This is a genomic window from Anabaena azotica SJ-1 (assembly GCF_047275885.1).
Lineage (GTDB): Bacteria > Cyanobacteriota > Cyanobacteriia > Cyanobacteriales > Nostocaceae > Trichormus_B > Trichormus_B azotica_A.
This window is the reverse complement of the sequence record NZ_CP178454.1, coordinates 6,053,816-6,111,486: the sequence shown is the minus strand read 5'-3', so window position 1 is coordinate 6,111,486 and position 57,671 is coordinate 6,053,816. Positions and strand designations below refer to the sequence as shown.

Here is a 57,671-nt window from a genome sequence, read left to right as displayed (position 1 = left end):
GAGGAGGCAGTGCGGTCTTGGGGTTTCCCCAAGTGGAGCAACTACCGTTCAGGAGTCAGAATACTGATGAAATGAAGAATAGAGAGCAGTGAGATTTTATCCAAATCATCAAAGTTGACTAAAAAAGCCTTTATTCTCCTGACTTGAAGTATTCTCTATCCTGAATACTTACCATTTTTCTCCCTATCTCTATATTTCCTCTGTCAGTGTAGATATCCTAAAATTTTGCTTCAGAATGCGTCAAACTTCTCCAAATCTGATAACATCGAGTGATCCAGACGTGGCTGCATAATCTACCCTTCTAAATGCTGCGGGTATTCTAAGCTCAGATCCATAAATTGATGAACCAGTCATTTACCATATACTAGTCCTCTTTGGTTTGTAGCCATTAAGAAAATTGAATTGGTACTTTTGTGAGAAAAGGCTTGTAAATTTGAGTCGCTAGAAAGTTATCCAATCTTCAATTTTCATAGGACTTACCCAAGTGTCGCAATCAAGTCTCTTGTAGGGTGTCTCAGATGAGAAAAATCTTTTGAGATTAAGCAATTGATAGGTCTGACTCATCCTACTAAATATACTAGTTGCGTAAGTCCTGTTTTAGCTAACTAAATGCTTGATTAAGCATGGGTGTAGTCATTTAATTTGTTTTTTAAGATTCGCTCCTGGACATCACACGCCTCAATTCATCGCTTCAAGTATTCAATAGGGAGATAAACATGAAAAACCTCATTCCTTTTGTTGTTAGTGGCATTTTAGTAGTTGGTGTTTTTGGTTGCCAAGAAGCTCCTAAAACTGGTTCAGAAACTCCTGCTACAAAAACTGAAGCTACTTTGGCACCAGTTAAACCGGCATCTCAAACAACACAAGTTACAGGAAAAACTGCTAGCCCTGAAAAATCAACTGCTAAAATTACTCCGGGGTCTGCTAAACCTGCAAGCGATTTGACAACGGAAATTAGTAAAAAGTTAAAGGCAGGTTTACCTAGCAATAAGTTGGAAGTAGAGAATAAGGAAGGTGCAATTATCCTCAAAGGTAGTGCTGCTTCTGAGGAAGAACTTAAAAAAGCCGAAGCTTTGGTTAAGGAAGTCAAAGGTGTGAAAAGTGTCAAAGTAGAGGCAAAGGTTACACCTGAGAAGAAGCTATAACAGGTGATGGGGAGCAGGGGAGCAGGGGAGCAGAGGAGAGGGGGAGAGGGGGGAAATATTTTCTTCTTATCCTCCTGCCTCCTGCCTCCTGCCTCCTGCCTTCTGCCTTCTGCCTCCTGCCTCCTGCCTCCTGCCTCCTGCCTCCTGCCTCCTGCCTTCTGCCTCAATGTGCAAACTTGTTATGAATATGCTGAAATGGCAATATATTGTTACAATACTTAACAGCGTTCATCTAACTGGTGGCTTTCTTCATGATGGTTAAGAGTTTCACGCCTCCTAGTTCCCAATCGAGTGTGCAGGACAGTGGCAACAGCGAGTTGTCGATTATTGATGTAGTACCTGAAAATGGGATAGAAGCCTTAGTCAGCGATTCTCCTACAATGTTAAGAACTACACAAGCTGAACCGGAATCACTGCGTTATGATCCTGTAGAAATTTTGGCACACTATGAAAATAAACTTTTACAAGTGTTACGCCGGATTGTGACGGTTCTGCAACCTACTTTGGCTTATGTTTTTGGTTTGTGGTGGGATAATAAACGGGGTGTTAAGGTCAAAAATGACCGTCGTCGGGCTATTCAACTGCGAGAGTTGTTGACTAAGCTGGGGCCTGCTTATATTAAAATTGGACAGGCTTTGTCTACTAGGCCTGATTTGGTGCCACCAGTATATCTGGAGGAGTTAACTAGACTGCAAGACCAATTACCAGCGTTTGCGAATGAAATTGCTTACCAGTTTATTGAGGAGGAACTGGGGGCTAAACCAGACCAAATTTATGCGGAACTTTCATCTGAACCTATTGCGGCTGCTTCTTTGGGACAGGTATATAAGGGGAAGCTTAAAACTGGGGAAGAGGTGGCTATTAAGGTACAGCGCCCAGATTTACGAGAAATAATTACTATTGATTTGTATATTTTACGCCGTCTTGCGGGTTTTGTACAACGGAAGGTGAAGCGGGTACGGAGTGATTTAGTTGGGATTTTGGATGAGTTGGGCGATCGCATTTTTGAAGAAATGGATTATATCCATGAAGGTGCAAATGCGGAACGCTTTTTTGAATTATACGGGCATATTCAAGATATCTACGTTCCCAAAATTTATTGGGAATACACTAACCGTCGTGTGTTAACGATGGAGTGGATTAATGGGATTAAGTTAACTCAAACTAGGGAAATCAAGGAACTAGGAATAGATGCACGCTATTTAATTGAAGTGGGTGTGCAGTGTTCTTTGCGTCAATTATTGGAACATGGATTTTTCCATGCTGACCCTCACCCTGGTAATTTATTAGCTACTTTTGATGGTAAGTTGGCTTATCTAGACTTTGGGATGATGAGCGAGATTAAACCACCTCAACGTTATGGTTTAATTGAGGCGATCGTTCACGTTGTCAACCGTGATTTTGACTCTTTAGCACAAGATTATGTGAAATTAGAGTTTCTTTCTCCAGAAACAGATTTAACACCAATTATTCCTGCTTTTAGTAAAGTTTTTGCTAATGCTCAAGGTGCAAGTGTAGCAGAATTAAACATTAAAAGTATCACCGATGATTTATCGGCATTAATGTATGAGTATCCTTTCCGCGTTCCTCCTTATTACGCTTTAATTATTCGTTCTTTGGTGACATTGGAAGGGATTGCTATCTATATTGATCCTAATTTTAAAGTTCTCAGTGAAGCTTATCCTTATGTTTCTAAACGCCTATTAACTGATCCAGCAGATGAATTAAGAACTTCATTGCAAGATTTACTATTTAAAGATGGTAAATTTCGGTGGAATCGTTTAGAAAATTTGTTAAAAAATGCCCGTAGTAATCAGGATTACGACTTTAATTTAGTAGTGTCTCAGGGAGTAGATTTTTTATCTTCTGAACGGGGTTCATTTATTCGTGACAGGTTGGTTGATGAGTTTATAAATGGACTCGATGCCATGAGTAAAAATGCCTTACATGGTGTCACATCTTTGTTGCGGGAAAGAGTGGGATTAACGGCTATTAGTGAAACTCCTGGGGCTACAGTTGAACAACAACAAACCTTAGAACATATCAAACGCATTGTGGGGATTTTGCGAGAAACTAGAGGTTTTGATCCGGCAAAACTTGCTCCTCAAATAGCGCAAATTGTTGTCAATCCTAAAGTACAAAATTTGGGTCAACAAATTGCCCATCGTTTTACACAGAAAGCTTTAGCTAAGTTGATTAGACAATTATTAGCAGCAGAAGAAATTGGGTGATTGGTGACAGTGAAAAAAGAGGGGGAGAATAGAACTAATAAATTTCTATCTGTTCCCTGTTCCCTTATCTACAAATTACCTTCTTGATTACCATTTTTATCACGTTGGAGACTTTCTTCTAGAGCTTGAATTTGTTCCCGACGGGCTTCTAATTCCAAAGTACGACGTGCTAAATCTTGGCTTTGCAAGGTTAAAGATTGTCGCCAATGTTCGGCTTGATATGCTTCCTGTTGTAAAAATTCTGGAGTAATACCAGCGGTTAGGTAAGTTTCAACTAAATAAATTACCCACCGGGTAGCATCTTCAATTGTTTCTATTTCATCTGTAGGAGAAAGTGTAACTAAGACTAACACTTTCTCATTCATTGTGTTGTCTGTTTTTAAAGGAATAAATGTCTCTTCAGAAATTATTGACCATAAATATTCACTTTCCTGATGGGCTAATAGGCATAATTGATATTGATCTAAATCGGTTTTATGTACTTGGGCTAGATATTTCATAATTTTTTTATTAGTAATAATTAATCATTAATCATTTGTTTGTGACTGTTCAAAGTTCTCTTATGAGTTGACGGTTAACAGTTAGGAGTCAACCGTCAGGTTTATTTTATACTAGGGTACGCAAGCGATCGCGTAAAATTTCCGCTTGTTTTTCGGCTTCTGTTAAAGCATTTCTTGTAGTTTGTACCACATCTGCGGGTGCTTTATCTACAAAGCTAGAATTACTCAATCTTCCACTTAAAGATTTAGCTTCTGCTTCAACTTTGTTCAAGCTTTTCTCTAGTTTGGCACGTAAGACTTCAATATCAACTACTCCAGTCAAGGGAATGACAACCTGAACTGTACCAACAACACCAGAAATAGAATTTTCCTTTTCTGGAGTTGGCGTTATTTCTGCTGTTGTTGATGTTTCTTTGACTGGGAAGTATTTAGTAAATAATTCTTGTCTCGCTTTAGCATTTAGTAAATAGCGAACAAAAAACCAACCAGCGTAACCCAAACCCACAGTTTCAAAGAACATCCCAAAAATTGGTAGACGTAGAGTTGTATTTCCGACAAAGATAGCGACTCTGAGGGAAACTAAGGCAATAATAATTAAAGAAATTGTTTTGAAGGTCTGCCAATAAGGACTGGTAAAAATTGGGTTAATTTTTGGTGCTTCTACAGTAGGTTTGGGAGCATTAATAGTTAAGGTTTCTACCTTAGCTAAATCTTTAATGTAATACTGTCCCGTGGTAAGAATTAGCCTTTCTTTATCGCTTTCACTTTGCAAATTAGCAGTAATTTTTACTCCTGGTTTAACATCAGCTTCGGCGCGTAAATTGCGAATGGTACGGATTGTATCAATTAACAAATCAAACTGTTCTTCTAAACTAGAATCAATTAAATTTGTGTCTGGTTCTGGATAGCTTTGTAAAGCTAAAATCTGAGGATTTTCGGCTGGTTGTTGGGTGAGAGTTTGCCAAATTTCTTCGGTAATATGGGGCATGAAAGGATGTAATAACTTTAATACTCCTTCCAATATTTCAGCTAGTATTTGTTGGGCAACTTGACGAGATGCCGGATCTGCATCTTTTTGCAATCTGGATTTGACTAATTCAATATACCAATCACAAAAATCACCCCAAATAAACTCATAAAGTCCTTTAGCTGCTTCTCCTAAACCGTAATTATCAATGTAATTATTTGTCTGTTTAACTACTTGATGATAGCGGGAAAGAATCCATTTATCACTAAGTTCTGTAGGTGCAGGCTTACCCAATTGTGCTGGAGTTTGCCCATCCAAATTCATCATTACAAATCTGGCGGCATTCCATAATTTATTGGCAAAATTCCGCGATGCTTCGACAGATATTGATTCATCTTTTTTGCGGTCATATTCTAAGCGAATATCTTGACCAGCACCCGCTACTTCTTTGACTAAAGTGTAACGGAGGGCATCAGTTCCATATTTATCAATCAACAATAATGGGTCAATGCCATTATTTGCTGATTTGGACATTTTCTTATTATTTTCATCCCTGACTAAACCATGAATATAAACGGTTTTGAAAGGCATTTTTCCCGTAAAATGTCCCGCCATCATCGTCATTCTTGCTACCCAGAAAAAGATGATATCAAAGCCTGTAACTAAGGTGGTGGTGGGATAGTAAGTTTCTAAATCCTGTGTTGGTTCTGGCCAACCTAAAGTTGAAAATGGCCATAAACCAGAGGAAAACCAAGTATCTAAAACATCGGGGTCTTGTTCTAATTTAACTTCTTCCCCAAATTGTGATTTAGCTTTTTCTAAAGCTTCTGCTTCATTCCGGGCGACGAAATGGGGTGTGGTGTCGGTAATTTCGCCACCTGTTTCACTAACAGCATACCAAGCGGGGATTTGATGACCCCACCAAAGTTGACGGGAAATACACCAGTCACGCAGATTTACTAACCAGTCACGATAAACTTTAGTCCAGCGTTGGGGTACAAATTCAGGGGAATTTTGCTGGTCAAGAAATTCCAGGGTTTTGTCAGCGAGGGGACGAATTTTCACAAACCACTGAGTTGAAAGCAGGGGTTCAACGGGGACTTTTCCGCGATCGCTATAAGGTACTGTATGTTTATAATCTTCTATTTTTACCAGCACACCATCAGCTTCTAAACGGGCAATGACATTTTTTCTAGCAACGAAGCGGTCTTGACCTTGAAACTCACCAGCGTTCTCGTTCAGCGTGCCGTCTTTGTTCATAATATTGATAAACGGCAAATTGTGACGCTTACCCATTTCAAAATCATTCGGGTCATGGGCAGGAGTTACTTTCACACAACCTGTACCGAAACCAGGGTCAACTAACTCGTCACCAATAATGGGAATTTCTCGGTTCATAATTGGTAAAGTTAGTGTTTTACCAATTAAATCTTTATACCGTTCATCATCAGGGTTAACCGCAACACCTGTATCACCTAACATCGTTTCTGGTCGTGTTGTAGCCACTTCCACAAAACCAGAACCATCGCTGAGGGGATAACGAAAGTGCCAAAGATTACCATTTACTTCTTTTGGTTCCACTTCCAAATCAGACACCGCAGACTGGGAAGCGGGACACCAGTTAACCAGATAGTTACTACGGTAAATTAATCCTTCTTCATAGAGGCGGATAAATGCTTCTAAAACAGCTTTAGATAAACCTTCATCCAAGGTGAATCGTTCCCGTGACCAGTCCACAGAAACACCCAAACGGCGTAATTGATTAACAATTGTACCGCCAGATTCATTTTTCCATTGCCAGGCGCGTTCCAGGAATTTTTCTCGACCTACATCATGGCGAGTTTTACCTTCAGCCTTGAGTTGCTTTTCTAAAATTGTTTGGACTGCTATACTCGCGTGGTCTGTTCCCGGTACCCATAGAGTGTTACGTCCCTTCATTCGATGGTAGCGCACAATGGTATCAATCAACGCGCTTTCAAAAGCGTGACCTATATGTAAACTACCAGTAACGTTTGGTGGTGGAATAACGACGCAAAAGGGTTCACCTTTGTGATTCGGGTCTGCTTTGTAGACTTGGTTTTCTTCCCAGAATTTTTGCCATTTGGCTTCTGTGGAGAAGGCTTCGTAGAGACTGGGGAGATTAGGAATAGTTGCGGTCATGCTGGGAATAATCAGTTTTTTAGGACTCTGATCAATTTTGCCACAAGCTTGGAGAGTGTTTGTGGATATGTTTCTATTTTGCAACCCAACTTACATTACTTGTATTGATATGGTATCAAGTAGTTATTTGTTTACCAATATAGATTTATATCATCCTGATTTTCTCGACTCCAGTTTGATAAACCGCTGTTCTAATTTATTAACTTGTTGTTTTAATTCAACTACTAAAGTTGATAATCTATCAAATATTCTATCCCGTTCTGATGGGGATAAATTTCTTGTGGAATTTGGTAGTTTGGGAGAAGCCTGAGTAATTCTAGATGATGGAGTTTGAGGTTTTTGACTGAGTAATAACTCAATTTGGTTTAATCTCAACTCCAAACGACGCAAGTCGGATTCTAGATTATTAACCCGAAACTCTACCTGCTGTGATGAAGCGGTATTAGAAAAAATACCACTCCACAGCATTATGACCAAAACACCAGCAAACAATAATTTTTTTAACATCTTATTGACTGGGTATTTAGCATTTACTTATTAATCAGATTTTAAGTTAGAAAATAAATGTTCCCAATTTATAGAATTAGGATTATTTTCTCCCTCTTTTACTTCCAAAGTTATATTACGTGCTTTTGGTTGTTTTAGAGATTGAACGCAAATTTCTGCCACATCATTCCGGCTAATTTTTCCTCTAATATTATCCCCTTGTTCAAATATTAACTCTTTTCCTCCATCTGCTTCAGTTAAAGCACATGGTCTAATAATTGTGTAGGGAATTCCACTGGATCTTAAACTATCTTCTCCTTTTAATTTCCAAGTTAAAATTCCTCCCAATTGGTCATTTAATCTTACCGCAGGTGGTTCTTCATCTAAATTAATTCCTGGTCTTCCAGGACGAGTCACACCAGCAGAACTAACTAAGACAAATTGAGGTAAAGCTTCACCACCATAAGCCTTGATTGATTCTAGTTCTAATGTAAAACTACCAGGATTAAATTTAGGATTTAAAGCGCCATCATATTCAAATTTGCTCAACATTAATTGAAAAGAGCAAACCTTACTAGCATCAATTGCTGGACAATCTTTAACAGATTTAGCTCTAAATACAGGTGTCAAGTTTGCAAAGGGAATGGTAATATCTATCCATGTATTAGCTACAGTATCGAAAGAATAACTGTAACCAACACCGTCCCAAGTTGATTCTGTTCGCAAAAAGATTTTATAACGTTGTCCGTCACCTTTGACGCGCAATTTTACACCTGCATGACCTGATAAATCAATTGCTGGTGAAAAATTCTTGGTTCTGACAGACGCAAAACCTCCTGAATTAGCGGTAGAAACATTACCAGCAAATAAAGCTGTTTTTTCTAAGATTTGAAAATTGCTGGCACTGACACCACCCATGACCACATCATCCAAAGCGCCCCAAATATCTTTTAATTCTTGTGATGATTGAGTAAAGTCAAAAATTGCTTTTTCACCTGTGTTTGGTAAATATTTTGCTGCTGCTTCTACTAAGTTTTTCACACCTTTGTATTCGACATTTTCAGGTGTATCACCCACAATTTCTGGGAGATAAAATTTCACACCTTGATTATATTTAGCTCTATCAGGTGTGTCTCCTTCTACTGGTTGAACACGCACTGCTGTACAACAAACAACTGCTTGGATATTACTCATAACTAAGCTGTTGAGGGTTTCAGGTTTGGTAATATCTCCCACTACTAAGTCAACTTCATTACCAAGAATTGACCGCGCTTTGTCAATGTCTCTGACTAAGCAGCGCACTTTATCACCTTGAGTTAGTAATCTTTTTACTACTCGTTTACCAACTCCACCTGTGGCACCAGCTACTAGAATTATACCCATTTTCCTCCCCCCATTTGGTGGGTTTTGATTATTTTCAGGACGACTTTGAAATAACTTTTGTACCCAATTCAAGACAGGAAATACCTCAAAGTAGGTCAGGGTTTTGATGAATCGGCATAAGTCCCATTGAGAACGATTTTTTTCAGTCACAATTACTTGGTTGCTACTCTAGTGTATTCTCTTCTGATTGTAGCAATTTTATATTATTGCTATCCTCAATCATGAATAATATATAGAAGTTGGGGATATGAGAGTATCAAATTTATATTATAATAATTTAATAACTCAAGATTAAGCTATGGTTATGAGCCAATTTGAAAAAGTTCAAGCTGAGTATGAAAATTTTCCTCAAGAATTTGCCAGTATTATTATTAGTACGGTTAACTCCCAGGGAATACCTAATGCTAGTTATACTCCTTTCGTAATAGATGAAGCTAAAAATATCTACATTTATGTGAGTGGTTTAGCTAGTCATACTACTAATATTCAAGCTCATCCTTATGTCGGTGTTTTATTTATTGATGATGAAGCGAAGACTCCTAATATTTTCGCGCGTCGTCGTTTGAGTTTTGATTGTACAGCGAGTTTAATTGCAAGGGAAACTGAACAATGGAATCAAATTGTTAATCAATTTCAAGAACGTTTTGGAGAAATTATTGAAATGTTACGCAGTTTGCCAGATTTTAGAATTTTTCAACTCACTCCAACTGAGGGACGTTTTGTAATGGGGTTTGGTTCTATTTACAATATTAATGGTGATAATCTCCATCAACTTGTACCAGTTACTAAAGATAATATTTCTAATTCATAATTTATAATTCCTAAATATTGTATGCTGAAATTTCACCCTCCTGGTTTTGGTCAAAAGGTTATTAATACTTCTTTGGGTGCGATGATTTATTATACCCAAATGAGTGAACCTTGGAATATTGAGGAAAAGTTACCACCTTTGTTATTTTTACATAACTTTGGTGGTGGTGCTTCTGCTTATGAATGGTCTAAGGTTTATCCGGCTTGTGCAAATAAATATCGTATTTTAGCGCCAGATTTAATTGGTTGGGGAGAATCTGATCATCCGGTACGAGATTATCAAATTCAAGATTATTTGACTACTATTAGTGAGTTTATTCATCAAACTTGTAGTCAACCTGTGACGGTGATAGCTTCTTCTTTAACTGCTGGGTTTACTATTCGGCTTGCTATTTCCCAACCTAATTTATTTAAAGCTTTGTTTTTGGTTTCTCCTTCTGGGTTTGATGATTTTGGACAAGGTGCGGGACGAAGATTACCGCTTTCGGTGATTAATACACCTTTTTTGGATAATTTAATTTATGCTTTGGGTGCTGAAAATGAAGTTGCTGTTAGTAATTTTTTACAAAGCTTTCTTTTTTCTAAGCCAGAACGAGTTACTCAAGAAATGGTAGAGGCTTATTTAACTTCTGCACAACAACCAAATGCGAAGTTTTCTGCTTTGGCATTTTTACGGGGTGATCTTTATTTTGATTTGAGTTTATATATTCAGCAATTAAAAATTCCTACTGTGTTTTTCTGGGGTGAGGAGGCTCAATTTACTAATATTAATTTGGGTAGGAGGTTAGCAAGTTTAAATAAAGATGCAATTAGGGCTTTTTATGGTATAGCTGATACTGGAATTTTACTTCATTTGGAAATGCCTGAAGTTTTTATTGGGTTGTTGTCTAAGTATCTTGAATAATTAAATGCAAATAAACGCAGATACAGCAGGATAAATTGTTGTTGAGGTGATGATGACAAATATTAATCAAACTGCTACTTATGAAGGTGGTTGTCACTGTGGTGCGGTTCGCTTTCGGGTAGTAGTTGATAACCACAAAGTTGATGATTGTAATTGTTCAATTTGCAGTAAAAAGGGATTTTTGCATTTAATTGTCCCTCAAGATAAATTTACTTTATTGCAAGGTGAAGATGTTTTGACAAACTATCAATTTAATACAGGAGTTGCACAGCATAAATTTTGTCGAATTTGTGGAATTCATGCTTTTTATATTCCTCGCAGTCATCCCGATTGTATTGATGTAAATGTGCGGTGTTTAGATGGAGATGTGATAGATAATTTTGAAATTGTGCCTTTTGATGGTGCAAATTGGGAGGATAATATTCACAAATTGATTAATTGATTTCAAAAGGCTTTGCCTCTGCTGTCACGCTTAGGCAGAGCTTTCTAAAATTCATTCCCATACAGAGTATGGGAACGAGAGAATGAGAAAAATTATTTACTATTCAAAAATCTAGCCTAACAATTCTAGATTAGAGAAAATAAACTCCTGTACAGAAAGATTTCCGTCTGTTTCAGTGCGAATTTCCCGACGGTTGAGAATGTAATAATTTCCTACTTTTTCATATTCGTCTGTAAACTCGCTCCGACCACCTTTTTGTAACCCAGTGTTGGGGTCATGATATACAGCATCATAGGTATGAGATAGATATCCTGCCCCTGTTTCGTGAATTTTGAAAGTGTTAATTGTCACAACAACTCCATGAATATGACGATGAACAAGAGTTACTACATCATTACGAACTTTATATTTGTCACCTGTTGATTTTCCACCAAGGATAATTTCTACAGCCCCAGTTTCGTCTGTTTCTCCATAGTTAAAAGTGTTTTCGCCGTGAGTTTGTTCAAAGGTGCGACGGACGCGGTGAACGGCGATTTCCCAAACTTGACCTTCAATAGCTTTCTTTGCTGCTGGGTCTTCTATTTCCGAAACTTCCCATTTGAGATTAGCGTCAATGCGAATTTTGCCAGTGAACACCTGGCTATCATATTTATAGATGATATCTGCACTATAACCTGGGAAATTTTCATCCCAAGTGTAACGGTTTTGATAGGCAGCCCGGAAAAGTTCTTGGGCAGAGATTTGAGTAACTGTCATGATGCTTGTCCTCTGGCTACGAGTAAGAATAGCGTTTTATGCTTGCTGGTATTAGGATAGAAGTAATTATCGAGGTTTGGATAGTCCCCAAGTGGGTACTCTTATGACAAAAACTCTCCACGCCATTTTTGAAGCGATCGCTCATGTTCAAAATGAGCAAGAATTAAAACAGGCGCTCATGGACACCATTGGCGACCATTTTGGCGTGCAACATTGGGGTATTTCTTTCCTGGATGATGAGTTATTAACGGAAATCAAAACTCCCGAAATGCCGGCTGTATGTTTGGAAGCTAATCCCGTCGGCCGCTATGTCGTCGAACGCCACGCCCCCACCCATGAGCAATTAATCTTATCACCAGAAGATTGGAAAAATTTTTGCACTCGTCACGAACACATCATGACTGGTCCAATAGTTTGTGATGGTCGCTTAGTAGGAACGCTGAATTTTGCCCGTGACCCCGGTAGCGCCCCTTTTAATGGTAATGATTTGGCTGATTTAAGTGCTTTATGTATTCATTTATCAGCAAAGCTCGCTACTCTACGGACAAAGCCCAAAACTGTATCATCTGCTGTTAATTCTCTCCTCACAGCTAGGGAGTTAGAAATTGCTGAATTAGTAGCCCAAGGTTTAACTAATGGGGAAATTGCCGCTAAACTTTGGATTACCCAAAATTCTGTTAAGCAAGCATTGAAAAGAATGTTTCGGAAATTGGGGGTTTCTGCTCGTGCGGAAATGGTGGCAAAACTTCAAGATCGTTTGGTTTCGTGAAATAGGTGACAGGTGACAGGTGACAGGTGACAGTGAAGAGGGAATAGGGAAATATGATCAATACATTATTCTCCTCTGCACCTGAAGCTCCCACCCTATACCCTGCTATAAAACCTGAATTTCATCAAGTTGATGAATCACCACATCGGCACCTCGAACATTACCGGAATTACCAATCCAAGTAATACCAATACAACCTGCGGCTTTACCATCACGCGCCATTTGCATATCACCAACGGAATCACCAACCATCAAAGTAGTTCTGGGTTCTACACCTAAAGCCTGACAAGCTTGTAGGAATAAAATGGGATCTGGTTTACTCGGACCTTCATCAACTCCCATTTCTAGTTGTAGGTAATTCCTTAACTCATGAGTGATGACAAATTTCTGCACTTCCTCCGTTGTTGCGGCTGAGAGAATGCCTAGTTTTAATCCGGCTGATGATAGGGATTTTAAAATTTCTAAGCTTCCCACATACAAAGGTGAGGGTGTTTTACCAATGTATTGTTCAGCTTCTGCTAATGCTTGACGGGCAATTGTTAAAGACTCAAACCATCCTCTTCCCGTTTCGGCAATATAGGCCGCAGCGGCGGTTTCTGTTTCTCGACGACTGGCTACGGCCATTAAACCGGCTGGATCTAGGCGATCGCCATTAATCCCAAAAGCCATTAACAATGGTTCACCAATACCAGGAATTTGCGCGTCTATAATTCTTGCCCCTCTTTGTCCGAGCGATCGCAAATAGGACTCTGAATCTTCTAATGTCCCATTTTTGTCAAATAAAATCGCCTTAATATCAGCAAAGGTCTTGTTTCCACATTTAATAGTAGCCATATTAGAAGGAGTTCAGGAGTTCAGGAGTTCAGGAGTTCAGGAGTCAGGAGTCAGGAGGCAGAAGGCAGAAGGCAGAAGGCAGAAGGCAGGAGTCAGAAGGCAGGAGTCAGAAGAACGAATTAATTTTTACCCTGCTCCCCTGCCCCTCTGCTCCCCTGCTCCCCCTCTCCCCATCATCCCCATCTCCCCACACCCTATTATCAATCACCAAATTCAACTAGCATAAAAAAAGAGGGAAAATCCCTCTTGATTAAATAGTTTTATGTTTTTAAGTTGCAAGCAATTACAACTAAAAATATATTATTCTTCCACAGCTGCGGGAATTTCTTCTTCCACTTCAGTGGCTGGGGGAATTTCTTCTTCAGCTATAGCTTCTATAGCTTCTACAGCTTCCACAGCTTCCACAGCTTCCACAGCTTCCACAGGTGCAGCAGTTATACCTTGCTGTTTAGCTAACATTTGTTCCCTATACTTAGCTGCCATTTCTTCGGCCTTATCATAGACCAAATCGCGGTTCTTAATCATGTCACCGGGTTCGGGTTCCAACTGTTTGGTGGACAGAGAAATCCGTCCTCTTTCTGCATCCAAGTCAATGATCATTACTTTCACTTCATCATTGACATTGAACACGCTGTGAGGTGTGTCAATATGCTCATGGGAAATTTCAGAAATGTGGAGTAGTCCGCTAACACCACCGATGTCAATAAATGCACCGTAGGGTTTGATACCACGAACTGTACCAATTACCACTTCGCCTACTTCCAAACGGTTCATCTTCCGCTCAACCAGCGCCCGACGATGGGAGAGAACCAAGCGGTTACGTTCTTCGTCTACTTCTAAGAATTTTAAGGGCAATTCTTCCCCTACCAATTCTTCTTTTGGTTTGCGGGTACTAATGTGGGAGCCGGGGATAAAGCCACGTAATCCCTCAATTCGTACCAATGCGCCCCCACGATTAGTGGCAAATACACCAGAACGGACAGTAGCATCTTCTGCTTGTAACTGGCGTACTCTTTCCCATGCCCTCATGTATTCAATACGACGAATGGAAAGGGTTAACTGACCATCTTCGTTTTCATCAGTGAGGATGAAAAATTCCCGTGTTTCGTTTGATTGTAAGACTTCTTCCGGGCTGTCTACCCGGTTAATAGACATTTCCTGTATAGGTATGTATGCTGCTGTCTTAGCACCAATGTCAATCAGAGCGCCGCGCGGCTCTATACTAAACACTGTACCTGGTACAATATCACCAGGGCTGAAGTGATAATCGTACTTATCAAGTAGAGCAGCGAAATCTTCGTGAGTAAATCCAATTTCTGTAGCGGTTAAATTCTGATTGACCATGCTGATTTGTTCCTGGTTCTAGTCTCCGTCAATTTTTTGTCACAGTTAACGATGTATATGCGGTGGCTTTTAAATAAGTCTACACTTACATCTTTGTTAATCCTAGCGCAGAAGAGCTAGGTTCAAACATATTATCTTCCAGATAGGATATTATATCACATAACCAAAATTTTTTCACTTGTTGGCATTTGCAGCCTTATAAATTTTAGCAACACAGACTCACAATATTATCCGTTGCTACCCAAAATAGGCGGCAACGGATAGGATTTTGAGGTTTTTTTTACAAGTCGGGTAATTCAGAATCTGACTTGTTGAAAAATCGCTAAATGGTGAATACTGAGAAAAAATACCAGTTTTTAGTTTTTAACTGTTTAATCTTTCTCTTTTCTCTCAAAGCGGGGGGGTTCGCGAAATGCGATCGCAAAAAAGAGAACACCTATTGCCAAGGTCAAAATTAAGATGTATGCAACGCTTTCCATATTAGGAGTTCCTGCCTATCCAGCCAGTAATCTTAGTTTACCAAGCCTGGGAAAAAGTATGAAGCAATAAAAGTTCATACTTCATACTTTATCCTAGTTTAAGCTTCCTTACGAGTACGAGTGGTCTTGTCACCAACTTTCTGGAACAGACCCCACTCAACTTGCTCTTCTAGATCCGCTTCTACACCAGCAAATACGTCACGGTAGATTGTCCGAGAACCATGCCAGAGGTGTCCGAAGAAGAACAGCAGAGCAAATACTGCGTGACCAAAGGTAAACCAACCTCTGGGAGATGTACGGAATACACCATCAGAGTTTAAGGTTTCGCGGTCAAATTCAAATATTTCTCCACCTTGAGCTTTACGAGCGTATTTCTTCACATCAGCAGGATCTGTAAAGGTCTTGCCGTTGAGATTGCCGCCGTAGAAGCTAACAGTAACGCCTGTTTGTTCAAAGCTGTATTTAGATTCTGCCCGACGGAAAGGAATGTCAGCGCGGACAATTCCATCTTTATCGGTCAAAATTACTGGGAAGGTTTCAAAGAAGTTAGGCAGACGACGAACAGTTAATTCACGTCCTTCTGCATCTGTGAATACTGCGTGGCCTTGCCAAGATTGGGCAATACCATCACCCTTAACCATTGGACCTGTACGGAATAAACCACCTTTAGCGGGGCTATTACCTACGTAATCGTAGAAGGCCAATTTTTCGGGGATTTGTGACCAAGCTTCAGTTAGACTTGCACCTTGAGCAACACTGGTTTGCACACGGCGATCAATTTCTTGACGGAAGTAGCCTTGATCCCACTGGTAGCGGGTAGGACCAAACAGTTCAATGGGGGTGGCAGCGTTACCGTACCACATAGTACCAGCTACTACGAAAGCAGCGAAGAATACGGCAGCGATACTGCTGGAAAGTACGGTTTCAATGTTACCCATCCGTAGGGCTTTGTAGAGCCTTTCGGGGGGTCTAACTGTGAGGTGGAATAAACCAGCGATAATACCAACTACACCAGCTGCAATGTGGTGAGCGACAATGCCACCAGGGTTATAGGGGTTAAACCCGGCTGGTCCCCATTCTGGTGCTACTGGTTGAATGCTGCCAGTGACACCAAAGGCATCGGAAACCCACATCCCAGGGCCAAATAGTCCTGTGAGGTGGAAAGCACCGAAACCGAAGCAAAGTAATCCAGATAAGAATAGGTGGATGCCAAACATTTTTGGCAAGTCTAAGGCTGGTTCGCCGGTACGAGGATCTCTAAAGAGTTCCAAATCCCAGTAAACCCAGTGCCAAACGGCTGCGAGGAATAACAAACCGGAAAGAACAATGTGAGCAGCAGCAACGCCTTCAAATGACCAGAAGCCAGGATCTACTGCTGTGCCACCAGTAACACTCCAGCCGCCCCAGGATTCGGTTACGCCTAGACGTGACATGAAGGGAAGAACGAACATCCCTTGTCTCCACATGGGGTTGAGAACTGGATCACTGGGGTCGTATACAGCTAGTTCGTATAGTGCCATTGAACCAGCCCAGCCAGCAACTAGGGCTGTGTGCATTAAGTGTACAGAAATCAGCCGACCTGGATCGTTCAGAACAACTGTATGTACTCGGTACCAGGGTAGTCCCATCGACTACAATCCTCCTAGATGAGTTAGTTTACAAAGCAATTTTCTTACTGAGGTTCTCAGGAAACGGAAGCCGTGACTTGGAGAACTCTCTGAGTTTTTTGTTATTGCCAGTCTTGAGTTTTACCACAGATGAGCCTGTGGTTTAGCTGTGCCTATGCGCTGAAATGGCTGTATTCCCTGGAGTTGTTAACTTTTGGGAAGTTGCTGTTTGAGCGGCTATGGCATCGCCAAGCAAAAATGAGAATATTTTAAAAAGTGTAACTATTGATGGAACGCTTTGCAAGCGTTTCCATAGCTGGGATTACGTAGCTTGTTGCTCAAATATCGTTTCCAATCCTCAAAATGCTGCTAATTGTCATCTCATCCATCTGGAAAGTTGAAGTTTTTTCAGTCCAGAATGTACGGCATAAAACCAGATTGGGGTTTTAGCTGGCGAACTGCTTGCGGCAGTGCTTCGCGATCGCTTGTTGAAGAATTACTAGTTTTATTTTAGACAGAATTTACACGGTATGACTCTGGTGATCGGTAAGGAATAAACGCTTGCTGGCTCTCGGACGCAATGGATTGCACAATGTTGTTACAACCAATCTTGTTATCGTAGTTATCTTCAAGAAAAATTTGTTCGCTGCGTCCATTACATCTATGAAACTCAAGTGCGCCTAAAATTTCTAAGCTAAAATTTAACTAATCAATTCACGAAAAAAGGAGCATAAAATGGATGCAATTACTACTCAGCAAGCAAGTCATGACTTAGATGGTTTGATAGATTGATTGCAGATGTAGAACCGACAATTATTTGTAATAACAAAGGCAATAAGGCTATTTTGATTTCTCTAGACGAATTTTCATCATGGCAAGAAACATTGTATTTGCTGTCAAATCCTGTTAACGCCAAACATCTTCTGACCTCAATTCAATCAGCAAAAGCAGGTGAGGTTGTTGAGAGAGACTTAATTGAAGAATAAAATATCAAACAACTACTCCCTTCTCGCTAAAAGATTACTGATGTTTTTTCTCTGTGTCCTCTGCGCCTCTGCGGTTTGTTATTAAAAATCTAGGTAATTTAACAGTGGGCTAGGAGTAAGCGATAATTAATATTAGCTAACCCAAGGGAGAAAAAGCAATGACGGTGGCAATTGCTAACAAGATGTCTTTTGAGGAATTTCTCAACTATGACGATGGTACAGATAGTTTATATGAATTGGAAAATGGAAAATTAATTCCCATGCCTTCGGAAAGTGATATAAATCAACGAATCGCTATATTTCTATTGATCTATTTTTCTCAACTAGGTATCCCATCTTCTCGTTTGCGGATGAAGGCGGAGGTAGCTGTAAATAGCAGAAGTGTGGGTGTGCGTGTACCTGATTTGGTAGTGTATTCTGAAGAGTTAGCTGTGGCAATGGCAGGAACTACTCGTTCATTGGTATATATGGATATGCCACCACCATTGTTAGTTGTTGAAGTGGTAAGTCCTAATCAGGCTAATCGTGATTATCGCTATAAGAGATCGGAATATGCGGCGCGGGGTATTGCTGAATACTGGATTGTTGATCCAATTACTCAAAAGGTGACAGTGTTGGAATGGGTAGAAGGTTTTTATGAAGAGCAGGTATATGAAAATGATAGCTTTATCGTTTCTCCCCTATTTCCTGATCTCAAATTGACTGCTGCTCAAGTTTTACAGGGATGAAATGGTCTTCTTGTGAAGATAATTTGACTAGATGTAATTACCTAAATATATATCCTAAAATGATTAACTGCTGATTTAAAAAAATTAATGGTCATAACTTGGGTTTCTCGGTCTATGAGACGGTGGGGTAGAATTGCGAAATTCTTATCTTTATTCTCTATATGTTTATTATTGGCTGTAAGCTGTACCCCCAGTCCACAGCCAAGTACACCACCTACATCTGGTGCTGTCAATACTCCTGCTGGTGATGGACGGATTACTATCGGTACAACATCAAAGCCAAGAACCCTTGATCCGGCTGATGCCTATGAGTTGGCTTCCTTGGGTTTAGTATTTAATATGAGCGATCGCCTATATACTTACGAACCAGGTAGCACGGAAATTAAACCCCAGTTAGCTACAGCTTTACCTAAAGTTAGTGCAGATGGTCTAACATACACTATACCTATACGTCAAGGCGTAGTTTTTCACGATGATACACCTTTTAACGCTAAGGCAATGGAATTTAGTATCCAGCGTTTTATCGAAAATAAGGGTAAACCATCTTTCCTGCTTTCCGATACGGTAGATTCAGTCAAAGCTACAGGGGAGTATGAATTAACAATTAAGCTGAAAAAACCCTTTGCAGCCTTTCCTTCACTGTTAGCATTTTCTGGAGTGTGTGCTGTCTCTCCCAAAGCTTACGAAATTGGTACAGGTAAATTTCAACCCAATATCTTTGTCGGAACTGGCCCCTATAAATTAGCCCAGTATGGGACTGACTCTCTCAGATTTGATGTATTTGATAAATACTGGGGAGAAAAACCAGCAAATAAAGGCGTTAATGTGCAGATTCAAACCAGTCCAGTGAATTTGTTCAATGCTTTTAAAACTGGTGCGGTAGACGTTGCTTACCTGTCTTTACAACCTGACCAAATTCGCAGTTTAGAAGAAGGTGCTAAAAAAGGAGATTGGCAAGCTATCACTGCTCAAGGTAGTGTAGTTAGTTATATGGTGTTGAATCGCAATCAAAAACCTTTGGATAAACCAGAAGTTAGAAGTGCGATCGCATCACTAGTTAATCGTCAATTATTCAATGAGCGAGTTTTGTTTAATCAAGCAGATCCGCTTTACAGCATGATTCCCACTACCTTTAATGTTTCCCAGCCATTATTTAAAGATAAATATGGTGATGGTAACTTTGAAGAAGCCAAAAAATTGTTAACTACCGCTGGTTTTTCTCAATCAAATCCCGCTAAAATCCAAGTTTGGTATCCTGCAAGTTCACCTACTCGCAGTTTAGCCGCACAGACACTAAAATCTCTGGCTGATACTAAAATGGATGGGATATTACAATTGGAAGTAAAAACCGTAGAAGGTGCAACCTTTTTTAAAGAAATTTCCAAAGGTTTATATCCAATAGCTTTACTGGATTGGTATCCAGACTTTTTAGATCCAGATAATTATGTCCAGCCATTTTTAGCTTGTGAAAAAGGTTCAGAAGCAAAAGGCTGTGAAGAAGGTGGAAGTCAAACTCAAGGGTCTTTTTACTATAGCCAAACAATGAATAAACTCATTGATCAACAACGTAAAGAACAAAACCCAGAAGCCAGAAAGAAAATATTTACTGAGATTCAAAACAAAGTTGTGACAGATGTTCCTTACATTCCTTTATGGCAAAACAAAGATTATGTATTTGCTCAAAAAGGTGTAAGTGATGTCAAACTTGATCCTACCCAAAACTTGATTTACAAGAACATTAAAAAGTAGGGACTGGGGACTGGGGAAAAGTTATATATAATTCTTCCCCTGCCTCCCCTGCTCCCCCTGCCTCCCTTGCCTCCTGACTCCTTCTAAAATATGTCCCGTTCAAAAGCTTTACAGTATTACATTGTTTCCCGGTTGCTATTTGCGCCACTGCAACTATTAACTATTATTACCATCGTCTTTTTATTACTAAGAGCAACACCAGGCGATCCAGCAGATGCAATTCTTGGTGGACGTGCGCCAGAAAGTGCAAAAGAAGAGTTAAGAAAACAACTAGGTTTAAATTTGCCTATCTGGCTACAATACCTCAATTATTTAGGAAATATCTTGCATTTTGATTTAGGTACTTCCTTAACCAGTCGTGGTCAAAATGTTTGGGAAATCATTAGTCAACATTTTCCCGCAACAGTAGAGTTAGCTGTTTGTAGTATGTTAGTGGCTTTAATTGTCGGGATTTTAGTAGGTACACTTTCTGCTTCTCGTCCAGGAACTTCTTTTGATTTAGGTGGGCGTTTATTTGGAATAATTACCTATGCACTCCCCATGTTTTGGGCGGGAATGTTATTACAATTAATTTTTTCAGTGCAACTTGGTTGGTTTCCCAATTCTAACCGTTTTCCCCCTAATCTTCCTGCACCTGCACCTATTACTGGTTTATATACAATTGATAGTTTATTAGGTGGTAATTTCAGTCAATTTTTCACAGCTTTACATCATTTGGCTTTACCGAGTCTGACTTTAGGAATTTTGCTTAGTGGCATTTTTGAACGCATTGTCAGGGTGAATTTAAAGCAGACCTTAAAAGCTGATTATGTAGAAGCGGCTAGGGCGCGAGGAATTCCCGAAAATAAAATTTTAGTCTCCCATGCTCTAAAGAATGCCTTAATTCCCGTAATTACGGTCTTAGGATTAACATTTGCATCTTTGTTAGGAGGGGCGATTTTAACTGAAGTAACTTTCTCCTGGCCTGGGTTAGCAAATAGATTATATCAAGCCATTTCTGACCGGGATTATCCTACGGTGCAGGGGGTGTTAGTATTTTTTGGTGCGATCGTTGTGAGTGCGAGTATTTTAATTGATATTCTCAATGCTTATGTAGATCCGCGAATTAGGTATTAGAAGATTTAGAGGATTTCCTTTTTATCTCTGTAAACTGCGGGGATCAAGGGCATCACGCAACCCATCACCCAGTAAATTGAAAGCCAGAACAGTGAGAATAATCAGGATTGCTGGTGGTAAAATCAACCAAGGTTGTAATACTAAAATTGAAGCATTACTAGCTAAAGAAAGCATATTTCCCCAGGAAGGATCTGGTTGTTGAATGCCTAAACCAATCAGACTCAAAACTGCTTCTGCACCAATAAAACTAGGAATTGTCAGAGTAGCAGAAATAATGACATAACTAGCTGTTTGGGGGAGAACATGACGGAGAATAATATAAATCGGCTTACCACCCATTGCTAGTGATGCTTGGACAAATTCTCGTTCTTTAATTGATAGAACTTGACCACGAATCACCCTGGCTAAACCTGCCCAACTAATTACAGAAGTAATAATAACTATTAGAAAAAATCGCTGTGTACTGGTTAATTGTGGGCTTAAAACTCCCGATAATGCTGCTAACAAATAAATGCTAGGAAATGTCATCAGCACTTCTGCTAAACGCATAATTATACTATCAACTATACCCCCAAAATAACCAGAAATCCCTCCTATAAATAATCCCAGTGGATAGGTAATGATGATGCCAAAAATACCGATAAATAAACTAATTCTACCACCATAAAGGAGACGGCTAAATTGATCTCTTCCTTGTTCATCAGTACCTAGAATATTCCATTTTGCTTCACCAGTTGAGCCGAATAAATGCCAATTGAGGGGTATACCAGGAATAATGGTGACTTCATCCCATTTAGGAGGTAGGGGTAAACTCAACTGAAATAATTTATATTCAGTCCCGGAAACAAATAAACGTAAAGGTGTAGGTTTATTAGAGTCTATAATTAACTTTCTTTCCCCTGTTTCTAGACTTGTGTCTCCTTGAGTTGTGGGATAAATATGGGGACCAATAAATTTACCTTCTGGGGAAACCCAATGAATGCGGGTAGGTGGCAGTAGTGAACCGTTTGGCTGTGAATCATAAGGATTATAGGGGGCGATAAAATCAGCCCCAATTACTGCTAAATAGAACACTAATAGTAGAGTTGCCCCAAATCGCGCCAAAGTATTTTTTTTGAGTCTCTGCCACCAATTCATAATTTTTATTTACAAGTATAAGAATTTTCAGTTTTGAATTTTAGATTTTTTGTCTGAATCAATTCTGGGTATGGGAGCTTTTTAAAATTTTGAATTTTCAATCCAAAAGCAGAATTTGAAAATCCAAAATTTGAGCAATTTTAACTACCTAAGCATTTAACTGTTCTGCTAAATATCGCAATTCTTCATTTTGTTTTTCATGTTCAACAACAAATACATTGGAATAGAGGTTAGCTAAAACTTGTTTTCCTTGTTGTGTTAGACCTAAATAACGTAATCCTTCTTTGATATAAGGGTAAACGCCATTCCAGTAAAATTTGGAGTAATTTTTGCGTAAGTCTCCAGGATTTTTATAGCCTAAAGCTTTGTTGATTCCTGTTTCTTCAAATTCATAAAATAAACTTGTAATTTTTTTCAAGTAACGGGGATCACTTAATTGTCCAATTAAGTCTGCTGCACGTACTAATCCGGCAAAGTGACTGGTATCTTGATGATCATCTGCGCTAGGAACTGGAAAGCGAGTTAATTCAATATTATCTTTGATTGCATCGGAATCTATTAAAGGATGTCCACCAAATCTCTCATCAATAAATAGTTTTGCCCGATCTACATGATAGGGTGTCAAACTAGCATCAGAAGCACCAGCAGGAAGAGAAACCATGTTCCCATTTTGACCTGTAGCGTATAGGCTTTCTGATTCTTGGTCTTCTCGGCAAACTCCTTTTACGTAGCCAATATCGTGACACAATAAGGAGATGATGACGTGCAACCAATCTTCGCTGGAAACTCCTCCTTCACGGATGTGTTTACCACGCAATATTTCTTGTCCTACTAGGGTAACAAGAACGGAGTGTTCAACATTGTGATATAGGGCATCACTGTTGGCAATGTTTTCTAATGCCATGTTACCAGCCCAAGCGATGATGTCTTGATAATCAGTTTTTAATCCACCGTAGGTACGTTGGTATCCTGAGCGGAGTTGATTTACAAAAGCATTAATGATAATTTCAGTGGTGTTGAACATACTGGAGGCTCAAGGTATCTATTTTGTATAATCGCATTCACCGTTTGTAATTACGGTCAGTTTACACTCGGCTTTTTTGATGTTGGTAAAGGTTCTGCGGCTAGTAATCCCGGTGTTTTACTTGCAGAAGGGGCGATCGCATGATCGAAAAGGTAAAACTTTTCAGGCAACTGAAGGGCTAATCATAAAATTAGGAAGTTAGTATAGCCAGAGACTTTAGTGCTTTTAACTCCCATTGGATTAAGTGTACATGATCCTTCTCAATTTATCTTAGTTGATGAGTTAAGTTGATGCAGTTCATTATGCTTTCTATTCAGCAGCCCAACATAGAAAAAATACGGTTCTTCAATTTTTACTGACTTATGATATAATGACATTTAGACTAAATTTTCATCATTGCTATGTGCGGGTGTAATTCAGTGGTAGAATGTCTGCTTCCCATGCAGAATGTCGTGGGTTCGAGTCCCATCGCCCGCTTTCAAGATTTATTTCTCCATTTTTCCCAAAGGTGATAATTGATATATCACCTTAGAGAGTCTTATGTTCTTATTTTAATCAAGTTATTAATCAAATTGCCATATCTTGATTGTATTATCAGCACTGCCACTGATGATTTTATTGCCGTCAACACTGAAAGCCACACTATGAACGCTGGAGGAATGTTCGGAAAAAGTATTTATCAATTCTTTTGATTCGATATTCCAAAGCTTAATTGTGTTGTCACTACTGCCACTTACTAAAGTTTTGCCATCAGGACTAAAAGCAACGCTGGTTACAGAGTCTAGATGTCCATTCAGTGTGTGAATAAGTTCTGCTGTTGCCAAATACCAAAGTTTAATTGTTCTGTCATGACTACCAGTTGCAAAAGTTTTGCCATCATGGCTAATAGCTATAGTATTAATCGCATCCGTGTGACCAGTAATGCTAAAAACTTCTAGCCCTTGTTTAACATTCCAGATTTTGATAGTTTTATCAGAGTCGCAGCTAATTAATTTTTGTCCATCCAATGTAAAAATTACACAGTTAATGTAATTTGCATGGTTATTTAAAGTATATATTAATTTTTCAGTGTTTACATCCCATATTTTAATGGTTTTATCTAAGCTGGCTGTGGCAAATGTATTACCATCAACATTAAAGGCAACTGAAGTTACACAACCTGAATGTTCAATGAATGTTTTGCTTTTTAATGAATTCCATAACTTAAATGTTTTGTCGTAGCTACTACTAGCAATTTTTTGTCCATCAGCAGAAATAGCGACTGAGCAAACATAGTTGGAATGCCCAGTTAAAGTGTGAAGCAGTTCTCCTGTTTGGATATCCCAAATTTTAAGGTTTTTATCTGCACTGCCACTAACAAATGTTTTTCCGTCAGGATTAACAGCAATTGAAAAAACATAATTTGAATGACCATACAAAGTATCGACACAATGCCAAAATTTTGGTTTTTTTATTTCAACATTTGCTAATGTTTTTAACTCATAGTTATAAGCTGCTCTATACCTTTGTAGGATGATTCTGAGTTTTTGTAACATTTCTTCAGTCCAGACTGAAGGAAAATCTGCACTTAATTTAAATAGCTGAGGTTCATAATTTGGGTTGATGTTTAGGTAATACCAATCTGCTAAAAATGCTGCTAACAGCTTGTGCAGAATGACAATAGTTTGTCTAATTGCTCGCAAACTCTTAGTCTGATCGCTGCCAACTTCTTCGAGTTGTCCTTTTACTTCTTCCCAGTTCCAAGGCTCAAAAGATAAAGATACTGGTTCTTGCAAACCCCAAAATTTGACATTGAAATAAACTTCGTGGTCTGTAATGTCAGTGTAAATAATTGCGGTTGGTATAGCGGATAAGATTGTTTCTAATTGCTTAACTTCAGCATCAAAGATTGAACGCTCAAAATATTTACCATAAAATTCAACTGGGCAGTAATCACCATGAAGAGGATAATATTTTTCTAAGAATAGTTTTAATTGGTTGCGAATTTCTTTTTTGAGGCTATCACGAAATGAAATCGGAAAGTCTTCGCTAATATCAGGAGGTGGTACTAATATCAATAAGCGTGGTTTCTTTTGTTCATCTATGAAAATTCTCTGTGCTTCATCACGACTCAAAATACCAGGCCATTTTTGCTGATCGAAGATTCCCTGAATTTCTTTTTGTTTCAATTCAATTTCTTGAGCAGTTGTCTCTCGACTCAAATCTAAATACAATGCACTTAATTTGCTCCTGTCTTCGATTTCTTCCTGTTTTATTTTAAGTAATTTCTCTTGTCTACTAGGTAATAATGTTACTTCTATATCTGTATCAACAGAGGTTTCCTGAATTTGTATAAATTCTTTTTTTCTGGCTTCTCTGCGCTGATAGTAATCTATCTCTGCTTGAATTACGCGCTGATCTTGTCGGACTTTTTGAACTGTGGCAGGTAGATTAATTTGATTTTCTTTAATAAGTGTTTGACTGGTAAATGCTGAAACAATTCGATTAGTGGTAAGAGTAACAAAATCGACGGCAGCACCAACAATATCAAATGACATATAAGTTACAAGGTTGAAAAAACACAGGCTTAGTCAATTTTAACCATTAAAGTTCTTAATGTATCCGTGTAACTATTAATTTAATTAGTATCAAGTTTTTGGAACAGCACGCAAACCTACCCCAAAAATCTAGCAAATATAAGGAGTTCAACCTTCTGCTGGCGTAGGTTTGGGGATAAGTTGCTTCTATATGGAATAGTAAAGTGGGAACGATTTTGCGTCTTTGGGCTTGACGTAGACACGCTCTTGGGCTTCTAACTTTAACTCATCAAAGCGATCGCGTGTTAAATGGGCTGTAACTGTTTGTCCATCATCTAACTTTAACTCTACCTGAATTTCCCACCCTAGATGTATCACACGACTAACTAGAGCGGGTGCGGTTGTACCGTTGGCGATTCTTTCCACAATCACGTCTTGGGGACGCAAGAAGACTTCTGGATTTGCTGAATCGAAGCCACTGGTCTGGAATATTTTGGAGGTACTGGGTAAAACATTCACAGGACCGATAAAACTCATGACAAATGCTGACGCGGGATGGTCATAAATTTCTGCTGGTGTTCCTACTTGTTCCACTTTTCCTTTGTTCATGACTACGATCTCATCCGCAACTTCCATTGCTTCTTCTTGGTCGTGGGTAACAAAAACGGTGGTAACGTGGACTTCATCATGGAGACGACGTAACCAAGCACGTAAATCTTTGCGTACTTTGGCATCTAATGCGCCAAATGGCTCATCTAGTAATAATACGTTAGGTTCTACAGCCAATGCTCTAGCTAATGCTACCCGTTGTCTTTGTCCACCAGAAAGCTGGGAAGGATAGCGATCGCCTAAACCGTTCAATTGTACTAATTCTAATAACTGTTCTACTTTCCCCTGTATTTTCTTTTTCGGGGCTTTCCGAATTTCTAAGCCAAAAGCAATATTTTGTCTGACTGTTAAATGCTTAAATAAGGCATAATGCTGAAATACGAAGCCAATATTCCGTTCTTGTACACTTTGATATGTAGCATCCTTGCCTGTGAGGATAATCTTGCCACTATCTGGCATTTCTAAACCCGATATTAGTCGCAACAGGGTAGATTTACCAGAACCTGAAGGGCCTAGTAATGCAACTAGTGAACCGCTATTTATTTCTAGACTTACTTGCTCAACAGCTTGGAAACTGCCAAATTGCTTAGAGACGTTTTCAACTACAATGCCCACTGGTTTTATACCTCTGCAACTAATCTACGGTTTTTAGGTAGGATTACTGTATTTTTATTTATATCACATTCAGAATAGATTGGCTTAGAGAAAATTACCAGCTACAACCGCCACAATCAAGTCCACTACAATCAGCACCGCTGCAATCAAGGGAACTACAATCCAAAGCACTGCAATCAGTAGTACCACAGTCTAATGAACCACAATCTAATGAACCACAATCTGGAGTCATATTCAGTAGTTCTGGACAATTGCAACTAGCATCAGCACAATTAACGCCTAAATCCACAACATCAAAACTATCTTGACAAGAGGATTTAGGCGCAGGATAAGGTTTTTTTGTCTGGTTATCCTCATCGGTTTCTGTTGGTGGTTCTAGTTCTTCAGCTTGGGATTTAAGAATAATATTTGCTTGTTTGCAAGCTTTGAATCTTTGCCGAGATTTGATGAAAGCGACTTTTAACCCTTCCTCAGCAATGACTTGTTTAATGTATTGAGAGCAGGATACACTACCATACAACACTCGATGAGCGCATTGAAAGCCCTTGTGGGGCGAAATGTGTCTTTGATAGCCTGCGATCGCAGTTACACTGATGTTTCGTGATAGGGAGTCAAATACAGAAGTTTGCATATTTTGTTACATATAAGCGTTTTAATAGACAGGGGGCAGGGGAGCAGGGGAGCAGAGGCGCAGGGTAAAAATTAATTCTTTCTTCTTTCTTCTGACTCCTGACTCCTGAACTCCTGAACTCCTTCCTCTTATTTTTTATCATTGACCATTATCTATTGAGCATAAAGAAATTTATAATGATAATGAGGATAAATATGTCGAAATGTTAAAGAATATTGCAATTCTGTCAAAACCCTAAGCTTAAGCGCCAAATCAGCCGAAAGTACATGATAGGATGCTTTCGGTAAATGTGAAGATTGGGAGAAAACCTTTGACACTACGGGTTGCTGTTGTTGGTTCAGGCCCAGCTGGTTCATCTGCTGCTGAGACATTAGCAAAAGCTGGGATTGAAACTTATTTAATTGAGCGCAAGCTGGACAACGCCAAGCCTTGCGGGGGTGCTATTCCCCTATGTATGGTGAGTGAGTTTGAACTACCTCCAGAGATTATCGACCGTCGAGTGCGGAAGATGAAAATGATTTCTCCTTCTAATCGTGAGGTAGATATCAATCTGGTAAATGAAGAAGAATATATAGGAATGTGCCGCCGTGAAGTATTGGATGGATTCCTACGGGAACGGGCGGCAAAACTAGGTGCTAATTTAATTAACGCCACTGTTCATAAACTTGATATACCCACAAACAACACTGACCCCTATACAATCCATTACGTTGACCATACAGAGGGTGGGGCGCAAGGGATTGCGAAAACGCTGAAGGTTGATTTAGTGATTGGTGCTGATGGGGCAAATTCCCGCATTGCGAAAGAAATGGATGCTGGGGATTACAATTATGCGATCGCTTTCCAAGAACGCATTCGTCTACCCCAAGACAAAATGGCCTACTACAACGACATGGCCGAAATGTATGTTGGTAATGACGTTTCTACCGACTTCTACGCCTGGGTATTTCCCAAATATGATCACGTAGCTGTTGGTACAGGAACAATGCAGGTTAATAAAGCCAGCATCAAACAGTTGCAAGCGGGTATTCGCGCCCGTGCTTCTGAAAAATTAGCTGGTGGTCAAATTATCAAAGTCGAAGCGCACCCCATCCCAGAACATCCCCGTCCTCGTCGTGTAGTTGGACGTATTGCGTTGGTAGGTGATGCTGCTGGTTATGTTACCAAGTCCTCTGGTGAAGGTATCTATTTTGCAGCTAAATCTGGGCGGATGTGTGCAGAAACCATTGTGGAAGTTTCTAACAGCGGTGCGCGTATCCCTACAGAAAACGACTTGAAACTTTACCTCAAGCGTTGGGATAAGAAATACGGACTCACTTACAAGGTATTGGATATTCTCCAAACCGTGTTCTATCGTTCCGATGCTACCCGCGAAGCATTTGTAGAAATGTGTGATGACATGGATGTACAACGGCTGACATTTGATAGCTATTTGTATAAAACAGTAGTTCCAGCTAATCCTATCACTCAACTGAAAATTACTGCCAAAACCATTGCTAGTTTATTGCGTGGTAATGCCCTTGCACCTTAATAAGTTGCTGTTCAATTGATCAACTTAACTGTAAAACCTCTTTCGATCTCTTTTTGTTTTTCTCACAAAGAAAAGCTGAAAGATATTGAGAGAGGTTTTTACACAGATTGAGTAATTTTAACTAATACCAATTAAAAATTGAAAAGACACCTAACCTCACGTTAACAAAGCGTGTTTGAGAGGTATGGGGATGATATGTTACTATTAAAGAGTATTTTAACTGCGTTTGAGGTTAATACACCAATGACACAAGAATTAATAGACCTCAGAAATAGTATTTTAGAACAACGTTATGCAGATGCTTTGGCTATTGTAGATGAGTTAGAGGGGATGAGTAAAAAGGCGATTTTACGGCAAATAAAGTCTTTTTTAAAGGTCTTATTGATACATTTAATTAAGAATCAAATTGAGAAGCGGTTAACAAATTCTTGGACTGCCTCTATTAGAAATGCAGTTTTAGAAATTAAGGATGTTAATCTGAAAGAAAATAAAAAATCATATTATATAAATTCAGATGAATGGGAAGATTTTATTTTAGAAGAAGTGATGGAAGAAGCTATAGCAAATGCGAGTGAAGAAGTTTTAAATGGTGCATATAATCAATTTCAATTAGGAGAAATAGTAGATAAAACTGATTTATTACAAACAAGTTTTAAATTCTTAACTTTAACTTATAACCATTCATCTAAAACTCTACCTAATGCTATTGCAGAAGTTTTAGTTCAATTACCAGGAGGGGAAAATTGGATTAATCGTAAAGGTTAAAAAGGTGAAGTTTTATAGAATATATGAAATTCAGTAGATATTTGAGATTTTTGCCTCTTAATGGGGAATACTAAAATTAGATTTATTTCTAGGAAAATAAATAAAATTTAATCAAATTTGGGTTTCATTTTCTTCTCTCCTTCTTTGCGTTTCTGCGTGAGATCAAAAATTAGATGTACCCATTAACAAAAATTCAAAAAACTTAACATAAAAAACCGGGGTCAGGCTAGATAATAACGGCTGATTGATATTACCGATGATTCACCCTGGATAAAAACAATGGATGAAGAAAAACGCCTTGCCTATTGGCGTGCTAACACTGCTTTAATCAGAAATCTTTTAATTATTTGGGCTTTAGCTTCGATTGTTTTTAGTATTTTGCTGGTTCAACCTTTAAATACAATTCGCTTTTTTGGTTTACCTTTTGGTTTTTGGATGGCACAACAAGGATCTATTTTGATTTTTGTGGGTTTGATTTTTACCTATGCTTTCCAAATGGATAAATTAGACAGCAAATATAATAAAAAGTGAGGATAAACGGTGTCAGTTGAACTTTGGACGATTATCTTAGTAGGACTTTCTTTTGCACTCTATATTTACATTGGTTGGCAATCGCGGGTAAAGGATACAAAAGATTTCTTTATTGCTGGTCAAGGTATTCCTTCGATAGCTAACGGTGCAGCAACAGCAGCTGATTGGATGTCTGCGGCTTCGTTTATATCCATGGCAGGGTTAATTTCTACCTTGGGTTATGATGGTTCAATTTATTTGATGGGTTGGACTGGTGGCTATGTTTTGTTAGCTTTATTATTAGCCCCATATTTGCGGAAGTTTGGTAAATATACAGTTCCCGATTTTGTAGGCGATCGCTATAAATCTAATCTAGCTCGTTTAGTGGCGGTAGTTGCAGCTATTTTCATTTCTCTTACCTACGTTGCTGGACAGATGCGCGGTGTGGGTATTGTTTTCAGCCGCTTTTTACAAGTTGACATTAATACTGGCGTAATTATCGGTATAGTTATCGTCGGCTTTTTTGCTGTGTTGGGCGGCATGAAAGGAATTACTTGGACACAAGTTGCCCAATATTGTATCTTGATTTTCGCTTATTTGATTCCTGCCATTGCGATCGCCTTTATTCTTACAGGAAATCCTGTTCCCCAGTTAGCATTTACCTTTAGTGATGTTGCTGATAAATTAAATCAAATTCAGGTTGATTTAGGATTTCAACAATATACCCAACCTTTTGCCAACAAAACCATGTTGGATGTCCTATTCATCACTATAGCTTTGATGGTAGGAACTGCCGGTTTACCTCATATTATTGTCAGGTTTTACACAGTTCCTAATGTGCGTGCAGCAAGATTTTCCGCAGGTTGGGCATTATTATTTATCGCCATTCTTTACACCACAGCCCCGGCTTTATCAATGTTTGCCCGCTACAATTTAATTCAATCTCTCCACAACCATACAGTCGAAGAAGTTAGACAATTAGACTGGGCAAATAAATGGGAAAAAACTAAACTTCTCACTTTTGAAGATAAAAACAAAGATGGTAAATTACAGTTAACTCCCAAAAAAGAAACTAACGAAATTACCATCGACAATGATATTATTGTTCTCTCTACTCCAGAAGTTGCTAAACTCGCACCTTGGGTCATAGCTTTGGTGGCAGCAGGAGGTTTAGCCGCAGCATTATCAACAGCGTCCGGTTTATTACTAGTAATTTCTAGTTCCATTGCCCATGACGTTTATTATCGTATTTTTGATTCAACAGCTTCTGAAGAAAAACGAGTATTTGTAGGGCGGATAGTTGTTGGTTTTGCCTTGGTTCTTGCAGGTTATTTTGGCGTAAACCCTCCCGGTTTTGTGTCTCAGGTGGTAGCCTTTGCCTTTGGTTTAGCTGCTGCTAGTTTCTTCCCAGTGATAGTTTTAGGAATTTTTGATAAACGCACAAATGCCGAAGGTGCGATTGCGGGAATGTTAACCGGTTTAATTTTCACTATCATCTATATTATTGGTGTGAAATTTATGGGAATGACACCTTGGTTTTTTGGAGTTTCTGCTGAAGGTATCGGCACTTTAGGGATGATCATTAATTTTATTGTCACCATCACAGTTTCCCATTTTACTCCACCACCACCAGCAGATATTCAAGCTTTAGTGGAAGATTTACGAACTCCTAGTTTTGAAGAATAGTTGATAGTTGATAGTTGATAGTTGATGGTTGATGGTTGATAGTTGATTGGTGATTGGTGATTGGTGATTGGGAAAAATAAAATTAATTACCCATTACCCATTACCCATTACCTATCTTCCCAATTCTTCAATATTTTTCATTACTTGTTGATACAATTCTTTGTTACCTTCTTTATCAAATATGGCTGCTGCCCGTTGTAGGTCTTGTAAAGCACTGCGTTTGTCTCCTGTAGCGGCAAAGGCATTACCACGATTATTAAAGGCAGGTGCAAAGTTAGGATTGAGACGGATAGCTTGATTATAATCTGCGATCGCTTTCTGTTGATCTCCCTGAGAGGCATAAGTATTGCCTCGGTTATTATAGGCAACAGAATAGTTTTGATCTATACGGATAGCTTGAGTATAATCCGCCAGCGCGCCGTTTTTATCTCCTTGGGTAGCACGGGCATTACCGCGATTATTGTAAGCTTCAGCGTAGTTATTAGCTAGACGAATAGCTTCATTGTAATCTGCGATCGCATTTTGTTGATCTCCCAGTGATGCGCGGGCATTTCCCCTGTTATTGTAGGTTTCCGCATCATTGGGATTAAGACGCAAAGCTTGATTATAATCTGCGATCGCACCTTCTTTATTACCAACATCAAAATATGCTAACCCTCGACTTTTAAACACTGGTGCATATTGAGAATTAAGACTAATCGACTTACTATAGGCAGCAATAGCAGCTTGGGAGTTACCTTTAGCGTGTTGATTCTGTCCTTGAATATAGAATTCTCCAGCTTTGGAAGTTTTAGGAGTCAGACGATTTGGAGGACTAACCCCTATTTCTGTCACCAAAACATCCTGACTTCTATTGCAAGAAACACATAACATTCCAGTGCAACCAGTAACCACTGCTATCGTAAATATTTTGCCTAAAACTTGCTTTTTGTGTGTCAATAACTGCCCTTTCATAAGTTCTTATAAACTGCTTTCATACCCGGAGTAAATCATTACCATAACCTAATTTATTTTTTCACTCCATAATGATTTTAACTTGTACTATAAGTTTTCACTCAATTGACAAGCTTTCCTCATATTTTCTCAATATAGTTAAACCTTTTTTAAATTAAACTATTTAATTCTCAATTAGTTGTATAAAATATTTCATTTTCTAATTATTCAAATGTGTGATTAACTACATTTTTATCAACCATCATATCCCCAATTTTTTGGAATAATCGGGGATGTTGTTTTTCACTACTAATTTAAAATTGCTATATTACTCATCATTAACAGCATCTTCCTGAGTTTTAGCAATTAAGCGCCAAACAGAAGTTTTTTCAACATCTACATTTAACTGTTCCAAATTTCTCCCTAAATCCTTTTGCAATTTCTCAGTCAGAGTAATTGTAAAATCTAAATCAACTTCTTGATTTTCCACCAGTCGCACCAGTTCTGTAAACTTCACTTTCACAGATTTACGTTCATAACCACTGAGTTGACAATATTCAGTTTCCGAAACATTTTGAATTTGCATAGCTTTTTTTAATCGCTCTTGTAAATAATCAAATTCGGAATTTATCAACTTACGCTTTTGTTCAAGTTCTGTAAATTTTTCAGAAAGTGTTGTTAAATCTTCCTTTGCCGGATCTGAGGCAATTTTGGACTGTAATGCTAATAGTTGCCAATGGATTTGAGCCAAATAAATGCAATCGAAGTAAGCATATTCTATTTGTTCATCAGTTAAAGGTCTTTTACCCCAATCACTGCCTTGTTCTTGTTTATCAATACCGTGAAAATTACAAAGTACAGTAGCCAGAGTATTAAGTTGATAATTAGGTAAAGGTAGGATATGATAGGGTATTGCCTTAGCCATTTCTAAAGTACAAGTAATATTTTTGGCTTTTTTATTCCCCAATAACCGCAAATCATAATTAGCGTTATGAAAAACTTTTTCAATAGACGCATTCACCATGATTTGTTCAATAAAATCAACAATCACATCGGGCTGATTTAGGACATCCAAAATATAAACACTGTCACCAGTCATATCTTGAGGATTGTCTAATATCTGAATCAGCGATAATCGAGGATTCCGACTTTTATAGTCAGCAACTTCTGTATCTATCCACAGAGTTTGAGCAATGGTATATTTAGCGATCAGGGAACGAATTTCCCCAGCAGTAGTAAGATAAGGCATTGGTAGATGTAGGGCAGTTCAACTTAGTCATAGTTTTACAAATTAACATTTTGTGACTAATTTTGCTCTAACCTGCTGCCCCATCATTATGGTAAATTTTAGAAAAAATTTCTGCCAATTTGCCAAAATCATCCCTATAGGGGATACGTTTATTTTTCAAAACTTGCAAACTCAAATTTATGAATACAACTATAAATCGTCAGTGGCGCTTGGCTTCTCGTCCTGTTGGTGATATTGAAGAAAGTAATTTTGAGTATCGGGAAGAAGCAATTCCCAGTATTCAAGACGGTGAAATCTTAGTACGTAATATCTATCTTTCTCTAGATCCTACCCATCGAATTTGGATGACTGATAAACCTCAGTATATGCCTCCTGTGGAACTTGGGGAAGTAATGCGCGGTTCAGTTCTGGGTGTAGTTGAGGAATCTAAAAATTCCAACTTTCAACCAGGGGATATGGTTTCTGGATTGTTAGGATGGCAAGATTACGCCCTAATTTCTACTCAAAACATCCGTTCCCTTACAAAACTACCTAACCCTTTACCAGCATCCCTGACTACCTTTTTGAATCCCCTGAGTTTTATTGGTTGTACCGCTTATTTTGGACTGCTAGATATAGGTAAACCCCAAGCTGGAGAAACGGTAGTTGTTTCAGCTGCTTCTGGTGCAGTTGGTTCTTTGGTGGGACAAATAGCCAAAATTAAAGGTTGTCGTGTCGTCGGGATTACCAGTTCTGATAAAAAATGCCAATGGTTGCAGGAAGAATTGGGATTTGATGCTGCAATTAATTACAAAACGGCTGATTTAATTCCAGCCTTAGCTGAATCATGTCCTGATGGAATTGATATCTATTTTGAGAATGTTGGTGGAAAAATTCTTGATGCTGTTTTGACGCAAGTGAATTTAAATGCACGCATTCCTGTATGTGGCTTAATTTCTACTTATAATGCTCAAGAACCCGTACCTGGTCCCTATAATTTTAGTCAGATTTTGCTCAAGCGTGTGTTAATGCAGGGTTTTATTGTCATTGATTATATGCCGCAAAGGGATGTTGCTTTTAGGGATATTGGACAGTGGTTAAAAGAGGGTAAAATTAAATATACTCAAGAAATTGTAGAAGGTTTGGAAAATGCTCCCAAAGCAATTCTCAAACTTTTTGACAGTACAAAAATGGGTAAATTAATTATCAAAATTTCTGAAGAACCATAATCAAAAAATATAAGTATTCAGCTATCAGCAGTCAGCTTTTTCAGGCTAATGCCAAAAATACCTACAGCAGGAGTCAGGAGTCAGGAGTCAGGAGGAAGAATTAGAAGAAGATAAAAATCATCTTGAACCTGGAAAAGTGATAGGTAAATGAATAGTTTCAACGCTTATTCCTTGCACCTGATTCACCTTTTTTAACCTTCAAACTCTTCCTTCATATATCTAAGTTTTAGGTTTATTAAGCAAGCCCTACCTAGCAGAAAACCATCAATTAAAAAGGCTCAAGTATTACTATTTTCTAATACCTGAGCCGTTGCGAAATTCAATTAATTTCTAAAATTTTTGGATTTAGTGACAATCCTGGATTCAATAGCTTAGTAACGGTTGCGGAAACCACCACTGCGATTTCCACCACCACCACCACCAAAAGACCCACCTCTGTCTTCTCTGGGTTTAGCTTTGTTAACTTTCAAATCACGACCCATCCATTCAGCACCGTCAAGTGCTTCAATAGCAGTTGTTTCTTCAGCTTCTGTACCCATTTCCACAAAACCAAACCCGCGCAGTTTGCCTGTTTCACGGTCGGTAGGTAGTTGCACGCGCTTTACAGAACCATATTCTGCAAAAACCGCAGTTAGAGTATCTTGGGTAACTTCATAAGAGAGGTTGCCTACGTAAATTGACATAGAATGTCTCCAAAATCATAAGAGTGTAGAGATTTAGATTTCGGAGAAAAGTCTGTAAATACCAAAAGGAAAAAACCCATCAATGTTAAAAACAAACGCCGTCGCCGAATTAGTTCTCACCTCCTATCGTGACATAGAAACTTTGAATCAGACAGGAAGTTACAAAAACTGTTACATAAAGTTATATAAGCAATTTATTACTAAGTATTTTTAACTTACCAACCTGATGACATTTACATCTAAGCCTGTAACACCATTAAGGATAGCGAGAGTTTTATCACTAAGGAGAATTTCTGTATTACCACTTGTTTCGTTCAAAATCAAAGTTGTAGCGGAGATACCAAGTTCAACGGCACCAACAATACTGAGAATATCAGTACCTATTTCAAAATCTAAAATTGTGTTAGCTGCTTCTGGTATTTCAGCTGTAACAATTTGGAACTCATCAGCACCAGCACCACCACTGAGTAGATTATTACCACCTGTCTGGATGATGAATTTGTCATTGCCATCACCACCCAACGCTTTATCATTACTGCCCAGGTAAAAGATATCATTCCCTGAACCACCGGACATCCGACTACCACCTTTACTGTCGGAAGCATCAAAAATGTCATCACCTGAACCACCAAAGGCGCGATCGCTCTTGCTAACATCTATAATGTCATTACCACTACCTAAGAAGACGCGATTATTACTAGCATAGCTTTTAATAGCCAGGTCAACTTTATCATCACCAGCACCAGTAAAGACAATATCTACAACAGCTTCTATATCCTTACCCGCTGTTAAATCATCATTTCCGGGAGTTCCCAATACTAACTTGCTTTCTGTCGGGAAAAAAGTTATACCAATGGGACGCTCAAGAATTGGGTTTGTAGGAATTAAAATTTCAAGTGGGTTAACAGGTGAACCACTCTCAGTCTCATGCTGAAGAATTGCACCCTGTTGAGTAGTCACATCAAAGCCAACCGTAAGTAAATCACCATTAGGTGCAAAAGCCAGACCACCAATATAATTGTTACTGGGTGATGTATTAGTTGTATAATTTGTAGAGAGAGTATTGACTAACTCTCCAGTTTGCAAGTCATAGCGTAGAATTCCATTAGCATAATCACTGACATATAAATCACCATCTTTACCAAGAGCTAAACCAAGTAAGCTGACAAAGCCAAAGCTATCTGGTGATGGTTGAGGTGTAGCAAAAACACTGGGTGTTGTTCCTGCTGTTAGTGAGTCATAACGCAAAACTTGACTAGGAAAAATATAATCAGGGAAAACCTTTCCCGTATCAGGATTAATTTTGGCTACACTACCCTGAGTAGTAACATAGAGGCTGCCATTAATGAAAAGTAGCCCGTTTGGTCCATTTAATCCGTCAGCTTGACCATTTCCTTGGGCAAAAACATCAATAAATTCTCCTGTTACCCCGTTATAGCGTAATATTTGGTCACTGAGGAAACTGGCAACGTACAAATTACCATCTGGACCAAAAGCAATACCATAGGGACGGATTAAACTCCCGTTTTCGTCTTCGGCTGTATCTGGATTATCGCCGATAAATACATCAATAAATTCCCCGGTTTGTCCGTCAAACCTCAATATAGAAGAACTTCCTGCTTCTTCTCCGCTGGTTACATAAAGGTCTTTTTTACCATCACCGTTTCCATCTAGTCCAAACAGTAAGGTGTCAGGTTTCTCAAGTCTACCCTGAGCAGCAGTGATAAACTCTCCTACATAGTTACCTGTGGCAGCATCGAAGATGAGAACATTATCGCCGTTGGTGTTACCAACTAGAAAACTACTATTTCGGTTTTGCATATTTGTATAAATTTATCAGGGTTTACCTGTGTAACAATCTACCATGAGAGCGATCGCTAATTATTTAGTTTGAGTGTTTTTTAGATCATCATCTAGTCGTGTTACTTATTCGTTGTTGAAGAGAAGCAATAATTTCAGGACTTAATTCTGCTTCTGGTTGTACTACTTCACGTTCAGCTAAAACTGATTTCATTTGACTTTCGGAGGCTTTTCCTAAACCTTTTAACAGTGTTTTAAAGTTTTGATTACTAGCTGTATTAGTTGTCATAATTTGATGTTGGGTTATTTGAAAACTTGATTGCTAATCTATTTATCAGATTGAGTACCTCTAATTCGTATTTTATTTTTTCGTTATCTTCATTGTCCTCCATATTAATTTCAGTATATTTTGTATTTGATAATAAAGTTATATAATCGCTGTCATTTGCTAATAAATAGTTGATATAAATTCCTTCTCTATCATTCCCAACTAGAAAATTGCTAGAATAGTAGTCATCAGGTATACGTTTTGGTAATGCTATTGTTGTTAAAATTCGTTCAATAAACAAAGCATTTGATTTAGTAATTTCTTGATGATTATATCTATCTGTTATCTTATTTGGTTTTGAAACATAAGGATATAATTCGGCTTTGTGATCATATTTAATAGGTAAAATAACAAACCCTTTTAAAGCCTCTTCTGCTATTTTTTTATCTGGAACTTGTGAATTATAGGGAGTTAATAAAATTCCTTGATATTTAACTTTTAGTTTGCTAGGTAAATGATTGGAAATTTCAGTTTGTAGAATTTCTTTCAATTTTAAAATTTGTTCAATTCCATTTTCTAAAGAGTTGTGATTCTTACCTTTCATTTCAATAATGGTGCAAATGCAAGAATTAGAATCAATATAAAGAGACATATAATCTGGACGCTTTAATGCTTGATTTCTAATCAGAGGATCATTTCTTCTATCTATTTCAAATAAAATACATATAGCTTGATTTTGAGAATCTAAACTTATCCGAAAATGTACACCACTTTCTTTAGGAACACTTCTTTCTGGTACGGTACAGAACACTAGCAGATTTTCTAGAAAATTAAAATTTTGCCAGTCGAGTTTATCTTTTTTATCCTTGAGAATTTGAGCAGGACTATTCTTCTGTTTCTTCATCTGGTTTTTCTTGTCCTGCTTCATAAATTTGAAAAAACTTTTGTTGAATATCTACAGAAACATCACTTAATGTATCCCATCTAATACCATAATCTGGATCATTTAATGAAACTAGTTTATTATCTTTCATTTCATACGCACTAACTTTATCTTTATGTAAAAATGCTCTTTCATCTTGAAGGTATAAAGATGAAGATTGACGTTTTAACATTTCATAATTTTCATGATTACCATTAACTAAATTATTCAGATGTGCCATAATATAAGGACTATGGGTTGTAAGTAAAATTCTCACACCAAGATTGACAAGAATAGATAACGCTTCCAGCAGTTTTGCTTGTGATTCTGGGTGCAAGTTCATTTCTGGTTCATCTATTACCAGAAAATCACCTTTTCTTGCACGGTATCTTAAATATAAAAGTAATGGTGCAAGTTGTTTGATAGAAGATGAAGCATTATATAGGTCAATTTCTAAACCTCTTTTAACTGATACTTTAATTTCTTTTCCACCGAGTTTAGTAGGTTTTAAATTAGTTTTATTTTTGTTCTGTAGCTGTTTTTCAATTTCATCAGCTAATTTCTGAAATTCGTTTTTGTTGCTTGAATTAATCTTGGTTGTTTCTTGAAGTTCTATTTCCGTTAAAAAATCTAAAAAATCTTCTACTGGTTGTGGATAACGAATATCACCTTGTTCTTTTAGAAGTTCAAATTGTCTCTCTGAACTACTATTAATTAATAATTCTCTTTGAGTTTGTTTAAGAAGTCGGTAACGCCTATTTGATAATATCTTATAGGTATTTATAAAAGCATTACGTTCAGCAGGAAAAGGAAAAATTTTAGCAGAAAAAATTATTTGTTTAATAATATCAATAAAATATATTTCTGGGGTATTTGTTTGATGATAATCCTGGAAATACTCTATCAACAACCTATACTCATTTATATTATTTTTCTCATTTTTAGGTTGAAGCATGAAGAATAACTTATTATTTTGACGACTAATTTTTAGTTTTATAGGAATTCCATATTCCAAATACACAATTTCCAAGTGAAAAGATTCTTGCTGAGTTAGTATATTTATCGCATTTTCGACTTCTTGACGAGAAATTATGATTGAAAATAATGTGTTAGAGAAAAGTTTGCGACTTGAATCCTGAAAAAATGATTCTAAAGAACTACCCTGGAAACTTTTCGCCATTTCTTCAGCATCTCTAATAAAAAAATCAAGTAGATTATTATCTATTGGTAGCGACCAAATACCATTATCTTCCTCTTTAAAATCTAATTGACCTTTATAGATATTCAAAGTTCGTGTCACACGCTGCCACAAACCATAGGTAGAATAAGCAATATAAGTTTTACCTGAGTTATTAGGTCCAATAATTACTGTGAGAGGACGCAAATCTAACTCTGTTTCTTGAATACTGCCTAAGTTAGAGAATTTGATTTTCATTTAAGACTACGATCCAGGTGGTAAAGGATATATTTTAACAAAAGCATCAATAGCAATATTACCAAGTTTTTCCAGTGCTATTCCTGCTTTATGCTGAACATCTGGTTGTTCATCTTTCAATGCCTTAACAAGAGATTCTATTGCATCAGGGCTATTTGTTCCGATATCGCCTAATATGGTGGCAGCAGCAGAACGAACATTAACATGGTTAGTAAGCTTTTCTAAAGCATTGATGAGTTCTGGAATAGCTTGTGAACCAATAGATTTTAAATAATTAATCGCATCTTTACTAAACTTAGTGCTATTTATCAGACTCAGAAATACTGGAATTACTTTGTCAATTTCTATATTTCTTTTAGCAAGTGTAATAGCCGCATAGTAACGTACTGCTGATGTTTCATTTTCATCTAGTTTTTGGACGAAATTGTTAATAGTCTCTTCTGTTAAAGTCGTTGTTTCTAAATGTGGAGATGGTTGTACTTTTCCTCGTCTTTTAAGTAAATTTTCAAATTTGTCATTAAAATCAATACAATATTCAACTAAGGCGTATGTAAAATCAACAATATCTTCAGCATCTTTTCTAGAAAATTGCTCAGATGTATGTGCAGCTTCATTACCAAAAAACTTTAAATGATTAGCCCAGTTATAAAATTTATCATCAATAATTTTTTCACCTCGCATTTTTTCAAGCTTTCCATGCAAGTTATCTGGGTGTTCAATTTTAAAATATAAACATAGCATTTCCATCGTTTTTCGACACATTACTATACTTGATACGTACAGTCCACAGTCAAAACAAGTTCTAGCTTCTCTATATGTATTTATAATATTTCTAGTTTCACGCGATTTATTAGCAAACTCTTTTAAATAAGGATATAAAAAACGTGTATTTCTACTCTCATAAGCCGAATCGAAGGTATTGAAATCCTCTAAAATGACATTGAATTTTCTACAATTTGGACAAACCAAAGTGTAAACATCATGAAAATGATGATATTCCTCATTGTATCTATCATCTGAAGATGTTTGTGTATACTCACCTTCACTAATAACTTCCATCAGAGTTTTATTGCCACAATGTCCACAACGAAACGTTTCTGTAGTATGTTTATGTTTATGCTTTTGCTCAGTCATTAAACGACACCATAAAAAATTAAATTAATGCCATTAAATAATTATACACACGAAGGTAAATGCCAGCAGTTAACATCCCCCATGAGACATTTTTTGCTTCATGTCCTCAGTTTGTCCCTAGTGGTAATAGAATAGGAGCGATCGCCTGATAAAGCCTACCAAGAAGAAAAGGTAGCGATTAAGTAGCAGATTTGACAGAAGTAGAACACCAAAACTCTGTATCCAGAAGAGATTACTGAAAAGCGAAGTAAAAATTTTTATGGTTTCCCAAATTCGGTTTTTAATGTGCGCTCCCGACCATTATGATGTGGATTATGTGATTAATCCGTGGATGGAAGGGAATATTCACAAATCCTCACGCGATCGCGCGGTGGAACAATGGAATAAATTATACAATGTTATCAAAAATCATGCCATTGTTGATTTAGTTGCCCCAGAGAAAGGTTGGCCTGATATGGTATTTAGTGCCAATGCAGGTTTAGTCCTTGGTGAAAACGTCGTTCTTAGCCGCTTTCTACATAAAGAACGCCAAGGCGAAGAACCGTATTTTCAACAGTGGTTTGAAAATAATGGTTATAATGTATACACTCTTCCTAAAGACCTGCCTTTTGAAGGTGCAGGTGACGCACTCTTAGATAGAGAAGGGCGTTGGTTATGGGCTGGATACGGTTTCCGTTCTGAATTAGATTCTCACCCTTATCTGGCTAAATGGCTAGACATTGAGGTGATTTCTCTGCGGTTGATGGATGAAAGGTTTTATCATCTTGATACCTGCTTCTGTCCTTTGGCAAATGGTTATTTGCTGTATTACCCTGGTGCTTTTGATTCCTACTCCAACCGAGTGATTGAAATGCGCGTCGCACCAGAAAAGCGGATCGCTATCGCAGAAGCTGATGCTGTTAACTTCGCTTGTAATGCGGTGAATGTTGATAGCATCGTAATTATGAACAAAGCCAGTGATAGTTTAAAATCGCGTTTGGCTGAAGTTGGTTTCCAAGTCATTGAAACACCGTTGACGGAATTTCTCAAAGCTGGTGGTGCGGCTAAATGCTTAACTTTGCGGGTGACAGAACCAATTGCGGAAGAAGTACACGCTACTGTATCTGTAGAAAGTCGTGTCATTCGCATGGAAGGACATTTGCTAGACGCAGGTTTGATTAACCGTGCTTTAGATTTAATTGTGGAAATGGGGGGAAGTTTCCAAGTTCTGAAATTCAACTTGGGAGAACAACGTCAAAGTACATCTGCGGCTGAGGTGAGGGTATCTGCACCATCCCATGAAGTGATGGAAGAGATTATCTCGCAGTTGATTGATTTGGGTGCGGTTGATTTACCCCAAGATGAACGAGATTCTAAATTAGAACCTGTGATCCAAGCGGGTGTAGCACCTGATGATTTCTATGTCAGCACGATTTATCCGACTGAAATCCGGGTAAATGGGGAATGGCTGAAAGTTCAAAATCAACGCATGGATGGGGCGATCGCTATTTCTCAAACTGCTAATGGTATAGTAGCTAAGTGTAAACTATTGCGTGATTTAGAAATAGGCGATCGCGTCGTAGTTGATGTTTTAGGTATTCGCACCATTCGCAAAGCCGAATCACGAGAACAACGCAACTCCCAAGAATTCAGCTTTATGTCTTCCGGCGTTTCCAGTGAAAGACGGGTGGAATTAGTCGTTGAACAAGTGGCTTGGGAATTACGTAAAATTAAGGATAGCGGCGGTAAAGTAGTTGTCACTGCTGGACCCGTGGTAATTCACACAGGAGGCGGAGAACATCTTTCTAGATTGATTCGTGAAGGTTACGTTCAGGGTCTTTTGGGTGGAAATGCGATCGCAGTCCATGACATGGAACAAAACCTGCTGGGAACATCCCTGGGTGTGGATATGAAGCGGGGTGTGGCTGTACGCGGTGGACACCGACATCATTTGAAGGTAATTAATACTATCCGCCGTTTTGGTAGCATTGCTAAAGCTGTAGAAGCGGGAGTGGTGAAAAGCGGTGTGATGTATGAATGTGTAAAAAATAACATCCCCTTTTCCCTCGCTGGTTCAATTCGGGATGATGGACCTTTACCTGATACCCAAATGAACTTGATTTTAGCACAACAGGAATATTCTAAAATCATAGAAGGTGCAGAGATGATTTTGATGCTGTCTTCTATGCTGCATTCTATCGGTGTGGGAAATATGACTCCAGCGGGTGTAAAGATGGTCTGTGTGGACATTAACCCGGCTGTGGTGACAAAATTGAGCGATCGCGGTTCAATAGAATCTGTAGGTGTGGTGACAGATGTCGGTCTGTTTTTAAGTTTATTGGTGCAGCAATTGGATAAATTGACAAGTCCCTATGTTGCTAATGTAGGTTAAGGAATATCTCACGCAAAGACGCAAAGACGCAAAGGGTTTTTCTGGGCGTTTTTGTGTCTTTGTTTTTTTCACCCTCCAGGCGCAGAGTCACAGAAAGATATAATATAAGCAACGCCAACCAAGGAGATAATTAATTATGTTACAAACTGTGAAAGGAATTTACAAAAATGGGAAGATTAAGTTATCTGAAATTCCTAAAAATATTTTAGAAGGGGAAGTTTTAATCACTTTTATAGAAACTACAAAACTAGAAAATATTGGTGTAGAAAGTTCAACAGCACAATTATTTAGTCCCCTGCGTGGTAAAGTCCAATATTTTGAAGATATAACTACCCCCACAACTGAAGAATGGGGCGAAATATGACTTTTATTTTAGATACTTGTGCCTTAATTTGGTGGAGTCTTGATCCAGAGAAACTTTCTCTTAGCGCAAAATTAGCTTGTGAAGAAATGGAAATTGAGAAAAATGGGTTAGTTGCTTCTATTTCACTTTGGTAAATCGCTATTAAAATTAAAAATCAAAAGTTAGATTTAGGAGTTTCTTTAACAACTTATCTGGACACTTTACAAAAATCTGATGTAATTACAATAATTCCTATTGATGAAAATTTATGGTTAGAAAGTGTTGCTTTAGAATGGAATCATAAAGATACCGCAGATCGGGTTATTGTTGCTTTAGCTCAAAAATATCAAGCTAATTTAATTACAGCAGATACAATAATTATGGGATTTTATAATTCAGTTATTTGGTAAATTCTAATATCTTTTTTGAGTTCAATTTAATGGAATAAAAGAACCGCTCCAGGCGCAGAGTCACAGAGAGATATAATATAAGCAACGCATGATGAAAATTATTGAGGTAGGAATTATGGGAAAAACACCAATAATTGACTCTAATCAATCCTACACCTTTGATGATTATTTCAAATTGAATTATGAACCAGACGAAATTATAGCATATTTTGGCTATAACTTGAAATCACAATCTCTCACCTTACCAACAACTCAGCAAAACTTAGAAAGATTAACAGACCTAAAAAATCGTATTGAAGAAAGTTTACCTTATATAAGTTTAACCAGTGAAACCGCCAGGAGAGAATTTTTAATTGCTCCTGTAATTATGGAACTAATTCACTATACCCATGCTAAAGTTAGGGTAGAATATGCGTTAAATATCAATAATCAATTAAAAGGAAATGTTGATTATTACCTCAAATCAGAAAATCAATTATTAGTTATTGAAGCCAAAAATGCAGATTTAGAAAGAGGAGTTGTCCAATTAGCTGTAGAATTAATTGCCTTTGATAATTGGTCTACTATTGACAATCCTATGCTTTATGGTGCAGTTTCTATTGGTAATATTTGGCAATTTGTAATTTTGCACCGTGAATCAAAAGAAATTACTCAAGATTTAAACCTATATCGTGTACCCACTGATTTAGAAATTTTAATGAAAATTTTAGTCGCTTTAATGAAAAATTTTTAGGACATTGACAAATAAAATCCTGTAAATCCTGATTCTGACAAAAAATAAAATCAGCAAAGTTTTAATATTGATGGTCAAGTTTATTGGTTTTATTTTATCTAGTTAAAACATATTCTTTTTTAGGAACTGATAAAATCTTTTGAATTACTATTTTTTCAGCAATTTCTCTAATAACCGGAACTACCACAGTATTTCCCAATAATTCAAATGCTTTAGTAATGGGTAAATTAATGTGATAATCTTCAGGAAAACCAAATAATCTCAATCCTTCCCTAATTGTTAAACATCTTAAACCCTCCCCATCAACTATTGCTAACTTCTGCATATCCGTAGCTACTAAAGTTGGTGCTATATCATCAGGATCAAGAATTTTAGTCACAGGAAAACTAAGTTTACCAACTACAATATTATATCCCTTGGGTAAATCAAGTCTATATTCTCTTTTTTTCACCTTGTTACCATCTTTATTTAATACTTCTTGAATATCTTTCGGATGTTCATATTTTAAGTAACCTTTATTTGCTAAATCATCTAACATTTTTGCTAAATTAACATGAGGATAAAAAGTAGAAATTTCATTTACAGTTAAAGGTATTCCATCCATCCATTGGATTCCTTTGTTTGCAGACCAAATTTTTCTTCTTCTTTGTTTTAACAATAAATTTAATAATTCCTTTTGTTCTAAACTCACCTTTCCTTTTAATTCTAAATCCCAACTGTGAATATTATCTTCTCCTCCCCTTTTATCTCTGATAGATTTTCCATACAGTTGTTCAATAGAGTATTGTTGTAATAATTTTTTGAAAAAATTACTCTGTAAAGTTGGACAACCTGTTTCTAAAATCTCTAATAATCTAGGTTTTCGATTTTTAGGAAAAATTAAAGAAATAGCATCTGCTTTAGTTCCCGCTATATAAACTCTTTTTCTTTCTTGAGGAACACCAAAATCTTTAGCATTTAAAACATTATATGTTATCTGATAACCTAATTGTTCTAACTTATTCACAATAGTTGCTAATGTTCTCCCGTGATCATGTTGTACCAAACCTTCAACATTTTCCAGTAAGAAACCAAAGGGTGATTTATCTCTTAAAATTCGTTCAATTTCAAAAAATAGCGTTCCTCTAGTCTCTAAAAATCCCTGTCTTGTTCCTGCGCTACTAAAAGGTTGACAGGGAAACCCAGCTAATAAAATATCAAAATCCGGTATTTGTTGAGTAGAAATTTCTGTAATATCACCCCAAATTTTATCTTGATTAAAATTATTTTGATAAACTTGAATTGCTGGAATTTTTATTTCCGAAGTAAAAACACATTTACTTTTAACTCCTAAAGCTTTACAAGCTTGTTCTAAACCTAATCTCATTCCCCCAATTCCAGCAAATAAATCAATAAATTTTATCTTATAGGACATTATTGTTTTATGTAATATCAACGATTAAATATTAACATTAAATCTATATTTTGAAAAGTTATTTTTAGTAATTAATTATGATTTCTGTAAAGAGAGATAATTATTAAATAACAAAATATATCAGCATGATAAAAATTGTGTATGTGTATATTAACCCTGCATTAGTGAAAAATTAAGCACTCTTTCAGTTATACTAAATTAACAACTGCAATTCTTTAAACAGTATGAGTGAAACCCTGGCTGATATTGCTATACCACCGCAGTTTCCTGATCATACTCAACTACCAGAGTCTGATGGTACTTTCGTGAAAAACTTTCAAGAACATCCCCAAAGCATCATTATCACAGACTCAATAATTCAAACTTTACAAAAGTTACATCCTGATGGACAATTTTGTATAGGTCAAGATTGTGGGATTTATTGGCGCGAAACTGAACCACCAGAAAAAGGTACAGTTGCACCAGATTGGTTTTATGTTCCTGATGTAGCACCAAGATTAGATGGTAAAATTCGCCGTTCTTATGTTTTATGGCGGGAATATATTCCCCCCTTAATTGCGATAGAATTAGCTAGTGGTAATGGTGAAGAAGAACGAGATACCACACCTTTAACGGGTTTACAAGCAGGTCAAAAACCTGGTAAATTTTGGGTATATGAACGAGTGATCCGCATTCCCTATTATGCTATTTATGAAGTTAATAATGAGAAATTAGAAGTTTATCATTTGGTGGATTTTTCTTACCAAAAAATGCAGCCTAACGAACGCGGACATTACCCCATTCCCCCTTTAGGTGTAGAATTAGGTTTATGGCAAGGAAGTTATTTAAATAATCCTGAGCAAATTTGGCTGCGCTGGTGGGATTTAGATGGTAATTTATTATTGGTGGGTAAGGAAGAAGCCCAATTAGAAAGATTCAGGGCTGAACAAGCAGAAAATAAAGCCGCACAATTAGCGGCACGATTGCGAGAAATGGGTATTGATCCAGATACAATAGATTAAGAAATATGTCGAGCCAAGAAAGGAAGATGCAAAGGGTTATTTTGTCAAGGGATTTACAGATTAATTGGGTAAGTTTTTTTGCTGATTTCCTGTTGGCTGGAATGGTTTTTGGTCCCCCTATTGCTCCTTTTCTCGCTGCGTCTGGTGTGTTTCTGCTTCCAGGTATTGCGGACATTATTTACTTTATGGGTAATCATGTGTGTCCGCAACCTACGCTAGGTTTGGAGTTATCTCCACCTTTTATTATGGCGGTGTGTATGCGCTGTTATGGGACTGTGACGGGTTTGTTAATTACTCGGATTTTGTATGGTTTAACTGGTGGAAAAGGTGTTTTTTGGTTGCATCAATATGGTTGGACTGGTGCAGCTTTTGCTAGTGTTTTAATGATGGCTTATCCTTTAGAATTAGCGGCGCAAGTTTTCGGTTTGTGGGATTTTAATAATTATATTGTCACCCCTTTTGGTTTAATTACTGGTTTGGCTTGGGGTTTATTTACTATGCCACTTTTGCACAAGTGGACAGAGACGCAAACCAGCTAGAGTGCGCCTACCACTGCCACGACCATTGTATATAATATTCGTTAGCATTTTTACTTCCTTTGATGAAAACAACTTGATTGAAGTCACGCACCCTGAATAACTACTAAAAAATTTTAATACTTGATTATTTGAAGATAGAGGAGAAGCGTTTTCTTTTGCTGATTCATCTGCTGTGTTTAATAGTCCTGCATTTCTAGTTGAGTAGCAACAGTAGCAAAATCAATAACTGAATTTTTTAGTGTCATATATTCTTGAGAAGTTAGTTGGAAATTGTCGTAGGATTCAGTTAAAAAATTGAGCAGTGATAACCTAACAGACTCGATTTTTGCCCTTGTCCTAGCAGCCATTATCGCTTGAAATAAACTCGGATAAATATGGTTATTGCTAATCCCTATTTCTTCATTAGGCATCCAACACTTAAATATATAGCCTTTTGATAAGGGTATTAATTCAATTAACCAGCCATAATATAAATATTTGCATTTCATCGTGGACTATTTCCTGATTAAAAATCATTTGCGTTCTCAGGATATAACCTATATATGCAATTATCATGCGAAATTTGTGTAGAATTTGTGCAGATAAAATTTTATAGAAGACTATATGATTATGGCGAGCCTATTCTTCTCTAAGAATGCACTTAATAAATCAAGCCCATAAGGTATAAAAATCCGGTAGAGACAGTTGATGAATTGCCTCTACATTGAAAAGATTAGCAACAAATTCTCTCTAAATTTGTATTATTTGTATCAGTTGAGACGATATCCCAAACCATGAACTGTTTCAATCAAACTTTCTGGCGCACCTAAAGCTCTTAACTTTTGCCGAAGACACTTAATATGAGACCTCACTGTTTCCTCTACGGGAGAGTCATCTACTGACCAAACTTGTTCAATAATGCTGGAACAGCTTAATACTCTTCTACCGTTTGCAAGTAATAATTCCAAAATTGCATACTCTTTAGGAGTCAATGGAATAAGATGACCATCATAAGTAGTATCGTAGGTGCTAGGATTCAAAGTTAATTTTCCCCAAGACAAACTGACTGTACTTGCAGCACTACCACGTCTGAGTAAAGCACGTATCCGAGCCATTAATTCTTCTAGGTCAAATGGCTTTGCTACATAATCATCTGCACCAGCATCTAAACCAGCAATCTTATCAGCAACAGTATCACGGGCTGTCAGCATTAATACTGGTGTAGCCGAGTTGCGATGTGCTGGGCTGTTGGTGTTAGTAGTACGTAAGCGATGACAAAACCTGATGCCATCTAACTTTGGTAAAGTGACATCCAGCACTATCAAATCATACTTCATTGATTCTGTAGCGTGCCAAGCTGCTTCTCCGTCTTGAGCAACATCAACTACATACTGTCGTCTGGTTAAAGCTTCTGTTAGTGCTTCTGCCAGTTGAACATCATCCTCAACTATCAGAACTCGCATATTTTATCCTTTATTCCACAGCCAGTAATGAGGGAAATATTAACTTAAATTGACTTGATAAATAAATGGATATTTTATGAAATTGTATTTTTCATGCAAATGGATTGTAGCTGGATTTTTTTTAATTATTTTACTCATGGGGCTGGTGGCATTTGCTTCATTTAATAATACTAGCGAAATTAAAGGCAATGCGAATAAGGTTCATGATAATTATCAAACTCTCAATATTTTAACTGATTTCTATGCAAAAATGACAGTGGCAGAATCAGCACGAAGAGGGTATATATTTTTGGGGAGTAGACAAGATTTATATCGTTATCAAGCTGCCATCAATAATATGAAAAACAATATTATTTTATTAGATATTCACGTACACAACAGTGTCAAACAAAAACAGAGACTTGCTATTTTAAAATCATTAGTTCATCAAAGAGTAGAACTTTTAGAAGAATCAATAAAGCTTTATCAACAAGACAAAAGCGCATTACTAAGACAAAATCAAATTACCGAACATAGTGTTAATATCCGAGAGCAAATCATACCCATAATTGCAGAAATTCAAGCCGAAGAAAAAAGCTACCTGATCAGTTCTCTCGAACTGTCAGAACAGAGTATTCATTTACGGCTAATCATAGAAATACTAGCAACTATGTTAAGCATGGTTGTAATTTGTAGTTTATATTTTATCATTGATCGTCAATGGGTAAAACACGAACATATTAAATCTTTGGAAGCTTCCCTAGTTCAAGAAAAAAAGATTGGTGAACTAAAAGTTCAGTTATTTTCTATGATTTCTCATGAATTTCGTACACCTTTAAGTGTAATTTTGCTATCTTGTCAGTTATTAAGGGAAATTTTAATAGAATTAGTAGATGAAAAGGAATTAAAAAACCTTTATCGCATTCAGTCTTCAGCCAAGTTGATGAATCACCTATTAACAGATATATTAACTTTGACCAGAGCCGAAGCAGGTGAACTAGATTATAAACCTCAATTAATCAATGTGGAAAATTTTTGTTTGAATCTGTTGGAAGATGTGCAAATGTTTAGTCGCACAACTCATATTATAAAGTTTATCAAGCATGGTCAATCTTTTCGTGCTAATCTAGACGAAAAATTGTTGTATTCTATTCTGACTAATTTACTTTTAAATGCCATTAAATACTCATCACCTGGTGGTAAAATCTACTTGGTTTTAAATGCTCAACCAGAGGCTACTATTTTTCAGGTGATAGATGAAGGTATAGGCATTTCCCCAGCCGAACAGCAGAGGCTTTATGAGCCTTATTATCGCTCTGAAAATGTTGAAGGTATTGTTGGCACTGGGTTAGGATTACCAATTGTTAAAAAATGTGTAGATCGACATCAAGGAGAAATTTCTGTGGACAGTAAAGTTGGAGTAGGAACTACTTTTACTGTGAAAATTCCTACATAGCAGGATTCAGGAGTTAGGAGGAGGCATTGCAGTGGACGGGTTCTAAAAATTATTTCGCCATCCTAAACCACTCTGTCACCCCATCAGCCAAGGTTTTAGCCATCTTCTTCTGTTCCTGGGGGTTAACTATCTCCTCAAACTCGTAAGGGTTACTCATAAAACCCAATTCCAATAATACCGAAGGTGCAACAGCAGGACGAGTTAGGGCTAAATTATTCCAAAACACTCCATAGGAAGGTTTACGAAGTTTATTAACTACGTAATTATGTAAAAATACTGCGGGACTATGTGCTTGGGGATGATACCAAAAAGTCCCGAAGCCTTTGGTTTTTTCGGCATCTCCATCATCAGGTAAAGAATTATAATGGATAGAAAGTGCGATCGCAGGTTCTTCTTTACTAATTATCTCCTGACGTTCCACTAAAGAAACATCCCGATCATCTTCCCTTGTCATCACTACCTTTGCACCACGCTGTACCAACTCATCCCGCAGCAACTTAGAAACTATCAAATTGACATCTTTTTCTAAATACCCTGTCGGACCACTTGCACCAGATTCTTTACCACCGTGTCCCGGATCGAGTAAAATCTTAATGCCAGATAGAGGTAGGCGTTTTCTGTGTTGAAGATGCGGTGGATGACGTAAAGTTAACACCAGGGTTCTATTGTCGTATCTCAGTTTATATCCCCACTGTTGGAGCTTTTTGAGGTTAAAGGTGTATTTAACCTGTTGTGGAGTCACCTGTTGCCAATCCAGGCGAGAAATGAGGGGGTCATCATCCAAACGAATAGTGTCTGTTTGGGCTGTGGTATTGTAAAGGGTGAGAGTCAAAGTGCGATCGCTCTGTTCCACACTCACAGGTACAGCCACTTGTAATGGAAAAATTATCTCTGTCGCACCAGCTATCTGACGATATCCGACACTACGAATTACTGTCTGCGGTGGTACTGCACCTGGTATAATTTTAGCTTCCTTGCTATTAATCCAAGCCCCATAATCTAAGCGTAACCAATCACCTTCTCTACCTGTAACTGTTGCTCTTGTCCCTAGCGGCAGTGGTGTGAGTCGAGAGTAATCTGTGCTTGGACCTGTGCGTGCTACACCTGATGTTGCTGTTACCTCGACAACTGCCAACTGTGCAGGTGCAAGAATTTCCACTTTGCCCTTACCACTTTGAGTCATCGTCTGACCATTTAATGTCAAACTAAATTGAGGTTCTTTTAAATCAGCAGCATTGGCCACTGTTGTACAGCCTTGATATTTGTTAGGACTAGAGGTAGTCGGCTGATTTCTTCCTGTTAGTACACTTGAATTAGCAGGTAACTGCACCTGTGGTGGCTGTGGTGACAAGGGAATAGTTTGATTAGCCAACTTAACAGAAACAGTAGCTTGAGGAGGTGCTACAGCACCAAAGCAAATCAGTTCTCCCGGCAGTCTAGCAATATCAGCAGCAGGAGTTAGAGAATCTTTAGCAAAGCCTAAACCTTGGGGTAATTCTGGTTGAGTAGACAACCTTGTTACCTTAATCTCTCGTTCCTGATTTTGGTAACGCACCTTAAATACATTCTCCCCTAACTGTAAGGGGAAACTGGGAGAAAAATGACCAGCTTGACTGCGGGTAATTGGTCTACTATTGATGAGGACTTGTCCATCCTTTGGCGCTGTACCGATAAAAAATATTTTTTCTGCACTGGTTTGGTAGTTTGTTGGGGGAAAAACTACTAGGAGTGATGTTTGTGCTAAAGCAACGGAGGAGGTAAACAGACAGTTAAATACTACTAATCCTAAGATTTTTTTCACGGCAAAACACAGAAGATTTCAGGATAGTGACTGTGAGACAATGAGCATTATCAAGATCAAAAATGAAGCATGAAATACGAGGTCATCCTCTAACAGGATTTTGGATTTTGGATGGATTCTACGGAGAAATCGGGGAATTAGACCATCAAGGAATTATGGGTTAATAAATCTGATGAAAACACGCCCATTCGTCCTGGATTACATTCCATCCTTCATATTCAGTATGGGGACGCACGTTTTATCCTTCAAGAGACGGTATGTATTTTTAGAAGTTGCTAGAAATTGAAAATACTATGACTAAGTTTATCTTTGTAACTGGAGGCGTTGTTTCCAGTATTGGTAAAGGCATTGTAGCAGCTAGTCTGGGGAGGTTGCTCAAATCACGGGATTATTCGGTATCCATTCTCAAACTCGATCCTTATATTAATGTTGATCCAGGTACGATGAGTCCTTTTCAACATGGGGAAGTTTTTGTGACCCAAGATGGTGCAGAAACAGATTTGGATTTGGGACATTATGAACGTTTTACAGATACTTCTATGTCTCGATTAAACAGCGTTACTACTGGCTTGATTTATCAGTCAGTAATTAATAAGGAACGCCGCGGAGACTATAATGGTGGAACTGTACAGGTAATTCCCCATATTACCAATGAAATTAAAGATAGAATTCTTAGAGTTGCTAAAGAAACTAATCCTTCCGCTGTAATTACTGAAATTGGTGGGACTGTAGGTGATATTGAATCCCTGCCTTTTTTAGAAGCAATTCGCCAGTTACGTAAAGAAGTGGGACGGCAAAATGTCTTATATATGCACGTTACACTGTTACCTTGGATTGCTTCAGCGGGGGAGATGAAAACCAAGCCAACCCAACATTCTGTTAAGGAATTGAGATCAATTGGGATTCAACCAGATATTTTAGTCTGTCGGTGCGATCGCACTATCCCTGTCGGCTTAAAACAGAAATTATCAGAATTTTGCGATGTCCCAGTAGAATGCGTCATCACTTGTCAAGATGCTAGTAGTATCTATGAAGTACCCCTGATCTTAGAACGGGAAGGATTGGCACAACAAACCTTAGACCTCCTACAAATGGAACAACGCCAACCCAACTTAACACAGTGGGAAATAATGGTAGAACGGATGTATAGTCCTAAATACAGCGTTGAAATTGCCATTGTTGGTAAATATGTACGTTTAAGTGATGCTTATCTATCTGTAGTCGAATCCTTACGTCATGCAGCTATTGCTACTCACGGCGATTTGCGTTTACGGTGGGTAAACTCAGAAGCCTTAGAAAATGAACCAGCAGAAAACTATCTAGCAGGTGTTGATGGTATCATTGTTCCCGGTGGATTTGGTAGCCGGGGTATAGATGGAAAAATTGCCGCAATTAAATACGCACGCGATCGCCAAATCCCCTTCTTAGGTTTATGCTTAGGAATGCAATGTTCCGTAATTGAATGGGCCAGAAACGTAGAAGGCTTAATAGATGCCAACAGTGCCGAATTTGACCCCTACACCAACGATCCGGTTATTAACCTCTTGCCAGAACAACAAGATGTAGTTGATTTAGGTGGAACAATGCGCTTAGGACTATATCCTTGTCGCATTCAACCAGGTACACGAGCATTTGAGCTTTATCAAGAAGAAGTCATTTATGAACGCCATCGTCATCGCTATGAGTTTAACAACCTCTATCGCAATGCCTTGTTAGACTCTGGTTATGTCGTGAGTGGGACTTCTCCCGACGGACGTTTAGTGGAAATTGTCGAATATCCCAAACATCCATTCTTTATAGCTTGCCAATTTCACCCAGAATTTCAATCTCGTCCTAGCAACCCCCATCCTTTATTTAAAGGATTCATGGAAGCATCCATTTCTCGCACTCAACCCACTCCCACAGCACCAAAACCCGTCCAAGTTTCTTAATCATCTTGGGGAATGAGGGAAATGAGGGAAATGAGGGAAATGAGGGACATGGGAAAGTAATTTTCCTAATTCCCAACACCCAATTCCCTATTTCCTATTGGTGATAAACATCGAAATTTGGGTAAAATTACTAGAGGAAATACATGATTACTTAGTCAATGTTGAGGCAATTTTGTGGCTTATTGGGTAAAAATACAAGACCAAAGGAAGGAATATGTAATCAATCTTGACTGTGTAAACACTTTTTGCTATGAAAAAAATGCTAGAGTCACCTTCTGGTTGCCCAATAGTTCCATACCCATAGTTATTAACCCCCACAGTAATTGGGAAGACTATCAGAAAATTTGTGATTATGTAGAATACGCCCAAGGATTAGATATCAATCATGCCTATTGGGTAAAAATAACCTACGAAAGAAAAGAATATATAATTAATCTTAACTGTATCAATTCTTTCTGTCATGAAAATAATGGCAGGTTAACCTTCTGGCTACCTGATATTAATTTTCCCATAATTATTAACCCCGCAAGCAATCCCGAATCCTATCAAAAGGTCATACACTACCTGGAAAAATACACAGGAGTTTATCTTGATAATTAGGTAATTGATAATTAGTAAAATAATTATCTGTCACCTGTCACCTGTCACCTGTCACCTATTCCCCATGCTAACTTAGCAGCACCTACCATTCCAGCTGAATTACCCAATTCTGCTAGTAATATTTGTAAACCTAAACGCGATGTTGGTAAAACCCGCTTTTCAATTTCTGCTTGCATTGCTGGATAGAAAAATTCAAAACTCGCACTAATACCACCACCAATAATTACAGCTTGAGGTGTGAGAACATAAATTAAACTCGTTAAACCAATCCCCAAGTCTTTACCATAATCTTGCCAAAAAGTCAATGATTCAGGATCACCATTTTGGGCAAGTTTGCCTAATTCTGCTGGTTCTTTGCCTGTACGACTACGAATAGCAGATATACAAGTATACTGTTCTAAAGAACCTTGATTACCACTATTACACATTGGACCATCGGGGTTTAAAGTAATTAAACCTAATTCTGCTGCTGCACCTTGATGACCTACAAATAATTTACCATCCAGAATAACTGCACCACCAACCCCAGTTCCTAAAGTCAACAAAATCAAATTTTGGAAATTGCGTCCAGCACCTAACCAAGCTTCTCCTAAACCTGCACAGTTAGCATCATTAGCGAGGATAGTTGGTTTATTGGTTTTTGCTTCTAACCAATCTGCTAAAGGTACATCATGCCATCCTGCTAAATTTATAGCAACTTTAGCAACTCTACCAGCAGCATCAGCAGGGCCAGGAGTTCCTACACCTATAGCTATAGTTTGATTATCTGGGTCTATTTGAGTTATGGCATCTACTATTGCAGATAATACAGCCTCTGGTGTTGCTGGTTGGGGGGTATCCACAGTTAAAGATTGTAAACAATTTCCATCTTCTGTAAACCGTCCCAGTTTAATCGCTGTTCCACCTAAATCAATACCTATTACTTGCTGCACAGATTAATTCCTAATTCTTGATATTATATCAAACCACAAATTTACAAAAATTATCCAATTTGATTATTATGGATATTCACCAACTTAACAATCAGGCAAATATTTTTTTACAACAAGCGAATTTTTCCGCAGCTATTAGTATTTACGAACAGTGTATTGAGTTAGAACCTGATATCATTTCTTTATATTGGTATTTGGGTTTATCTTGGCTTTTGCAAGGAGATGAAGAAAAATGTCATGAGAATTGGCTCTCAAGTTTTGCAACTACAGAATTAGAACATCAAGATGCAGCATTAACGGAATTTATTGATTTTCTCAAAAATCAAGCGCAAGAATATTTATCTGTGCAGAAAGCTGACATAGCTCAAAAAATTTATGAAGCTATTTTAGAGTGGGATGACAACCAAGCTGAAGTATATTATAACTTGGGTCATGCAGTAGCAATGCAGGGTAATTTAGAAGTAGCAATTTCCTATTGGGAAACGGTTGTTCAAATCCAACCAGATTGGTCTGATGCACATCTTCACCAAGCTTATATATGGCAAAAATTAGGATATTTTAATTCAGCAATCGAAAATTATCAAAATGCTATTGCTTTACAAAAACATTATCTAACTTACTATCAATTAGGGTTGTGTTACTGTCACAATAAACAATGGGAATTAGC

At 37.9% G+C, this 57,671-nt stretch carries 53 protein-coding genes and 1 tRNA gene (1 of these 54 cut by a window edge); 27 read left to right on the top strand and 27 right to left on the bottom strand.

Going from position 1 to position 57,671, the window contains the following annotated elements; all coding sequences use genetic code 11:
- Positions 1–716 precede the first annotated feature (716 nt).
- Both ACLLO5_RS26480 and ACLLO5_RS26475 read left to right on the top strand, forming a co-directional pair.
- On the top strand, positions 717–1,145 hold the full coding sequence (locus tag ACLLO5_RS26480) for a BON domain-containing protein (RefSeq protein ID WP_413173445.1): 429 nt from the start codon (positions 717–719) through the stop codon (positions 1,143–1,145).
- A 251-nt stretch (positions 1,146–1,396) separates the two neighbouring features.
- Positions 1,397–3,376 (top strand): ABC1 kinase family protein, encoded by a 1,980-nt coding sequence (locus tag ACLLO5_RS26475; RefSeq protein WP_413173444.1) that lies wholly within the window; start codon positions 1,397–1,399, stop codon positions 3,374–3,376.
- Positions 3,377–3,444: 68 nt separating this feature from the next.
- Here the strand turns inward: ACLLO5_RS26475 and ACLLO5_RS26470 are convergent, their stop codons facing one another.
- From ACLLO5_RS26470 to ACLLO5_RS26455, 4 genes are all read right to left on the bottom strand, one after another.
- Complete coding sequence (locus ACLLO5_RS26470) at positions 3,445–3,876, bottom strand: hypothetical protein (protein ID WP_413173443.1); 432 nt, start codon at positions 3,874–3,876, stop codon at positions 3,445–3,447.
- A gap of 106 nt (positions 3,877–3,982) precedes the next feature.
- Positions 3,983–7,003, bottom strand: coding sequence for a valine--tRNA ligase (locus ACLLO5_RS26465; protein WP_413173442.1), 3,021 nt, complete (start codon positions 7,001–7,003; stop codon positions 3,983–3,985).
- Positions 7,004–7,153: 150 nt separating this feature from the next.
- The gene (locus ACLLO5_RS26460) at positions 7,154–7,510 is read right to left on the bottom strand and encodes a hypothetical protein (protein ID WP_413173441.1); all 357 of its coding nucleotides are present in this window, start codon (positions 7,508–7,510) and stop codon (positions 7,154–7,156) included.
- A 30-nt stretch (positions 7,511–7,540) separates the two neighbouring features.
- Positions 7,541–9,022, bottom strand: coding sequence for a CIA30 family protein (locus ACLLO5_RS26455; protein WP_413173440.1), 1,482 nt, complete (start codon positions 9,020–9,022; stop codon positions 7,541–7,543).
- Between the two features lie 154 nt (positions 9,023–9,176).
- Here ACLLO5_RS26455 and ACLLO5_RS26450 point away from each other — a divergent pair, with 154 nt between their 5' ends.
- Genes ACLLO5_RS26450 through ACLLO5_RS26440 form a run of 3 tightly spaced genes read left to right on the top strand, consistent with a single transcriptional unit; the run spans position 9,177 to position 11,028 of the window.
- On the top strand, positions 9,177–9,683 hold the full coding sequence (locus tag ACLLO5_RS26450; RefSeq protein WP_413173439.1) for a HugZ family protein: 507 nt from the start codon (positions 9,177–9,179) through the stop codon (positions 9,681–9,683).
- A gap of 21 nt (positions 9,684–9,704) precedes the next feature.
- The gene (locus ACLLO5_RS26445; RefSeq protein WP_413173438.1) at positions 9,705–10,586 is read left to right on the top strand and encodes an alpha/beta fold hydrolase; all 882 of its coding nucleotides are present in this window, start codon (positions 9,705–9,707) and stop codon (positions 10,584–10,586) included.
- A 49-nt stretch (positions 10,587–10,635) separates the two neighbouring features.
- Positions 10,636–11,028 carry a GFA family protein gene (locus tag ACLLO5_RS26440; protein ID WP_413173437.1) on the top strand — a complete coding sequence of 131 codons (393 nt, stop codon included), beginning with the start codon at positions 10,636–10,638 and terminating at the stop codon, positions 11,026–11,028.
- Positions 11,029–11,139: 111 nt separating this feature from the next.
- Here ACLLO5_RS26440 and ACLLO5_RS26435 read toward each other — a convergent pair whose 3' ends face one another.
- Complete coding sequence (locus tag ACLLO5_RS26435) at positions 11,140–11,784, bottom strand: DUF3386 domain-containing protein (RefSeq protein WP_413173436.1); 645 nt, start codon at positions 11,782–11,784, stop codon at positions 11,140–11,142.
- A gap of 103 nt (positions 11,785–11,887) precedes the next feature.
- Between ACLLO5_RS26435 and ACLLO5_RS26430 the strand changes: the two genes are divergently transcribed.
- Entirely contained in the window at positions 11,888–12,553 is a 666-nt protein-coding gene (locus ACLLO5_RS26430; RefSeq protein WP_413173435.1) for a helix-turn-helix transcriptional regulator, read from the top strand.
- 105 nt (positions 12,554–12,658) lie between these two features.
- On the opposite strand, the gene ACLLO5_RS26425 is transcribed toward ACLLO5_RS26430, so the two are convergent.
- From ACLLO5_RS26425 to psbB, 4 genes are all read right to left on the bottom strand, one after another.
- Positions 12,659–13,387, bottom strand: a complete 729-nt coding sequence (locus ACLLO5_RS26425) for an HAD family hydrolase (protein ID WP_413173434.1) — start codon at positions 13,385–13,387, stop codon at positions 12,659–12,661.
- 300 nt (positions 13,388–13,687) lie between these two features.
- Positions 13,688–14,731, bottom strand: a complete 1,044-nt coding sequence (locus ACLLO5_RS26420) for a 30S ribosomal protein S1 (RefSeq protein WP_413173433.1) — start codon at positions 14,729–14,731, stop codon at positions 13,688–13,690.
- A 371-nt stretch (positions 14,732–15,102) separates the two neighbouring features.
- Positions 15,103–15,210 (bottom strand): photosystem II reaction center protein T, encoded by a 108-nt coding sequence (locus tag ACLLO5_RS26415; protein WP_013192567.1) that lies wholly within the window; start codon positions 15,208–15,210, stop codon positions 15,103–15,105.
- A 98-nt stretch (positions 15,211–15,308) separates the two neighbouring features.
- Positions 15,309–16,838, bottom strand: coding sequence for a photosystem II chlorophyll-binding protein CP47 (gene psbB, locus ACLLO5_RS26410; RefSeq protein WP_413173432.1), 1,530 nt, complete (start codon positions 16,836–16,838; stop codon positions 15,309–15,311).
- Positions 16,839–17,605: 767 nt separating this feature from the next.
- Between psbB and ACLLO5_RS26405 the strand changes: the two genes are divergently transcribed.
- From ACLLO5_RS26405 to ACLLO5_RS26390, 4 genes are all read left to right on the top strand, one after another.
- A complete protein-coding gene (locus ACLLO5_RS26405) occupies positions 17,606–17,803 on the top strand; it encodes a type II toxin-antitoxin system Phd/YefM family antitoxin (RefSeq protein ID WP_413173431.1) in 198 nt (65 codons plus the stop codon).
- A 158-nt stretch (positions 17,804–17,961) separates the two neighbouring features.
- Positions 17,962–18,531 (top strand): Uma2 family endonuclease, encoded by a 570-nt coding sequence (locus tag ACLLO5_RS26400; RefSeq protein ID WP_413173430.1) that lies wholly within the window; start codon positions 17,962–17,964, stop codon positions 18,529–18,531.
- An 87-nt stretch (positions 18,532–18,618) separates the two neighbouring features.
- Positions 18,619–20,280, top strand: a complete 1,662-nt coding sequence (locus tag ACLLO5_RS26395; protein ID WP_413173429.1) for an ABC transporter substrate-binding protein — start codon at positions 18,619–18,621, stop codon at positions 20,278–20,280.
- Positions 20,281–20,370: 90 nt separating this feature from the next.
- Positions 20,371–21,396, top strand: a complete 1,026-nt coding sequence (locus ACLLO5_RS26390) for an ABC transporter permease (RefSeq protein WP_413173428.1) — start codon at positions 20,371–20,373, stop codon at positions 21,394–21,396.
- A 21-nt stretch (positions 21,397–21,417) separates the two neighbouring features.
- On the opposite strand, the gene ACLLO5_RS26385 is transcribed toward ACLLO5_RS26390, so the two are convergent.
- Positions 21,418–22,533, bottom strand: coding sequence for an ABC transporter permease (locus ACLLO5_RS26385; protein ID WP_413173427.1), 1,116 nt, complete (start codon positions 22,531–22,533; stop codon positions 21,418–21,420).
- Between the two features lie 148 nt (positions 22,534–22,681).
- The gene (locus tag ACLLO5_RS26380) at positions 22,682–23,557 is read right to left on the bottom strand and encodes an Npun_R2479 family HD domain-containing metalloprotein (RefSeq protein ID WP_413173426.1); all 876 of its coding nucleotides are present in this window, start codon (positions 23,555–23,557) and stop codon (positions 22,682–22,684) included.
- A gap of 405 nt (positions 23,558–23,962) precedes the next feature.
- Here ACLLO5_RS26380 and ACLLO5_RS26375 point away from each other — a divergent pair.
- Positions 23,963–24,034: transfer RNA gene (locus ACLLO5_RS26375), tRNA-Gly, on the top strand.
- 86 nt (positions 24,035–24,120) lie between these two features.
- On the opposite strand, the gene ACLLO5_RS26370 is transcribed toward ACLLO5_RS26375, so the two are convergent.
- The 3 genes from ACLLO5_RS26370 to yidD form a co-directional block, all read right to left on the bottom strand.
- Entirely contained in the window at positions 24,121–26,094 is a 1,974-nt protein-coding gene (locus ACLLO5_RS26370; RefSeq protein ID WP_413173425.1) for a WD40 repeat domain-containing protein, read from the bottom strand.
- A gap of 186 nt (positions 26,095–26,280) precedes the next feature.
- On the bottom strand, positions 26,281–27,297 hold the full coding sequence (locus ACLLO5_RS26365; protein ID WP_413173424.1) for a sulfate/molybdate ABC transporter ATP-binding protein: 1,017 nt from the start codon (positions 27,295–27,297) through the stop codon (positions 26,281–26,283).
- Between the two features lie 94 nt (positions 27,298–27,391).
- The gene (yidD, locus tag ACLLO5_RS26360) at positions 27,392–27,928 is read right to left on the bottom strand and encodes a membrane protein insertion efficiency factor YidD (RefSeq protein WP_413173423.1); all 537 of its coding nucleotides are present in this window, start codon (positions 27,926–27,928) and stop codon (positions 27,392–27,394) included.
- 310 nt (positions 27,929–28,238) lie between these two features.
- On the opposite strand from yidD, the gene chlP reads away from it, so the two are divergent.
- The 4 genes from chlP to ACLLO5_RS26340 all read left to right on the top strand — a co-directional run bounded on the left by chlP (position 28,239) and on the right by ACLLO5_RS26340 (position 32,420).
- Positions 28,239–29,459 (top strand): geranylgeranyl reductase, encoded by a 1,221-nt coding sequence (chlP, locus tag ACLLO5_RS26355; protein ID WP_413173422.1) that lies wholly within the window; start codon positions 28,239–28,241, stop codon positions 29,457–29,459.
- 243 nt (positions 29,460–29,702) lie between these two features.
- Positions 29,703–30,224, top strand: a complete 522-nt coding sequence (locus ACLLO5_RS26350) for a DUF29 family protein (RefSeq protein ID WP_413176200.1) — start codon at positions 29,703–29,705, stop codon at positions 30,222–30,224.
- Positions 30,225–30,503: 279 nt separating this feature from the next.
- Positions 30,504–30,755: a DUF4212 domain-containing protein gene (locus ACLLO5_RS26345; protein WP_413173421.1), complete on the top strand. Its 252-nt coding sequence runs from the start codon at positions 30,504–30,506 to the stop codon at positions 30,753–30,755.
- Between the two features lie 9 nt (positions 30,756–30,764).
- Positions 30,765–32,420: a sodium:solute symporter family protein gene (locus ACLLO5_RS26340; RefSeq protein ID WP_413173420.1), complete on the top strand. Its 1,656-nt coding sequence runs from the start codon at positions 30,765–30,767 to the stop codon at positions 32,418–32,420.
- A gap of 111 nt (positions 32,421–32,531) precedes the next feature.
- Here ACLLO5_RS26340 and ACLLO5_RS26335 read toward each other — a convergent pair whose 3' ends face one another.
- Both ACLLO5_RS26335 and ACLLO5_RS26330 read right to left on the bottom strand, forming a co-directional pair.
- Complete coding sequence (locus tag ACLLO5_RS26335) at positions 32,532–33,374, bottom strand: tetratricopeptide repeat protein (RefSeq protein ID WP_413173419.1); 843 nt, start codon at positions 33,372–33,374, stop codon at positions 32,532–32,534.
- Between the two features lie 307 nt (positions 33,375–33,681).
- The gene (locus ACLLO5_RS26330) at positions 33,682–34,602 is read right to left on the bottom strand and encodes a ribonuclease D (protein ID WP_413173418.1); all 921 of its coding nucleotides are present in this window, start codon (positions 34,600–34,602) and stop codon (positions 33,682–33,684) included.
- Positions 34,603–34,781: 179 nt separating this feature from the next.
- Here ACLLO5_RS26330 and ACLLO5_RS26325 point away from each other — a divergent pair, with 179 nt between their 5' ends.
- On the top strand, positions 34,782–35,810 hold the full coding sequence (locus ACLLO5_RS26325) for an NADP-dependent oxidoreductase (protein WP_413173417.1): 1,029 nt from the start codon (positions 34,782–34,784) through the stop codon (positions 35,808–35,810).
- A gap of 371 nt (positions 35,811–36,181) precedes the next feature.
- On the opposite strand, the gene ACLLO5_RS26320 is transcribed toward ACLLO5_RS26325, so the two are convergent.
- The 6 genes from ACLLO5_RS26320 to ACLLO5_RS26295 all read right to left on the bottom strand — a co-directional run bounded on the left by ACLLO5_RS26320 (position 36,182) and on the right by ACLLO5_RS26295 (position 42,052).
- Complete coding sequence (locus ACLLO5_RS26320) at positions 36,182–36,493, bottom strand: RNA recognition motif domain-containing protein (RefSeq protein WP_413173416.1); 312 nt, start codon at positions 36,491–36,493, stop codon at positions 36,182–36,184.
- 210 nt (positions 36,494–36,703) lie between these two features.
- Positions 36,704–38,314: a hypothetical protein gene (locus ACLLO5_RS26315; RefSeq protein ID WP_413173415.1), complete on the bottom strand. Its 1,611-nt coding sequence runs from the start codon at positions 38,312–38,314 to the stop codon at positions 36,704–36,706.
- Positions 38,315–38,402: 88 nt separating this feature from the next.
- Entirely contained in the window at positions 38,403–38,582 is a 180-nt protein-coding gene (locus tag ACLLO5_RS26310) for a hypothetical protein (protein WP_413173414.1), read from the bottom strand.
- A complete protein-coding gene (locus tag ACLLO5_RS26305; protein WP_413173413.1) occupies positions 38,572–39,465 on the bottom strand; it encodes a hypothetical protein in 894 nt (297 codons plus the stop codon). Before ACLLO5_RS26305 ends, ACLLO5_RS26310 begins: the two co-directional genes overlap by 11 nt.
- Positions 39,446–40,918 (bottom strand): AAA family ATPase, encoded by a 1,473-nt coding sequence (locus tag ACLLO5_RS26300; RefSeq protein ID WP_413173412.1) that lies wholly within the window; start codon positions 40,916–40,918, stop codon positions 39,446–39,448. The genes ACLLO5_RS26305 and ACLLO5_RS26300 overlap by 20 nt, the downstream gene beginning before the upstream one ends.
- 6 nt (positions 40,919–40,924) lie before the next feature.
- On the bottom strand, positions 40,925–42,052 hold the full coding sequence (locus tag ACLLO5_RS26295; RefSeq protein ID WP_413173411.1) for a DUF4145 domain-containing protein: 1,128 nt from the start codon (positions 42,050–42,052) through the stop codon (positions 40,925–40,927).
- A 259-nt stretch (positions 42,053–42,311) separates the two neighbouring features.
- Between ACLLO5_RS26295 and ACLLO5_RS26290 the strand changes: the two genes are divergently transcribed.
- The 5 genes from ACLLO5_RS26290 (at position 42,312) to ACLLO5_RS26270 (ending at position 45,909) form a co-directional block, all read left to right on the top strand.
- Positions 42,312–44,423 carry a TIGR00300 family protein gene (locus ACLLO5_RS26290; RefSeq protein WP_413173410.1) on the top strand — a complete coding sequence of 704 codons (2,112 nt, stop codon included), beginning with the start codon at positions 42,312–42,314 and terminating at the stop codon, positions 44,421–44,423.
- A gap of 136 nt (positions 44,424–44,559) precedes the next feature.
- Positions 44,560–44,787 (top strand): hypothetical protein, encoded by a 228-nt coding sequence (locus tag ACLLO5_RS26285; RefSeq protein ID WP_413173409.1) that lies wholly within the window; start codon positions 44,560–44,562, stop codon positions 44,785–44,787.
- The gene (locus ACLLO5_RS26280; protein WP_413173408.1) at positions 44,784–44,921 is read left to right on the top strand and encodes a hypothetical protein; all 138 of its coding nucleotides are present in this window, start codon (positions 44,784–44,786) and stop codon (positions 44,919–44,921) included. Before ACLLO5_RS26285 ends, ACLLO5_RS26280 begins: the two co-directional genes overlap by 4 nt.
- Complete coding sequence (locus ACLLO5_RS26275; protein WP_413176199.1) at positions 44,922–45,176, top strand: type II toxin-antitoxin system VapC family toxin; 255 nt, start codon at positions 44,922–44,924, stop codon at positions 45,174–45,176. It abuts the gene before it with no gap.
- Between the two features lie 115 nt (positions 45,177–45,291).
- Positions 45,292–45,909, top strand: coding sequence for a hypothetical protein (locus ACLLO5_RS26270; protein WP_413176198.1), 618 nt, complete (start codon positions 45,292–45,294; stop codon positions 45,907–45,909).
- 94 nt (positions 45,910–46,003) lie between these two features.
- On the opposite strand, the gene dcm is transcribed toward ACLLO5_RS26270, so the two are convergent.
- Positions 46,004–47,323, bottom strand: coding sequence for a DNA (cytosine-5-)-methyltransferase (gene dcm, locus ACLLO5_RS26265; RefSeq protein ID WP_413173407.1), 1,320 nt, complete (start codon positions 47,321–47,323; stop codon positions 46,004–46,006).
- A 224-nt stretch (positions 47,324–47,547) separates the two neighbouring features.
- On the opposite strand from dcm, the gene ACLLO5_RS26260 reads away from it, so the two are divergent.
- Complete coding sequence (locus ACLLO5_RS26260) at positions 47,548–48,324, top strand: Uma2 family endonuclease (protein WP_413173406.1); 777 nt, start codon at positions 47,548–47,550, stop codon at positions 48,322–48,324.
- Positions 48,325–48,350: 26 nt separating this feature from the next.
- Positions 48,351–48,863 carry a DUF2085 domain-containing protein gene (locus ACLLO5_RS26255; protein ID WP_413173405.1) on the top strand — a complete coding sequence of 171 codons (513 nt, stop codon included), beginning with the start codon at positions 48,351–48,353 and terminating at the stop codon, positions 48,861–48,863.
- 176 nt (positions 48,864–49,039) lie between these two features.
- Here the strand turns inward: ACLLO5_RS26255 and ACLLO5_RS26250 are convergent, their stop codons facing one another.
- Positions 49,040–49,351: a hypothetical protein gene (locus tag ACLLO5_RS26250; RefSeq protein ID WP_413173404.1), complete on the bottom strand. Its 312-nt coding sequence runs from the start codon at positions 49,349–49,351 to the stop codon at positions 49,040–49,042.
- Positions 49,352–49,612: 261 nt separating this feature from the next.
- Positions 49,613–50,305, bottom strand: coding sequence for a response regulator transcription factor (locus ACLLO5_RS26245; RefSeq protein ID WP_413173403.1), 693 nt, complete (start codon positions 50,303–50,305; stop codon positions 49,613–49,615).
- Positions 50,306–50,381: 76 nt separating this feature from the next.
- Here ACLLO5_RS26245 and ACLLO5_RS26240 point away from each other — a divergent pair, with 76 nt between their 5' ends.
- Positions 50,382–51,740 (top strand): ATP-binding protein, encoded by a 1,359-nt coding sequence (locus tag ACLLO5_RS26240; RefSeq protein ID WP_413173402.1) that lies wholly within the window; start codon positions 50,382–50,384, stop codon positions 51,738–51,740.
- 49 nt (positions 51,741–51,789) lie between these two features.
- Here the strand turns inward: ACLLO5_RS26240 and ACLLO5_RS26235 are convergent, their stop codons facing one another.
- The gene (locus ACLLO5_RS26235) at positions 51,790–53,541 is read right to left on the bottom strand and encodes an N-acetylmuramoyl-L-alanine amidase (RefSeq protein WP_413173401.1); all 1,752 of its coding nucleotides are present in this window, start codon (positions 53,539–53,541) and stop codon (positions 51,790–51,792) included.
- Positions 53,542–53,834: 293 nt separating this feature from the next.
- On the opposite strand from ACLLO5_RS26235, the gene ACLLO5_RS26230 reads away from it, so the two are divergent.
- Complete coding sequence (locus ACLLO5_RS26230; protein ID WP_413173400.1) at positions 53,835–55,472, top strand: CTP synthase; 1,638 nt, start codon at positions 53,835–53,837, stop codon at positions 55,470–55,472.
- A 174-nt stretch (positions 55,473–55,646) separates the two neighbouring features.
- Entirely contained in the window at positions 55,647–56,072 is a 426-nt protein-coding gene (locus ACLLO5_RS26225; protein ID WP_413173399.1) for a hypothetical protein, read from the top strand.
- 44 nt (positions 56,073–56,116) lie between these two features.
- On the opposite strand, the gene ACLLO5_RS26220 is transcribed toward ACLLO5_RS26225, so the two are convergent.
- Positions 56,117–57,004 (bottom strand): ROK family protein, encoded by an 888-nt coding sequence (locus ACLLO5_RS26220; protein ID WP_413173398.1) that lies wholly within the window; start codon positions 57,002–57,004, stop codon positions 56,117–56,119.
- A gap of 68 nt (positions 57,005–57,072) precedes the next feature.
- Between ACLLO5_RS26220 and ACLLO5_RS26215 the strand changes: the two genes are divergently transcribed.
- Positions 57,073–57,671: the beginning of a glycosyltransferase 61 family protein gene (locus ACLLO5_RS26215; RefSeq protein ID WP_413173397.1), read on the top strand. 1,984 nt of this gene lie beyond the right edge of the window; 599 of the gene's 2,583 nt are visible here — the first part of the coding sequence; it begins with the start codon at positions 57,073–57,075; the stop codon falls past the right edge of the window.

Coding starts and splice junctions, on each gene's coding strand:
- ACLLO5_RS26310 (WP_413173414.1), bottom strand. CDS start 38,582: ATGACAACTAATACAGCTAGTAATCAAAACTTTAAAACACTGTTAAAA.
- ACLLO5_RS26305 (WP_413173413.1), bottom strand. CDS start 39,465: ATGAAGAAACAGAAGAATAGTCCTGCTCAAATTCTCAAGGATAAAAAA.
- ACLLO5_RS26230 (WP_413173400.1), top strand. CDS start 53,835: ATGACTAAGTTTATCTTTGTAACTGGAGGCGTTGTTTCCAGTATTGGT.
- ACLLO5_RS26250 (WP_413173404.1), bottom strand. CDS start 49,351: ATGAAATGCAAATATTTATATTATGGCTGGTTAATTGAATTAATACCC.
- ACLLO5_RS26285 (WP_413173409.1), top strand. CDS start 44,560: ATGTTACAAACTGTGAAAGGAATTTACAAAAATGGGAAGATTAAGTTA.
- ACLLO5_RS26320 (WP_413173416.1), bottom strand. CDS start 36,493: ATGTCAATTTACGTAGGCAACCTCTCTTATGAAGTTACCCAAGATACT.
- ACLLO5_RS26415 (WP_013192567.1), bottom strand. CDS start 15,210: ATGGAAAGCGTTGCATACATCTTAATTTTGACCTTGGCAATAGGTGTT.
- ACLLO5_RS26420 (WP_413173433.1), bottom strand. CDS start 14,731: ATGGTCAATCAGAATTTAACCGCTACAGAAATTGGATTTACTCACGAA.
- ACLLO5_RS26480 (WP_413173445.1), top strand. CDS start 717: ATGAAAAACCTCATTCCTTTTGTTGTTAGTGGCATTTTAGTAGTTGGT.
- ACLLO5_RS26245 (WP_413173403.1), bottom strand. CDS start 50,305: ATGCGAGTTCTGATAGTTGAGGATGATGTTCAACTGGCAGAAGCACTA.
- ACLLO5_RS26270 (WP_413176198.1), top strand. CDS start 45,292: ATGGGAAAAACACCAATAATTGACTCTAATCAATCCTACACCTTTGAT.
- ACLLO5_RS26260 (WP_413173406.1), top strand. CDS start 47,548: ATGAGTGAAACCCTGGCTGATATTGCTATACCACCGCAGTTTCCTGAT.
- ACLLO5_RS26290 (WP_413173410.1), top strand. CDS start 42,312: ATGGTTTCCCAAATTCGGTTTTTAATGTGCGCTCCCGACCATTATGAT.
- ACLLO5_RS26465 (WP_413173442.1), bottom strand. CDS start 7,003: ATGACCGCAACTATTCCTAATCTCCCCAGTCTCTACGAAGCCTTCTCC.
- yidD (WP_413173423.1), bottom strand. CDS start 27,928: ATGCAAACTTCTGTATTTGACTCCCTATCACGAAACATCAGTGTAACT.
- ACLLO5_RS26295 (WP_413173411.1), bottom strand. CDS start 42,052: ATGACTGAGCAAAAGCATAAACATAAACATACTACAGAAACGTTTCGT.
- ACLLO5_RS26240 (WP_413173402.1), top strand. CDS start 50,382: ATGAAATTGTATTTTTCATGCAAATGGATTGTAGCTGGATTTTTTTTA.
- ACLLO5_RS26445 (WP_413173438.1), top strand. CDS start 9,705: ATGCTGAAATTTCACCCTCCTGGTTTTGGTCAAAAGGTTATTAATACT.
- ACLLO5_RS26280 (WP_413173408.1), top strand. CDS start 44,784: ATGACTTTTATTTTAGATACTTGTGCCTTAATTTGGTGGAGTCTTGAT.
- ACLLO5_RS26315 (WP_413173415.1), bottom strand. CDS start 38,314: ATGCAAAACCGAAATAGTAGTTTTCTAGTTGGTAACACCAACGGCGAT.
- ACLLO5_RS26255 (WP_413173405.1), top strand. CDS start 48,351: ATGCAAAGGGTTATTTTGTCAAGGGATTTACAGATTAATTGGGTAAGT.
- psbB (WP_413173432.1), bottom strand. CDS start 16,838: ATGGGACTACCCTGGTACCGAGTACATACAGTTGTTCTGAACGATCCA.
- ACLLO5_RS26440 (WP_413173437.1), top strand. CDS start 10,636: ATGATGACAAATATTAATCAAACTGCTACTTATGAAGGTGGTTGTCAC.
- ACLLO5_RS26345 (WP_413173421.1), top strand. CDS start 30,504: ATGGATGAAGAAAAACGCCTTGCCTATTGGCGTGCTAACACTGCTTTA.
- ACLLO5_RS26430 (WP_413173435.1), top strand. CDS start 11,888: ATGACAAAAACTCTCCACGCCATTTTTGAAGCGATCGCTCATGTTCAA.
- ACLLO5_RS26380 (WP_413173426.1), bottom strand. CDS start 23,557: ATGTTCAACACCACTGAAATTATCATTAATGCTTTTGTAAATCAACTC.
- ACLLO5_RS26450 (WP_413173439.1), top strand. CDS start 9,177: ATGAGCCAATTTGAAAAAGTTCAAGCTGAGTATGAAAATTTTCCTCAA.
- ACLLO5_RS26475 (WP_413173444.1), top strand. CDS start 1,397: ATGATGGTTAAGAGTTTCACGCCTCCTAGTTCCCAATCGAGTGTGCAG.
- dcm (WP_413173407.1), bottom strand. CDS start 47,323: ATGTCCTATAAGATAAAATTTATTGATTTATTTGCTGGAATTGGGGGA.
- ACLLO5_RS26400 (WP_413173430.1), top strand. CDS start 17,962: ATGACGGTGGCAATTGCTAACAAGATGTCTTTTGAGGAATTTCTCAAC.
- ACLLO5_RS26385 (WP_413173427.1), bottom strand. CDS start 22,533: ATGAATTGGTGGCAGAGACTCAAAAAAAATACTTTGGCGCGATTTGGG.
- ACLLO5_RS26325 (WP_413173417.1), top strand. CDS start 34,782: ATGAATACAACTATAAATCGTCAGTGGCGCTTGGCTTCTCGTCCTGTT.
- ACLLO5_RS26330 (WP_413173418.1), bottom strand. CDS start 34,602: ATGCCTTATCTTACTACTGCTGGGGAAATTCGTTCCCTGATCGCTAAA.
- ACLLO5_RS26460 (WP_413173441.1), bottom strand. CDS start 7,510: ATGTTAAAAAAATTATTGTTTGCTGGTGTTTTGGTCATAATGCTGTGG.
- ACLLO5_RS26435 (WP_413173436.1), bottom strand. CDS start 11,784: ATGACAGTTACTCAAATCTCTGCCCAAGAACTTTTCCGGGCTGCCTAT.
- ACLLO5_RS26395 (WP_413173429.1), top strand. CDS start 18,619: ATGGTCATAACTTGGGTTTCTCGGTCTATGAGACGGTGGGGTAGAATT.
- ACLLO5_RS26425 (WP_413173434.1), bottom strand. CDS start 13,387: ATGGCTACTATTAAATGTGGAAACAAGACCTTTGCTGATATTAAGGCG.
- ACLLO5_RS26390 (WP_413173428.1), top strand. CDS start 20,371: ATGTCCCGTTCAAAAGCTTTACAGTATTACATTGTTTCCCGGTTGCTA.
- ACLLO5_RS26470 (WP_413173443.1), bottom strand. CDS start 3,876: ATGAAATATCTAGCCCAAGTACATAAAACCGATTTAGATCAATATCAA.
- ACLLO5_RS26370 (WP_413173425.1), bottom strand. CDS start 26,094: ATGTCATTTGATATTGTTGGTGCTGCCGTCGATTTTGTTACTCTTACC.
- ACLLO5_RS26300 (WP_413173412.1), bottom strand. CDS start 40,918: ATGAAAATCAAATTCTCTAACTTAGGCAGTATTCAAGAAACAGAGTTA.
- ACLLO5_RS26335 (WP_413173419.1), bottom strand. CDS start 33,374: ATGAAAGGGCAGTTATTGACACACAAAAAGCAAGTTTTAGGCAAAATA.
- ACLLO5_RS26350 (WP_413176200.1), top strand. CDS start 29,703: ATGACACAAGAATTAATAGACCTCAGAAATAGTATTTTAGAACAACGT.